This window comes from Clostridium brassicae, assembly GCF_026738875.1.
Classification (GTDB): Bacteria; Bacillota; Clostridia; order Clostridiales; family Clostridiaceae; genus Clostridium_H; species Clostridium_H brassicae.
Window position 1 is genome coordinate 1 of sequence record NZ_JAPQFJ010000009.1, and the last position, 57,671, is coordinate 57,671.

General features: G+C 28.3%; 43 protein-coding genes, 1 tRNA gene, 1 riboswitch and 4 other annotated features (1 of these 49 running past the window's edge). Of the genes, 28 read left to right on the forward strand and 16 right to left on the reverse strand.

What is annotated here, in order from left to right:
* Positions 1 to 380: 380 nt before the first annotated feature.
* Positions 381 to 2,273: a YcaO-like family protein gene (locus tag OW729_RS09835; protein WP_268061327.1), complete on the forward strand. Its 1,893-nt coding sequence runs from the start codon at positions 381 to 383 to the stop codon at positions 2,271 to 2,273.
* A 54-nt stretch (positions 2,274 to 2,327) separates the two neighbouring features.
* Here OW729_RS09835 and OW729_RS09840 read toward each other — a convergent pair whose 3' ends face one another.
* Entirely contained in the window at positions 2,328 to 2,837 is a 510-nt protein-coding gene (locus OW729_RS09840; RefSeq protein ID WP_268061328.1) for a hypothetical protein, read from the reverse strand.
* Between the two features lie 70 nt (positions 2,838 to 2,907).
* Complete coding sequence (locus OW729_RS09845) at positions 2,908 to 4,269, reverse strand: MATE family efflux transporter (RefSeq protein ID WP_268061329.1); 1,362 nt, start codon at positions 4,267 to 4,269, stop codon at positions 2,908 to 2,910.
* Positions 4,270 to 4,478: 209 nt separating this feature from the next.
* A riboswitch (Lysine riboswitch) is annotated at positions 4,479 to 4,651 on the forward strand.
* 183 nt (positions 4,652 to 4,834) lie between these two features.
* On the opposite strand from OW729_RS09845, the gene OW729_RS09850 reads away from it, so the two are divergent.
* The 3 genes from OW729_RS09850 (at position 4,835) to OW729_RS09860 (ending at position 16,145) form a co-directional block, all read left to right on the forward strand.
* The gene (locus tag OW729_RS09850) at positions 4,835 to 6,034 is read left to right on the forward strand and encodes an aspartate kinase (protein ID WP_268061330.1); all 1,200 of its coding nucleotides are present in this window, start codon (positions 4,835 to 4,837) and stop codon (positions 6,032 to 6,034) included.
* Positions 6,035 to 6,059: 25 nt separating this feature from the next.
* The gene (gene lysA, locus OW729_RS09855; RefSeq protein ID WP_268061331.1) at positions 6,060 to 7,361 is read left to right on the forward strand and encodes a diaminopimelate decarboxylase; all 1,302 of its coding nucleotides are present in this window, start codon (positions 6,060 to 6,062) and stop codon (positions 7,359 to 7,361) included.
* A gap of 174 nt (positions 7,362 to 7,535) precedes the next feature.
* Entirely contained in the window at positions 7,536 to 16,145 is an 8,610-nt protein-coding gene (locus OW729_RS09860; protein ID WP_268061332.1) for a GH36-type glycosyl hydrolase domain-containing protein, read from the forward strand.
* Between the two features lie 803 nt (positions 16,146 to 16,948).
* On the opposite strand, the gene trpS is transcribed toward OW729_RS09860, so the two are convergent.
* The gene (trpS, locus tag OW729_RS09865; protein ID WP_268061333.1) at positions 16,949 to 17,953 is read right to left on the reverse strand and encodes a tryptophan--tRNA ligase; all 1,005 of its coding nucleotides are present in this window, start codon (positions 17,951 to 17,953) and stop codon (positions 16,949 to 16,951) included.
* A 232-nt stretch (positions 17,954 to 18,185) separates the two neighbouring features.
* Positions 18,186 to 18,424: a binding site (T-box leader), on the reverse strand.
* A 231-nt stretch (positions 18,425 to 18,655) separates the two neighbouring features.
* Here trpS and OW729_RS09870 point away from each other — a divergent pair.
* Entirely contained in the window at positions 18,656 to 18,883 is a 228-nt protein-coding gene (locus OW729_RS09870; protein ID WP_268061334.1) for a hypothetical protein, read from the forward strand.
* A 35-nt stretch (positions 18,884 to 18,918) separates the two neighbouring features.
* Here OW729_RS09870 and OW729_RS09875 read toward each other — a convergent pair whose 3' ends face one another.
* Entirely contained in the window at positions 18,919 to 19,815 is an 897-nt protein-coding gene (locus OW729_RS09875) for a Cof-type HAD-IIB family hydrolase (protein ID WP_268061335.1), read from the reverse strand.
* A 65-nt stretch (positions 19,816 to 19,880) separates the two neighbouring features.
* Positions 19,881 to 20,732 (reverse strand): sugar-phosphatase, encoded by an 852-nt coding sequence (gene yidA, locus OW729_RS09880; protein ID WP_268061336.1) that lies wholly within the window; start codon positions 20,730 to 20,732, stop codon positions 19,881 to 19,883.
* 281 nt (positions 20,733 to 21,013) lie between these two features.
* On the opposite strand from yidA, the gene OW729_RS09885 reads away from it, so the two are divergent.
* Entirely contained in the window at positions 21,014 to 22,609 is a 1,596-nt protein-coding gene (locus OW729_RS09885; protein ID WP_268061337.1) for a peptide chain release factor 3, read from the forward strand.
* A 147-nt stretch (positions 22,610 to 22,756) separates the two neighbouring features.
* Here the strand turns inward: OW729_RS09885 and OW729_RS09890 are convergent, their stop codons facing one another.
* Positions 22,757 to 22,912 (reverse strand): DUF5670 family protein, encoded by a 156-nt coding sequence (locus OW729_RS09890; protein ID WP_268061338.1) that lies wholly within the window; start codon positions 22,910 to 22,912, stop codon positions 22,757 to 22,759.
* Positions 22,913 to 23,199: 287 nt separating this feature from the next.
* On the opposite strand from OW729_RS09890, the gene OW729_RS09895 reads away from it, so the two are divergent.
* From OW729_RS09895 to OW729_RS09930, 8 genes are all read left to right on the forward strand, one after another.
* The gene (locus tag OW729_RS09895; protein WP_268061339.1) at positions 23,200 to 23,775 is read left to right on the forward strand and encodes an ECF transporter S component; all 576 of its coding nucleotides are present in this window, start codon (positions 23,200 to 23,202) and stop codon (positions 23,773 to 23,775) included.
* Positions 23,776 to 24,210: 435 nt separating this feature from the next.
* Positions 24,211 to 25,308, forward strand: coding sequence for a sensor domain-containing diguanylate cyclase (locus tag OW729_RS09900; protein WP_268061340.1), 1,098 nt, complete (start codon positions 24,211 to 24,213; stop codon positions 25,306 to 25,308).
* A gap of 245 nt (positions 25,309 to 25,553) precedes the next feature.
* Complete coding sequence (locus OW729_RS09905) at positions 25,554 to 26,702, forward strand: AlbA family DNA-binding domain-containing protein (RefSeq protein WP_268061341.1); 1,149 nt, start codon at positions 25,554 to 25,556, stop codon at positions 26,700 to 26,702.
* Between the two features lie 97 nt (positions 26,703 to 26,799).
* On the forward strand, positions 26,800 to 27,210 hold the full coding sequence (locus OW729_RS09910; protein ID WP_268061342.1) for a hypothetical protein: 411 nt from the start codon (positions 26,800 to 26,802) through the stop codon (positions 27,208 to 27,210).
* A gap of 139 nt (positions 27,211 to 27,349) precedes the next feature.
* Positions 27,350 to 27,569, forward strand: a binding site (T-box leader).
* Positions 27,570 to 27,744: 175 nt separating this feature from the next.
* Entirely contained in the window at positions 27,745 to 28,965 is a 1,221-nt protein-coding gene (gene tyrS / locus OW729_RS09915) for a tyrosine--tRNA ligase (protein ID WP_268061343.1), read from the forward strand.
* Positions 28,966 to 29,265: 300 nt separating this feature from the next.
* Positions 29,266 to 30,933 carry a hypothetical protein gene (locus OW729_RS09920; protein ID WP_268061344.1) on the forward strand — a complete coding sequence of 556 codons (1,668 nt, stop codon included), beginning with the start codon at positions 29,266 to 29,268 and terminating at the stop codon, positions 30,931 to 30,933.
* 19 nt (positions 30,934 to 30,952) lie between these two features.
* Positions 30,953 to 31,231 (forward strand): EscU/YscU/HrcU family type III secretion system export apparatus switch protein, encoded by a 279-nt coding sequence (locus OW729_RS09925; protein ID WP_268061345.1) that lies wholly within the window; start codon positions 30,953 to 30,955, stop codon positions 31,229 to 31,231.
* Positions 31,232 to 31,236: 5 nt separating this feature from the next.
* Positions 31,237 to 31,923: a metallophosphoesterase gene (locus OW729_RS09930; protein ID WP_268061346.1), complete on the forward strand. Its 687-nt coding sequence runs from the start codon at positions 31,237 to 31,239 to the stop codon at positions 31,921 to 31,923.
* 37 nt (positions 31,924 to 31,960) lie between these two features.
* Here the strand turns inward: OW729_RS09930 and OW729_RS09935 are convergent, their stop codons facing one another.
* A complete protein-coding gene (locus tag OW729_RS09935; RefSeq protein ID WP_268061347.1) occupies positions 31,961 to 32,830 on the reverse strand; it encodes a DUF2225 domain-containing protein in 870 nt (289 codons plus the stop codon).
* A gap of 152 nt (positions 32,831 to 32,982) precedes the next feature.
* Between OW729_RS09935 and OW729_RS09940 the strand changes: the two genes are divergently transcribed.
* Positions 32,983 to 33,771 carry a GTP pyrophosphokinase gene (locus OW729_RS09940; protein ID WP_268061348.1) on the forward strand — a complete coding sequence of 263 codons (789 nt, stop codon included), beginning with the start codon at positions 32,983 to 32,985 and terminating at the stop codon, positions 33,769 to 33,771.
* 80 nt (positions 33,772 to 33,851) lie between these two features.
* Here the strand turns inward: OW729_RS09940 and leuS are convergent, their stop codons facing one another.
* Entirely contained in the window at positions 33,852 to 36,305 is a 2,454-nt protein-coding gene (leuS, locus tag OW729_RS09945) for a leucine--tRNA ligase (protein WP_268061349.1), read from the reverse strand.
* A 94-nt stretch (positions 36,306 to 36,399) separates the two neighbouring features.
* Positions 36,400 to 36,597: a binding site (T-box leader), on the reverse strand.
* A gap of 54 nt (positions 36,598 to 36,651) precedes the next feature.
* Positions 36,652 to 37,053, reverse strand: coding sequence for a rhodanese-like domain-containing protein (locus OW729_RS09950; protein WP_268061350.1), 402 nt, complete (start codon positions 37,051 to 37,053; stop codon positions 36,652 to 36,654).
* Positions 37,054 to 37,447: 394 nt separating this feature from the next.
* On the opposite strand from OW729_RS09950, the gene rpsA reads away from it, so the two are divergent.
* On the forward strand, positions 37,448 to 38,611 hold the full coding sequence (gene rpsA, locus OW729_RS09955; protein WP_268061351.1) for a 30S ribosomal protein S1: 1,164 nt from the start codon (positions 37,448 to 37,450) through the stop codon (positions 38,609 to 38,611).
* 298 nt (positions 38,612 to 38,909) lie between these two features.
* The gene (gene larA / locus OW729_RS09960; protein ID WP_268061352.1) at positions 38,910 to 40,187 is read left to right on the forward strand and encodes a nickel-dependent lactate racemase; all 1,278 of its coding nucleotides are present in this window, start codon (positions 38,910 to 38,912) and stop codon (positions 40,185 to 40,187) included.
* 77 nt (positions 40,188 to 40,264) lie between these two features.
* On the opposite strand, the gene OW729_RS09965 is transcribed toward larA, so the two are convergent.
* Together OW729_RS09965 and OW729_RS09970 are read right to left on the reverse strand one after the other, a co-directional pair.
* Positions 40,265 to 40,339, reverse strand: a tRNA-Gln gene (locus tag OW729_RS09965).
* A gap of 91 nt (positions 40,340 to 40,430) precedes the next feature.
* Positions 40,431 to 40,976, reverse strand: coding sequence for a class IV adenylate cyclase (locus OW729_RS09970; protein WP_268061353.1), 546 nt, complete (start codon positions 40,974 to 40,976; stop codon positions 40,431 to 40,433).
* 132 nt (positions 40,977 to 41,108) lie between these two features.
* Here OW729_RS09970 and OW729_RS09975 point away from each other — a divergent pair, with 132 nt between their 5' ends.
* Positions 41,109 to 42,143, forward strand: coding sequence for a nucleoid-associated protein (locus OW729_RS09975; protein WP_268061354.1), 1,035 nt, complete (start codon positions 41,109 to 41,111; stop codon positions 42,141 to 42,143).
* A gap of 137 nt (positions 42,144 to 42,280) precedes the next feature.
* On the opposite strand, the gene fba is transcribed toward OW729_RS09975, so the two are convergent.
* The 3 genes from fba to OW729_RS09990 form a co-directional block, all read right to left on the reverse strand.
* Positions 42,281 to 43,207: a class II fructose-1,6-bisphosphate aldolase gene (fba, locus tag OW729_RS09980; protein ID WP_268061355.1), complete on the reverse strand. Its 927-nt coding sequence runs from the start codon at positions 43,205 to 43,207 to the stop codon at positions 42,281 to 42,283.
* A 156-nt stretch (positions 43,208 to 43,363) separates the two neighbouring features.
* Entirely contained in the window at positions 43,364 to 43,744 is a 381-nt protein-coding gene (locus OW729_RS09985) for a DUF4363 family protein (RefSeq protein WP_268061356.1), read from the reverse strand.
* Between the two features lie 124 nt (positions 43,745 to 43,868).
* The gene (locus tag OW729_RS09990; RefSeq protein WP_268061357.1) at positions 43,869 to 44,540 is read right to left on the reverse strand and encodes a DUF421 domain-containing protein; all 672 of its coding nucleotides are present in this window, start codon (positions 44,538 to 44,540) and stop codon (positions 43,869 to 43,871) included.
* Between the two features lie 175 nt (positions 44,541 to 44,715).
* On the opposite strand from OW729_RS09990, the gene OW729_RS09995 reads away from it, so the two are divergent.
* The 3 genes from OW729_RS09995 (at position 44,716) to OW729_RS10005 (ending at position 48,318) form a co-directional block, all read left to right on the forward strand.
* Positions 44,716 to 46,374 (forward strand): nucleoside kinase, encoded by a 1,659-nt coding sequence (locus OW729_RS09995; RefSeq protein WP_268061358.1) that lies wholly within the window; start codon positions 44,716 to 44,718, stop codon positions 46,372 to 46,374.
* A 445-nt stretch (positions 46,375 to 46,819) separates the two neighbouring features.
* The gene (locus tag OW729_RS10000) at positions 46,820 to 47,770 is read left to right on the forward strand and encodes an ROK family protein (RefSeq protein ID WP_268061359.1); all 951 of its coding nucleotides are present in this window, start codon (positions 46,820 to 46,822) and stop codon (positions 47,768 to 47,770) included.
* Positions 47,771 to 47,988: 218 nt separating this feature from the next.
* Complete coding sequence (locus OW729_RS10005; RefSeq protein WP_268061360.1) at positions 47,989 to 48,318, forward strand: hypothetical protein; 330 nt, start codon at positions 47,989 to 47,991, stop codon at positions 48,316 to 48,318.
* Between the two features lie 32 nt (positions 48,319 to 48,350).
* On the opposite strand, the gene pssA is transcribed toward OW729_RS10005, so the two are convergent.
* On the reverse strand, positions 48,351 to 48,872 hold the full coding sequence (pssA, locus tag OW729_RS10010) for a CDP-diacylglycerol--serine O-phosphatidyltransferase (RefSeq protein ID WP_268061361.1): 522 nt from the start codon (positions 48,870 to 48,872) through the stop codon (positions 48,351 to 48,353).
* 212 nt (positions 48,873 to 49,084) lie between these two features.
* Here pssA and OW729_RS10015 point away from each other — a divergent pair, with 212 nt between their 5' ends.
* From OW729_RS10015 to OW729_RS10025, 3 genes are all read left to right on the forward strand, one after another.
* A complete protein-coding gene (locus OW729_RS10015; RefSeq protein WP_268061362.1) occupies positions 49,085 to 49,516 on the forward strand; it encodes a CBS domain-containing protein in 432 nt (143 codons plus the stop codon).
* Positions 49,517 to 49,770: 254 nt separating this feature from the next.
* Positions 49,771 to 50,655 (forward strand): YegS/Rv2252/BmrU family lipid kinase, encoded by an 885-nt coding sequence (locus tag OW729_RS10020; protein WP_268061364.1) that lies wholly within the window; start codon positions 49,771 to 49,773, stop codon positions 50,653 to 50,655.
* Positions 50,656 to 50,725: 70 nt separating this feature from the next.
* Positions 50,726 to 51,385 (forward strand): hypothetical protein, encoded by a 660-nt coding sequence (locus tag OW729_RS10025; protein ID WP_268061365.1) that lies wholly within the window; start codon positions 50,726 to 50,728, stop codon positions 51,383 to 51,385.
* A gap of 7 nt (positions 51,386 to 51,392) precedes the next feature.
* Here the strand turns inward: OW729_RS10025 and OW729_RS10030 are convergent, their stop codons facing one another.
* Positions 51,393 to 53,378: a YgiQ family radical SAM protein gene (locus OW729_RS10030; protein WP_268061366.1), complete on the reverse strand. Its 1,986-nt coding sequence runs from the start codon at positions 53,376 to 53,378 to the stop codon at positions 51,393 to 51,395.
* Positions 53,379 to 53,885: 507 nt separating this feature from the next.
* Between OW729_RS10030 and OW729_RS10035 the strand changes: the two genes are divergently transcribed.
* The 4 genes from OW729_RS10035 to OW729_RS10050 form a co-directional block, all read left to right on the forward strand.
* Positions 53,886 to 55,148 carry a magnesium transporter MgtE N-terminal domain-containing protein gene (locus OW729_RS10035; protein WP_268061367.1) on the forward strand — a complete coding sequence of 421 codons (1,263 nt, stop codon included), beginning with the start codon at positions 53,886 to 53,888 and terminating at the stop codon, positions 55,146 to 55,148.
* A gap of 130 nt (positions 55,149 to 55,278) precedes the next feature.
* Positions 55,279 to 55,989, forward strand: a complete 711-nt coding sequence (sleB, locus tag OW729_RS10040; RefSeq protein ID WP_268061368.1) for a spore cortex-lytic enzyme — start codon at positions 55,279 to 55,281, stop codon at positions 55,987 to 55,989.
* A 77-nt stretch (positions 55,990 to 56,066) separates the two neighbouring features.
* Positions 56,067 to 56,345, forward strand: a binding site (T-box leader).
* Between the two features lie 170 nt (positions 56,346 to 56,515).
* A complete protein-coding gene (gene epsC, locus OW729_RS10045) occupies positions 56,516 to 57,100 on the forward strand; it encodes a serine O-acetyltransferase EpsC (RefSeq protein WP_268061369.1) in 585 nt (194 codons plus the stop codon).
* A gap of 135 nt (positions 57,101 to 57,235) precedes the next feature.
* A protein-coding gene (locus OW729_RS10050; protein WP_268061370.1) for a lysophospholipid acyltransferase family protein crosses the window boundary here: on the forward strand, positions 57,236 to 57,671 show its 5' portion. 266 nt of this gene lie beyond the right edge of the window; only the first 436 of its 702 coding nucleotides appear in the window; it begins with the start codon at positions 57,236 to 57,238; the stop codon falls past the right edge of the window.

Consider the following 57,671-nt stretch of genomic DNA (forward strand, 5'->3'; position numbering starts at 1 on the left):
CATAACAAAACTGGCAAAACTAATTGCTAACGCACTCTATACCCCTAAATATATACAATTAAAACTTAACATATGAAGTTAAATACAATAAATTAATTAATGTAATATTATCCAAAACAGTAAATGGTATTTTACTTTTATTTAGTGTTGTCAAATTTAATTCTGTGGAATTATTCCAGTAGGCTCCGCCTAAAAATCTAGGCGACTATGGAATATATTGAATAATATTAACAGGTAATTATATGAAAATATAATTTTTATATTTGTACGAAATCTAGGTAATTAAAAATTTGAAATGCATAATAATGAAGTTGCTGTGTAGTTAATAGAATTTATAAAGTTAATATAAAATCTAGTCGAAATTAAAGAAGTTATATTTAATGAATGCAAAAAGTATACTTTATATGACAATAAATAATATGGAGATGGAAAATATTTATATGAATGATTCATTATGTGATAGGGAATATAAAGATGATCTACCATTAAACACAATAAATAGGATTAGAGATATACTAGGAAATTTAGATATTTTAACTACTGAAAGTGAATGGAAAAATTCCGCAAATGGATTTTATTCTGTAAGAGTATCGGTAGAAAATACTAATTTAGGAACTAATGGAAAAGGTGTTACTAAAGAATATGCATTAGCTAGTGCCTATGGAGAATTTATGGAAAGATTGCAAAATGGAACTTTTTTTAAACTATCTTTGGATATGAGCGAAGAAGCATTAAAGTATAAAGGATTCTATTATGCTCCTGATGAAAGATATTGTACTATTGAAGAATTATTAAATAGTAAAGATGAGTGGATTAGAATACAATTAAATAACTTAGATAATACAATAGATAAAAAGGAATTATTAGAGAAGTGGTTAGGAGTTTCATATGAAAAAGTATCTTCTGATTTTGCATGTTTGCCATATATAAATTTAGTAAGTGGTAAAATTTCTTATATACCTATAAAAATGATTTCAAAAATGTATATGTCTAATGGTATGTGTGCTGGAAATACTATCGAAGAGGCGCTCATTCAAGGGTTATCTGAAATTTTTGAAAGGGTTGTTAATAAAGCTATTATAAAAGAAAAGATAATACCACCAACTATTCCAGTGAGTTATCTAAAAAATTTTCCTAAAATTTTTTCTATGATTAAAGAAATAGAAAGTAGAGGAAATTTTAAAGTTATTATTAAGGATTGCTCTTTAGAAAAAGGATATCCTGTTGTAGGAATAATATTTATAAATAAAGATAGCCAAGACTATTTTATAAAGTTTGGTTCACATCCTATATTTGAAATTGCCGTAGAAAGAACTTTAACAGAACTTTTACAAGGACAAGATATACACAACATGATGGGACTAAAAAGTTTATCTTATAAAAGTGAGATTAAAGATGATGAGCAAAATTTAATAAATATACTTACTAATGGATCTGGAATATATCCTACAGAATTGTTTAGCAATGAGTTTACTTATGAATTTAAAAAGCTTCATGATATTAAAGTGGATAGTACCAACAAAGAATTATTAAGGTATATGATTAACCTATTAAAAAATAAAGGCTATGATATTTTGATTAGAGATGTGTCATATTTAGGTTTTCCTAGTTACCATATAATTATTCCAAGATTTAGTGAAATTGAAGTAATAGATGATTTGGATACAATACAACAATATTCTAAATACAATGAAATTAAATTGTATATTAGAAATTTAGATAAGATATCTGAAAAAGAGTTACAGGAACTAGTTAGTTACTTTAATGAAATACAGTATAGTAGATATGCTTCTATAACAGAACTATTGAGTATTCCTGTAAATAAATTATTTTCTTGGTACTATTCAAATATAGATTTATTTTTATGTGCTATATACTATAAAATGGGTAGGTTTTATGAGGCGTACAAACAACTTGATAAGTATTTAAGTTATGTTAAAACCGATTCTTATAATGATAATATACAAACGTATTATAAATGTGTTAGAGATTATATAGGAACACGTATAGATAATCTGAGTGAGAATAGTATACTCGATATATTATGTAAGTTTTATCCAGACATGATGGTTAAAGAGATTATGATGATTTTTAACAATGAAAAAAATATTTTTACGCAATATGGACAGATAAAATGTTGGAATTGTAAAGACTGTGATTTTAAAAATGTTTGTATGTATCCTTTAATAGAAAAGATTTATAAAAATTTGAAAGATAAATATTTAATGAATCAAATAAATCAGAGAAATATTATACAAGAATTAAATGTGTAAAAAATGTGAGCAAAGTAATTTGCTCGCATTTTTACATAACAATGAAATTAATATTTAATCATCATAATCATCATCATTCATATCCATATCGTATGATCCCATAGCATGCATACAGTGCATTGATTGCATAGCATGCATTGGTTGCGTTGGTTGCATAGGACACATAGAATGCATAGCATGCTGCATAGGTTGCGTTGGTTGCATAGGACACATAGACTGCATAGCATGCTGCATAGATTGCATTGGTTGCATAGGACACATAGACTGCATAGCATGCATAGATTGCATTGGTTGCATAGGACACATAGACTGCATAGCATGCATAGATTGCATTGGTTGCATAGGACACATAGACTGCATAGCATGCATAGACTGCATTGGTTGCATAGGACACATAGACTGCATATTATGCATAGATTGCATTGGTTGCATAGGGCACATTGATTGTATATCATGCATGGATTGAATTGGTTGCATAGCATGCATTGATGACATACCTTGCATAGAATCCTTTGCTTCTTTAGATTGATCTGAGTTCATACAATACATGGAGTATGTTTCCATAAATACACCTCATAAATGATTTTTGTACATTAGTATTATATGAGTTCTCCAAAATTTAGTTACTTTAAAATTACAATTCGTAATTATAATATACATTAAGCTTTTTTAGTTGTCTCTTTAATATAGGCAAAGTAATAATAACAGATAATATATCAGCTAAAGGAAAAGATAACCATACTCCAGTTATGTTGAGATTGTACATTTCGGGTAATATTAAGACTAGAGGAATAAATAATATTACTTGTCTCAATATAGAAAGAATAAATGAAGTAAGAGCTTCACCTAAAGCTTGTGAAAGGCCTAATCCTGTCATTTGTATGCCTAAGAGAGGTGTTGCCAATATAACTATTCGTAAGGCCTTAACACCATGAGAGAGTAGAGAAGGATCATTATTAAATAGTTTGATTATTCCACTAGGGAATAATTCTCCAAAAACAACACCTAAAGAGGTGATAATAGTTGTATAAATTATTACAAGTCTAATAGTTTTCTTTATTCTAGGTATATTATTACAGCCAAAATTATATCCAACTATAGGTTGCATACCTTGAATAATTCCATTAATGGGCATAAATAATAACAAAGTTACCTTGTATATTATTCCATAAACTGCAATAGCTAAATCGCCACCATATAATCCTAGAATATGGTTTAAAAAAATTGTAACAATGCTTCCAGATACTTGAACAGCAAACGCGGAAAATCCTATACCTATAATTTCCTTGATAATATTCTTTTGAGGTATAAGGTATTTAGGATGTATTTTTAAGCTGGTTTTATTACTTTTTAGATAAGATAGTATATAAATAAAAGAACCTAGTTTAGACAGAATAGTGGCTATAGCAGCTCCTTTGATTCCCATATATAATTTAAATATAAAGATATAGTCTAAAAATATGTTTAATAAGAATCCTATTATCATTGATATCATTGCATCTTTTGCATTTCCTTCAGATCTTATTATATTGTTGCATGAAACACAAAATGGAAAATATAAGCTTCCAATAAACATTATTTTTGCATAATCTTTTGCATAAGGAAATATATTATCTGTTGCTCCAAAGAAGGTTATTATTGGCGAAGTGAATGTATAACCTAAGATAGAAAAAATTATACCTAAAATACTTACGCAGAAAAAAGAATTACCTGCTATATAATTTATTTTTTCTAAGTCTTTTTTCCCAAGGTTTCTTGATATCATTGAAGAAGAACCTATTCCAATTAAAAGAGAAAAGGATAAAATAATTATTTGAATAGGAAGTTGTATAGCTATTCCAGCTATGCCAAGAGTACCTACTCCTCTGCCTATAAAAATAGTATCTACGATGTTATATAAAGCGTTTACAATCATAGCTATTGTAGCAGGCAAAGCTAATTTTAAAAGTGAATTATTGATATTTCCTTTTGATAGTAATTCTTCTCTTTTATTCATTTATATACTCCTATATAATTTATAGTAAATTTAGTACCTTTAAACAAATATAAGTAAATTGGAAATTTTCAAACCATAGTCTAATATTATTATACTTCATATGGTGCATATTCTTAACAGATTACTTTAATTTTAAAATTTAATATTTTAAAGTATTGCATAATTATAAAACCTATGTTAAACTAAGTACAATTTAATAAAGATTAGTTACCTAGGGTAGAGGTGCTGTAATTAATAGTATCTATTTGAAGTCGACAGATGATGATATTTAGAGAAAGGAATTACAGCCGAAGAAAGTAAATTGGTAAATTTACTTTCTGGGGTTGCACAAAATATGTGTAATGCTGTCATGCAATTAATTGTGTGGAGAGCTACAGGGTACACTGATTGCGGAGATTATATACATATTATTGTTAAATAATTGCAGCAAGAGTGTTCCTTGCTGCAATTATTTTTTTTTATTTTCAAAACTAATTTATATTACATTATATGCACGTAATAAATAATTATATTTGAAATGAATTAAGATGCCTAGGTACATCATATCACATGGGGGGCATAAAATATGGCTATGATTGTACAAAAATATGGAGGAAGTTCTGTTGCAACTACAGAAAAAATTAAAAATATTGCCAAAACATTAGTAAATAGAAAAAATAAAGGGGACGATTTAGTAGTTGTTGTTTCTGCTATGGGAGATACTACAGATGATTTGATATCTTTAGCTAAAAATATAGCTAATAATCCAGACAAAAGAGAATTAGATGTCTTGATGTCAACAGGAGAAATGATGAGTGCAGCTCTTTTATCTATGGCTATTAAAGACTTAGGATATGATTCTGTAAGCTATACAGCATATCAAATAGGTATAAAAACAAAGGGGCAGTATGGTAAATGTTTAATAGATGACATAGAGTCAAAAAAAATAATTAGTAGTATTAAAAAGGGTAAGATCATAATAGTAGCAGGTTTTCAGGGGATAAATGAATGGGGAGATATAACTACTTTAGGTAGAGGAGGTTCAGATACTACAGCTGTTGCTTTGGCAGTAAAGTTAAATGGTATTTGTGAAATTTATACTGATGTTGATGGAATATACAGTGTGGATCCAAGAAAATATAAAAATGCACAAAAGCTAGATTTTATAGATTATGAAGAGATGTTAGAATTATCAAGTCTAGGAGCGCAAGTTATGCATTCTCGTTCTATAGAATTAGCTCAAAAATATGATATTCCTGTATATGTTGGATTAAGCAATGGCAATATTAAGGGCACAATTATTAAAGGGGGAAATAAAATGAATTTAGAGAGTAAACCAGTTACAGGACTTGCTACAAGTGATGATGATATTGCAGTAACTTTAAAGGAGATAGATGCTAATATAAATATACTTTCTAGTTTATTTGAAACAGTTGCTAATAGAAAAATTAATATAGATATGATAAGTCAGACTTCTCCTGTAAATGGTAAAGTAAATGTATCTTTTACTATACCAAAAGATGAAGAAAAAGAATGCATGGATATAATTAAAAACTTTTCAGAAGAAAAAAATATTGCAATAGATAGTAATATAACTAAATTTTCTATTGTTGGTATAGGTATGAAAACAACTTCTGGGGTAGCATCAAGAATGTTTAAGTTGTTTAGTGAGAATAGCATAGAAGTCAAGATGATAACAACATCGGAAATTAGAATAACATGTACTATAAATCAAAATGATAAAAATAAGGCAATAAAAATTGTAGCTGAAGAGTTTAAATTATAAGTATTTTGAAATGGGGGCTAAAAATATGAGATTATTTGGAAGTATGAAGGTAATAAATGATGAATTATACATTGGAGAAATCAGTACAGTTAATTTATCAAAAGAATTTGGAACACCGCTATATGTTATGGATGAACAACTTATACGTGAAAATTGCAGACGATACTATAATAGTTTTAAAGCTGTAGATGGAGTTAACAGGGTAGCTTATGCAGGAAAAGCATTTTTAACAATGGCTATGTGTGAAATTATTGCTGAAGAAGGGCTTTGTCTTGATGTAGTATCAGGTGGGGAACTTTATACAGCTTATAAAAGCAAATTTCCTATGGAAAATATATATTTTCATGGTAACAATAAGACTATTGATGAGATTGAAATGGGGATTAAATTAGGTGTTGGAAGATTTGTTGTTGACAATTTTTATGAAATTGAAAAAATAAATGAAATAGCCAAAGAACTTAATAAAAAACAAAAAATACTTTTAAGGATTACACCAGGAATCGAAGCTCATACTCATGATTACATTAAAACAGGACAAATAGATTCTAAGTTTGGGTTTACTTTACTTCAAGATGAAACAATTAAGGCAGTGGAAAGAGCAAACTTACTTGAAAATATAGAGCTTATGGGATTTCATTGTCATATAGGTTCTCAAATTTTTGATATTCAGCCTTATCGTGATGAAGTTAATATAATGTTAGAATTAATTAAAGAAGTAAAAGAAAAATTAGGATATGAAATTAAGGAATTAGATTTAGGCGGAGGATTTGGAATATATTATCAAGATGGAGATGATCCGAGGGAACCAGAGCAATTTTGCAATGCTATATTAGAAGAAGCCTATAAGAAAGCAGAAGAACTTGATATGAAATTACCTATACTTACAATAGAGCCAGGTAGGTCTATTATTGGAAATGCGGGTACAACTTTGTATACTGTAGGTTCTATAAAGGATATACCTGAAGTAAGAAAGTACGTTTCGGTTGATGGAGGAATGACTGATAATATAAGACCAGCTTTATATAATGCAGGATATGAGTGCTTAGTAGCGAATAAAGTATCTTATTCAAATGAAGAGAAAGTAACTATTTCAGGTAAATGTTGTGAGTCTGGAGATATATTATTAAATGATGTGTATATACCGAAAACTGAAAGTGGAGATATATTAGCTGTTTTAACTACTGGAGCTTATGGATATTCTATGGCAAGCAATTATAATAAAATACCTAGGGCGGCTGTAGTTTTAATTAAGAATAATGATGCTAAAGTTATATGTAGACGTGAAACTTATGAAGATTTAATTTCAAATGAAGAAAGTATTTATTAACAAAGTCAGTCAAATTCAATAAAATATATTAAACAAATAAAGGATATATTCTGAGCTTTTTCAGAATATATCCTTTATTTAATTTTTTGTTTAATATTAGCTATTTCCGGGAACAATATCTTAGGCATTAATTTTTGAATTAAATATGATAAAGGTAACAAAGGAGTGACGGAAATGCAGTATATTTTACTAGTTATAGCTATAGTAATAATTGTATTACAGTATATTTTGTTTTATGAAAATAGCGAAAAAGATGAAAATATTTTATATGATTTTCCAGTAATAGATATAAATAAAGAAGAACTTGATAAACATGCGTTAGACATATCAAACAATTCTTCTAATGAAAAAAGAGCAAGTTCTAGAAGAAAACTTATTAAAAGTCTAGACAAAAGCTATGAAAATATTATAAAAGGATATGAATACATAGAGGATAATGCAAAATATAAAAAGGATGTACCACCTGCTGCTGAATGGCTTTTAGATAATTTGTACCTTATAGAAAAAGAATATAAACATATCAAGTATAATATGCCAAATAAGTATTATAAACATTTGCCTGTTATTAGTAAAGGAATGATGAAGGGGTATCCAAGGATATATCACATTGCTGTTGAGTTAGTATCTCATACAGATGGAAGAATAGATGAAGATACCGTTGAAAGATTTATAAAAGCGTACCAGAGCAATACTATTTTATCTAGCGGAGAATTATGGGCTTTACCGATAATGCTTAGAATAGCATTAATACAAAACATAGGAAATATAACACAAAATATTGTTTTTTCTCAAGAAGAAAAAAGAAGAGCAGATCATATTTCAAATAGATTAATAGATGCTTTAGGAGATAATAGAATTGAAGAAGAAATGGAGAATTTGGTTAAGGAAGATGTAAAATTCACAGTTCATTTTACTGAAAGATTATTGAAAATTTTAAGAGATAATGGTATTGATACTCAATCTGTATATGAGTGGATAGATGAGAAGCTAGAAATTGAAGAGACGAATACAGAAAAGGTGATAAATTTAGAACACCAAAAGCAAGCTAAATTTCAATTTTCTATAGGAAATTCTATCAATTCCATTAGAGAAATAGAGGCATTAAATTGGAGAGAAAGTTTTGAAAAACTTAGCGTTGTAGAGAATGTATTAAGAAAAGATCCTGCACAAATTTATCCTAAAATGGATTTTGAGTCTAGAGATTATTATAGACATATGATAGAAATATTATCTAAAAAAATAAAAAAACCAGAATCATTTATAGCAAAAAAAGCTATTGAATGTGCTGAAGAGGCAGAAGAAATAAAGGGAGAAGAGTATAGAAAACATGTAGGATACTATATTTTTGATGATGGGTTAGAATGTTTAAAGAAAAAATCAGAGTTCTATAAAAAGGGAATATGCACATTTAAAGAAAATATTAAAAAAAATGCTGTTTTATACTATATAGGTACGATAGTTTTTTTTACTATTCTTATAATGTCTATATTCATGTCTCTCAGTTATTTTAATGATTCCGAGAGACAACTTTGGAGATATATCATAGCGGCTATAGTTCTTTTAATACCATGTAGTGAGATTGTTATATCAATTCTAAATTGGAGTGTCAATCATTTAATTGATCCTGATTTTATTCCTAAATTAGAGTTGATAAATGGAATAGGAGAAGAAAATAGGACTATAGTTGTTATTCCTACAATAATAAATAATTCTAAAAAGGCTAAAGAGTTAGTAGAAAATATGGAGGTTTATTTTTTAGCTAATTCTGATGAAAATTTATATTTTGCTCTCTTAAGCGATTTTAAGGATGGTAAAAGCAAAGAAGAAGAAGGGGATAAAGAGGTAGTTGAAACTGCTTTAAAAGAAATAAGGAAATTAAATGAAAAATATGCCCAAAATAGAGATGATATATTTTATTTTTTTAGTAGATATAGACAATATAATGAGAAAGAAGAAATATGGCTTGGATGGGAGAGAAAACGTGGGAAACTTATGGAGTTTAATAAACTCATAAGAGGAGATGAAAATACAAGTTATGATGTAATTAGTGGTGATATAAAGGAATTAAAAAAATCAAAATACATTATTACGTTGGATTCTGATACTGTTCTTCCAAGAGATAGTGCAAGAAAATTAATAGGTGCAATGGCACATGTTTTAAATGTACCTCATATAGAAAAGAATAGAAAGCGTGTGTATAGAGGATATGGACTAATGCAGCCTAGAATAGGAGTAAGCACAATAAGTGCAAATAAAACGCTATTCTCAAAAATTTTTTCAGGCGAAACAGGTATAGATATATATACAACGGCAGTATCTGATGTATATCAAGATTTGTTTAAAGAAGGTATCTTTACTGGAAAAGGTATATACCACATAGATAATTTTAATTATATGATTGATGAAGAGATTCCGGAAAACTCTATATTAAGCCATGATTTAATAGAAGGTGAATATACTAGATGTGCTTTAGTTACAGATATTCAATTAATAGATGGTTATCCAGCTTATTATAATGCTAGTTCTAAAAGGCTTCATAGATGGGTTAGAGGAGATTGGCAATTAATTCCTTGGCTTAGAAATAAAGAGTCTCTTAAACCTCTGTCTAAGTTTAAAATGCTTGATAATTTAAGAAGAAGCTTAATTGCGCCAGCTATAATAATTCTAATTGCACTATCATTTAATATTTTACCTGATGGAACAGATAAATGGATAATTGCTGCTATATTGGCTTTAATAACACCATTACTTTTTGATGTTACTGAAACAGTAACATCTCCAGTAAGAGGTTTAAATTTGTCAGGTCAAATAAACAATCGTAAAATAGCGTTAGAACAAGTATTTTTAATATTTTGTTTTTTACCATATAGAGCATATTTGATGATTGATGCTATAGTTAGAACTTTATATAGATTGTATATAAGCAAGAAAAACCTTTTAGAGTGGCAAACTGCTGCTGATGCTGAGGCTAAATCTGGCAAAGAAATAAAGGATTATGTAATGGCTATGTGGCAAGGAAGCTTAATTTCTGTAGCTATACTTATTTTAGCTTTTTTAAAGTCGCTAAACTCAGGATTACTTATGATGCCTTCTTGTATTTTATGGTTTATAAGTCCATATATAGCTTATTATATAAGCAAGGAATTTAAAGTTAGAAGTGAGAACTTTACAGATGAAGAAGAAAAAATACTAAGAAGAATGTCAAGAAAGATATGGGCCTACTTTGAAGATTTTGTGAATGAAGAGGAAAACTGGCTAGCACCAGATAATTTTCAGGAAGATCCTTCAAATGGGATTGCATCAAGAACATCTCCTACGAACATAGCTATGGGACTTACATCAAATTTAGTAGCTTATGACTTGGGTTATATAGGTATAAAAGAGAATATTGAAAGACTAAAAAATATTTTAGATGGAATGGATAAGTTAAATAAATATGGAGGACATTTTTATAACTGGTATGATACTAGGACTTTAGAACCGCTTTATCCTAAGTATATTTCAACAGTAGATAGTGGTAATTTGGTAGGATATTTATGGCTTTTATCAGAAAATTTACATCAATATAAAAATATGTCTTTACTAAATATGAGCATGGTAGATGGTATAAAGGATACCATTTATTTAGCTAATGAAGAATTAGAGAAGGTTTCACAATTAAAAGATTTTTATAAAGAATATATAGAAGAAATTGAAACTAGCAAGTTTGATGTTATTTTTTGGAGAAATTTTCTTTTGAGGATTTTAGGCAAAATTAACCAATTAGAGAATTCAGATAAATGTAATGAGCTTTATTGGAATGGTAAGTTAAAACATTTTGTTAATATGGCTTTAGAAGAAATAAAAGAATTTTTACCATGGGTAGATTCTATAGATGACAAAAATGACGAAACAAAAGAATTATGTGAAAGTTTAAGTTATTTAGCATCAAAAACTAGATTAAATTACTTTCAGTGCGAAGTTGATAATATATTAAAGACTTATCGTAAATTAAAAAAAGAAACAGGGGCACTATTAAAAAGTAGTAAGGATAAAGTAGAAAAATTATTGTTAGATATTGATGGCGTTAGAAAAAGAGTTAATGCAATAATTAAGGACACAGATTTTAGGATGCTTTATGATAAAAAAAGGGGACTATTTTCTATAGGTTATGATATTGAGAAAGATAGTCTTGGAAAAAGTTATTATGATTTATTGGCTTCAGAAGCAAGGCAGGCTAGTTTTGTTGCTATAGCAAAGGGTGATGTTGATCAGAAACACTGGTTTAATCTAGGAAGAGCTATGGCTATAATGGGAAGAAATAAAGGTCTAGTTTCTTGGAGTGGAACTATGTTTGAATATTTAATGCCTTTACTTATTATGAAGTCCTATCCAGGTACATTGCTAGATGTAACATATAAGTCTGTAATAGAAGGTCAAAAAAAATATTGCAGAAGAAAGAATGTACCATGGGGAATATCGGAATCGGCTTTTAGAAGTTTTGATGTAAGTAAAAATTATCAGTACAAAGCTTTTGGAATACCTGGAATCGGTTTAAAAAGAGGCCTTAAGAATGAGCTTGTAATATCTCCTTATTCTACACTTATGGCTTTACAAGTAGATTTAAAATCATCATTAGAGAATATAAAAAGACTTATAGGTGAGGGGTTGGAAGGAAGATATGGATTATATGAAGCTATAGACTATACTAAAGAAAGAATTCCTAAAGATAACAAAAAACCAATAGTTAAATGTTTTATGGTTCATCATGAAGGAATGAGTTTAATGGCTTTAGATAATGTATTAAACAAGAATATTTTACAAGAACGGTTTCATAATATTTCTGAAGTAAAGGCTACTGAACTATTACTTCAAGAAAAAGTTCCAAATAGAATAATATATGAAAGAGAACATAAATTTGAAGCATCAGATAGAAATTATGATAAACAGAATATAATATCAAGAAAATATAATACAGCAAAGACTATTATTCCAGAAGTTCATTTATTGTCTAATGGAAGATATTCTTTAATGGTTTCAAATAGTGGAAGTGGATATGGCAAAAAAGATGATATGACAGTTTATAGGTGGAAAGAAGATGTAACTTTAGATAGTAGCGGTATGTTTTTTTATATAAAGGATGTTAAAAGAAATGAATATTTTAGCGCAGCTTATGAACCGTGTAAAACAGAAGGAGATAGGTATGAAGTTATTTTCTCATTAGATAAAGCAGAATTTAAAAGAGAAGATAAAGAATTTTCAACTTATATGGAAATTGCAGTATCTAATGAGGAAGATGCTGAATTGAGAAGAATTTCTATTACAAACCATGGAGGAGAGGATAAGATAATAGAAATAACTAGCTATTGTGAAATAACTTTAGCTCCATTAAATGCAGATATAGTTCATCCATCTTTTAGTAATCTTTTTATTAGAACAGAATTTGTTTCAAATCCTGAGTGTATAATTGGAAATAGAAGACCAAGAGCTAAAGGACAAAATAAACCTTTTGTAGTTCAAACTGTTATTGTAGAAGGAAATGAAATAGGAAATGTACAGTATGAAACTAGTAGAGTTAATTTTATAGGAAGGGGAAAAAGTCTATCATCCCCAACGTCTATGGAAGGAGATACTCCTTTGCAAAATACAACAGGAGCAGTACTTGATCCTATAATAAGTATAAGGAAGAGAATCAAAATAGAACCTGGTAAGACATGTGTAATTGCTTATACTACAGCAGTTACTGACTCTAGAGAAAATGCTATTGAAATCTCAAATAAGTATAGAGATATAAATAATGTTAATAGAGTATTTGAACTAGCTTTAACACAAAATACAGTAGATATGCAATATTTAGGCATAAAATCTCCACAAGCTAACCTTTACCAAGTAATGGCGTCTAGAATATTATTCTTAAGCCCATTATGCGAAAGGCGTGCTCAATATATAATGAATGTAAAAAGAGGGCAGCAAGATTTATGGAAGTATGGAATTTCAGGAGATTTACCTATTGTCCTCGTTGTTATAAAGGAAGAGAAACATAAAGAAGCAGTAAGACAAATGTTAAATGCTCATGAATTTTGGAGTATAAAAGGGTTAAAAGTTGATTTAGTAATATTAAATTTACAAGAAACAGCTTATACTCAACCTTTACAAGATTCTATAAGAGATATTATTGCAACAAGTCATGCTAGGGATAGACAAAATAAACCTGGTGGAATATTTTTATATAACAAAGCTACTATGGAAAAAGAAGATATTGAGTTATTGTTAGCTATTTCTAGATTAGTTATAGAAGGAGATAACGGACTTGTTGTAAGTCAGGTAAAATTAGATTGTAAAGAAAATATAGATATTGAAGAACTTCCTGTTTTAGAGAAAGAATATAAATATAAACCTTACAAATTCCCTATGAATAAGCTTGAGTATTTTAATGAATTTGGTGGATTTGACTTAGAAGAAGATAAGTATGTGATAAGTATAAAAGGAGAAAAGAATACTCCTGCCCCTTGGATAAATGTTATAGCTAATAAAAATTTTGGTTTTCACGTATCTGAGAATGGATCAGCTTATACGTGGTATAAAAACAGTAGAGAAAATAAAATCACAACTTGGTCAAACGATTGGATAAGCGATCCAGCTTCAGAAATAGCTTATCTAAGAGATGAAGAAACAGGAGATGTATGGACAATTACACCAAAACCTATAAGAGATGATGAGGAATATATAATTGAGCATGGATTTGGATATTCCAATTTTAAACATTATTATAATGGAATAATTGGAGAAATGGCTATGTTTGTTCCAAAAGAAGAGAATGTTAAATTATGCAAAGTTACTTTGAAAAATAATTCTGATGAAGATAGACATCTTTCGCTAACTTATTATGCACAAGTTGTATTAGGAGTTGTACCACAGCATACGTATACTCATATAGTAACTTCTATAAATAAAGATAAAAAATATATTTGGGCTCAAAATCCCTATAGCCAAAATTTTGGAGATTTATATGCCTATTTAAAAATTATAGGTGGCGAAGATGAGAACTTTACAGGTAATAGAAAGGAATTTATAGGAAGAGGCAATAGTATAGAAAATCCAGAAGCTTTAAAGAAAGTTTCGCTTTCTAATACTTCAGGTGGAGGTTACGATCCATGTCTTTGTGAAAATACAAAGTTTACAATAAAACAGGGAGAAGAAAAAACACTTTTAATTCTTTTAGGTGAAGATGATAGTTTAGATAAAGTAGAAGAAATAATTTTAAAATATGAAAATATAAGTAGTGCAGAAAATGAGCTTAAGAATGTTAAAGAATATTGGAGAAATTTACTTCATACTATTAAAGTTAAGACACCTAATAAACCAATGGATATATTGTTAAATGGATGGCTTTTATATCAGACTATAGTATGTAGAATTTGGGCAAGGAGTGCTTTTTATCAATCAGGTGGTGCATATGGATTTAGAGATCAGCTTCAAGATATGATGGCAGTAGCATATGTAGATCCATCAATGACTAGAGAGCATATAAAATATAGTGCTTCTAGGCAATTCTTAGAAGGAGATGTTCAGCATTGGTGGCATCCAGGAGTTGATAGTGGTATAAGAACTAGATTTTCTGATGATTTGTTGTGGCTTCCATATGTTACAGCAGATTATATAAATAGAACTGGAGATTATAGTATACTTGATGAAGAAGCTTATTATTTAGAAGATAGGCCTTTAGAGGAAGGTGAAGATGAAAGATATACTATATCAAAACGCTCAGATACAAAAGGATCTATTTATGAGCATTGCATAAAAGCAATAGAAAGAGGATTAAAATTTGGACCTCATAATATACCATTAATGGGATCAGGTGACTGGAATGATGGTATGAGTGAAGTAGGTAATAAAGGAAAAGGTGAAAGTGTATGGTTAGGATGGTTTTTATATAGTATATTAGATAATTTTGAAGGTATATGTAAATGGAAACAAGATTCTTCTAAAGCTGAAAGGTATACTGAAATGAAAGAGTTTATAAGAGAAAATCTTGAGGAGAATGCATGGGATGGAAGTTGGTATAGGAGAGCTTATTTTGATGATGGTACTCCATTAGGATCAATAGAAAATGATGAATGTCAAATAGATTCATTATCACAATCATGGGCTATTATATCAAAAGCAGGCAATGAAAATAGAGTTAAAGATGCTATGAATGCATTAGAAAAATATCTAATAAAAGAAGATATAGGTATGGTATTTTTACTTACGCCTCCTTTTGATAATGGTAGAGAAGAACCTGGATATATAAAGGGATATGTCCCAGGAGTACGTGAAAATGGAGGGCAATATACTCATGCATCAACTTGGGTAGTTTTAGCTATGACAGAATTAGGTTATGGAGATAAAGCATTAAAAGTATATAATATGTTAAATCCAATAAACCATACAAAATCCTACTATGAATGTGAAAGATATAAAGTAGAACCTTATGTAATGACAGCAGATGTATATGGGAGAGAACCTCATATTGGAAGGGGAGGTTGGAGTTGGTATACAGGTACTTCGGGATGGATGTATAGAGTTGGTATTGAAGGAATATTGGGATTAAAATTTAAAGGCGAAAAAGGCTTTACTGTAGAACCATGTATACCTAGTGACTGGAAAGAGTTCGAGATTGAGTACACTAAAGGAGAGTGTAAATATATTATAAAAGTTATAAAAGGTAATACTAATAAGGTTAAAATTGATGGAAAAGAGTTGTTAGACAAAATAATTCCATACTTTGAGTCTGGAACTTATGAGGTGGAAATTACAATATAATAATGTTGCGACGTAATATTAGAGTAGAGACTAGTGAACAGAGAATAAAGAATAGTAGAGGATGATTTTCCTCCTAAAGTTAGAAAATCTTACAACTAAGTAAAAAATAAGAGCATAATGAAAAATTAATTTTTCATTATGCTCTTTGTAGTTAGTCTAAATAAAGGAGCTAATAAGCTCTTAAAAGCGGTATCTGGTGGAAACATTACTAAATTTTAAATTAAGCATTTTTATTTATAGTATATTCTACATAATAAAATAAATGTTAAGCCGTAGGCTGTAATAAGCTTTAATATTAAAGTAATATTATTGATATTGAGAATATAGATAGATTTATGTACTTTAAAATACTATTTATATCAGTACAGTATTATATATTATAAACCTTTTAATTTTAAATACTGATAGTTTGTTTTAAAATACTTTCTATTTAGTTTTAAGATTTTCTGACATAAGGAAGAAAATCATCCTTTAGGCTTCCTATCTCTCCCCAATATACATTTTAAACTGTATTATTCATGAAAAATCAAGGCATAGGAATAAGGTTTTCTTATATATGTAGTTAGTCAATTAAACTTTGAAGTAGCAACTAGAAATACTTAAGGTGTAGGTTTCTAAAAATGCGTAATTGTCGGAACGGACTCCGACAGCCGAGCTGGGGAATGGACTCCCCATAGCGAGGGTAGCATTTTTAGAATAATACACCTTTAGTATTTCTTTGCCTTCTGAAGGTTTAATGGATAACTACATATATTTAGAAAAACCTATTTCTATGCCGTTACTCATTCCGTTGTAATATTATTCTAGCGCGGAATAAATCCTATTTTCTTTTGAACTTTTCTAAGAGTTTTATTAGCGATGTAATTTGCTTTTTCTGCTCCAGTCTTATATATATTTTCAAGGTAAGTTTTATCTGAAATTAAGTCATTAACTTTTTTTTGAATTGGCTCTAATTCAGAAACTATTGCTTCTGCAACATCATTTTTAAACTGAGCATATCCCTGACCTTCATAATCTTTTTCTATTTTTTCAAAAGATTTACCAGTAATTACATTTAGTATAGTCATTAAATTCTTTATTCCTGGTTGATCATCAGAGTATTTAACTATACCGATACTATCGGTAACAGTTCTGCTTATTTTTTTTCTAATAACTTCTGGTGGATCCATAATTAAAATATAAGAATTAGGATTATCAGAAGACTTAGACATTTTTTTACTAGGGTCCTGTAAGTCCATAATTTTTGCTCCTGCTTCAGGAATGTATGGATCAGGAATCTTGAAAGTAGGGCTATATGCATTGTTAAATCTTTCAGCTATATCACGAGTTATTTCTAGGTGTTGTTTTTGGTCTACACCTACAGGAACTAAATCAGCTTGATATAACAAAATGTCTGCAGCCATTAATACAGGGTAATTGAAAAGACCAGCACTTATATGGTTACCATATCTTTGTGATTTGTCTTTATATTGAGTCATTCTACCTAATTCACCCATATATGTATTACAGTTTAAAAGCCATCCAAGTTCGCTGTGAGCAGGTACATGAGATTGAATAAATAATGTGTTTCTATCAGGATCAATTCCTGCAGCTATATATATAGATAAAAGTTCTAGAGTCCTTCTTCTTAAATTTTTAGGTTCTTGTTTTACAGTTATAGCATGTAAATCAACTATACAAAAATAACAATCATATTCATCTTGAAGTTTTACCCAGTTTTTTAATGCTCCTAAGTAGTTTCCTAAAGTAAGATTTCCAGATGGTTGTATCCCACTAAAAATTACTTGTTTTGATTCTTGTTGTTCCATAAGAATACCTCCTATTTTATTTTCAAATTTTCCATATCTGTCTTATCTATGATATTTGATAATGGATTAATGAAACTCATATTCATATATTTAAATGAATAAGCGATTTACATAAAGTTAAAAAGTTGATTTGTTGTCTAAGCTTCAGATGGAGTAAAACCATTTGCGAAGCTTAGAATATTTTTATTAAAATTAATATTAAAAAATAAACACCCTATACAACATTATTGTTGCATAGGGCGTATTATATACGCGGTACCACCTAATTTTGAAAAACAAAGGTTTTTCCTCATTAAAGACACTAAATTCGTATCTTGCCTTTATAACATAAGGCTAACGTGTAAAGCTACTTAAAGTTCACTTTCAATCTCCAAGATCCATTCAGCTTAATCATAATTGTTGTATTTCCACCATCTACAACTCTCTGAAAATCTGTTTTAAAGCCTACTTACTTCTCTTCATTGATTAATCTTCTATTTTTACATCTAATATATGCTTATTATAAATTTTTGTCAAGATTAATTTTATAAGTAGTGCAAAATGAAACTTAAACATAGTTATGTAAGTTTGTAATTATATAATTTTATTAATTTATAAATTGTTGAAGAGATACCATTGAAAAAATCATTTAAAAATCTATAATTATTTTATTATTTAGTGGAATACTATGAAGGATTGATAATATAGGAGGTACTAATTATTATGAAAAAAAACAAACAAAGAAATTCTAATGAACTAAATCAAAATTCAAGTTTATATGGACCTAATGAAAGGGGGTATTTAGAAGAAAAACCTAAAATTATAAAAGCACATTCTCAGGTAGATTATACAGAACTTCCTGATCCTGTGAGAGATCCTATTGTTTCAAATGATATATCTAATGCAGAATTTGATTATACATACAATGGAGGAGATGATATTTTAGGATAATGTTGTATTTTACAACATTATCCTTATAATGAATCTTATTCTTGTAGTATAAACTTATTTATAACATGAGCGACTCCATCTTCTTCATTTGAAAGAGTTACATAATCAGCAATACTTTTTACTTCTGGAAATGCATTCCCCATGGCAACACCTAAACCGGCATATTGTAACATGTGAATGTCATTTCCTGAGTCTCCTATGCATATAATATCTTCTTTTTTTATACCGAGTTTTTCTGCAAGAGAAGCTACGCCTGTTCCTTTATTTACGTTTTTATTTAATATTTCTAATGTATTTGAAGTAGGTTTTAGTACAGTGAATTTTTTATACAATTCTTTAGGCAGGTTTTCTTTATTAGAAAACAGACTATCATTTTTATTGGATAAACTAATATTTTGTAAGTCATATTTAAGATCTACTTTTTTATATTTTAGTATATTTTTCAGCCTATTTATAAAGCTCTCAGTTTCATTAATGAAAGCAATTCTATTTATAGGGATACTCTCATCTAAATTTTCAAAATCAACTACTTTTACAGGCATATTTGTCATATAGGCTTCAACTTCAGTAGTGAAATTAAAGGATGGAGTTAGAAAATTGTTATGAGTTACGGCATTCAAATTTATATTTAATTCCTTTGAAAGGTTATATAGATAATTAACTTCATCAAAAGATAAGTTGTTTTCAGATATTATTTCTCCAGAAGCGCATTGAACTAATGCTCCACTGCAAGATACAATATAAGTGTTTTTATTGTTTAAGTCTAAAAAGTTTAGTGCTTCGCTAACACCTTGAACAGGCCTTCCTGTAGATAAAACAATCTTAACACCTTTTTCTTTAGCTTTTTGTATTGCTTCATAGGTTACATGAGATATACTTTTATCTTTTCGTAATAATGTACCGTCCATATCGATAGCTATCATTCTATACATTTTTTACCTCCCCACATAGAATATTCCCATTTTAATAGAGATACTATTTTATGTTTTGTTTGAAATTATATAGCTTGAGTGTTCTCAATTTCATCATCTATAAAAAAAGATAAATCATTTAATATAAATTTATCTATAACATGTGCAACGCCATTTTCTTCATTACTACAAGTGATATAGTTAGCAGATTTTTTTGTTTCAGGGAAAGCATTTCCCATAGCTACGCCTAAACCAGCATATTTAATCATATGAATATCGTTACCAGCATCCCCAATACATATAACTTCATTTTGGTTTATTCCTAAGCTTTCAGCAAGAATTTTTACTCCAGCACCTTTATTTACTTCTTTATCTAAGAATTCTAAAAAATAAGGAGCGCTTTTTACTATTGTATATTTTTCATATACTTCTTTAGGGAGATTATCAATAACTTTAGAAAGTTTATCTGGTTCATCTACAAACATTACCTTTACTATTTGTGCAGATGGATCTAAGTTATAGAAATCTATTTCTTCAAAGTCAATACCATTTATAGAAATTTCTACTTCTGTATATTTACTTAACTTAGGAGAAATACATGAATTATAAGTTAAAGCATGTATATTAACATCAAGTTTTTTGCTTAAATCATAAAGATAATGAATATCATTATGAGTTAGTATTTTGCTATAAAGTACTTTATCAGTGCCTGTATTTACAACTAAAGAACCATTATAAGTTACACAATAATCTTCATTTGAAAGCAAATCTAATTTTTTTAAATATTTTTCTATTCCTTTTTTAGGTCTTCCAGTAGATAATACTACTTTTACGCCTTTATCTTTAGCTTTTTTTATAGCATTTAAATTTTCTTCTGATATGGTTTTGTCATTTCTTAATAAAGTTCCATCCATATCTAGTGCAATTAATTTATACATATAAACCCTCCGATTTTGTTAATATATAATAATGAATATAAAATTTATTTTAAAATAGTAAGATCAAAAGATCTATTAAAAGATTACATTAATATATTACATCAAAATTATATTTTATCATAAATATAATTTTCATGTAATAAGTATATTGAAATTTAGTAGTTATAAATGAGGATTTATTTTATTGAAATAAATGATATATTTATGTTTGACAGTTAATTATAATAAAGTTAAAATCATAATGGAAAGTTTAAATTTATAACTGGAAAGAGGAGAAACTAGTGGCAGATTTTATTAATGAGATAAAAAGAAGGAGAACCTTTGCTATAATTTCTCACCCGGATGCAGGTAAGACTACACTTACAGAAAAACTCTTATTATATGGAGGAGCTATTAGAGAAGCTGGTTCTGTAAAGGCTAGAAGAGCATCAAAGCATGCTGTATCTGACTGGATGGAAATAGAAAAACAAAGAGGTATTTCTGTTACATCTTCTGTGCTTCAATTTAAATATGCAAATCACTGTATAAATATATTAGATACTCCTGGACATCAGGATTTCAGTGAGGATACTTATAGAACTTTAATGGCTGCTGATAGTGCAGTTATGGTTTTAGATGGAGCTAGGGGTGTAGAAAATCAGACAAGAAAATTGTTTCATGTATGTAGTTTAAGAGAAATTCCTATTTTTACTTTTGTAAATAAATTAGATAGGGAAACTAAAGATCCTTTTGAATTAATGGAAGAATTAGAAAGTGAGCTTGGAATAAAATCATATCCTATGAATTGGCCTATAGGTTGTGGAGCTCATTTTAAAGGAGTATATGATAGAGAGAAAAAACAAATATTATTTTTTGAAGGCGGAAATCACGGACAAAGTCAGGTAAATATTGTAGAGGTCTCTTTAGAAGATGAGAAAACTGAAGAATTATTAGGTGAAGATTTATATGAAAAATTGCTTATGGAAATAGAACTTTTAGATGAAGCTGGCGAAGAATTCGATATGGAAAAGATAAGTAATGGAGAATTAACACCAGTATTTTTTGGTAGTGCTTTAACTAATTTTGGGGTAGAACCATTTTTAGAAAAGTTTTTAAAGCTTACATCATCTCCACTTCCAAGAAACTCAGATAAAGGTAAAATTGATGTTTTCAATGAAGAATTTTCAGCTTTTGTTTTTAAAATTCAAGCGAATATGAATAAAGCACATAGAGATAGAGTTGCTTTTATGAGAATTTGTTCAGGTAAGTTTGAAAAAGGTATGGATGTATATCATGTACAACAAGGGAAGAAAATTAAGCTATCTCAACCACAACAATTCTTAGCAGAAGATAGAGAGATAGTTGAAGAAGCATATGCAGGTGATATTATTGGTGTATTTGATCCAGGTGTTTTTGGAATAGGAGATACTTTATGTCCTAATTCTAATAAGTTTAGATTTGAAGGTATACCAAGTTTTGCTCCAGAACATTTTGCAAGAGTAAGAACAGTAGATACTATGAAAAGAAAGCAATTTATAAAAGGTGTAACTCAAATTGCTCAAGAAGGAGCTATTCAGGTATTTAAGGAACTTCATATAGGAGTAGAGGAGATAGTTGTTGGTGTGGTTGGTGTACTTCAATTTGAAGTTTTAGAATACAGATTAAAAAATGAATATAATGTTGATATAAAAATAGAAAGATTACCTTTCAAAAATATTAGATGGATTGAAAAAACTGAAATAAAACCAGAAAAATTGAATTTAACAAGTGATACTAAAGCGGTAACTGATTTGAAGGATAATTCATTATTATTATTTACTAGTGACTGGGGCATTAATTGGGCTCTTGAACATAATAAAGGACTTGTTTTATCTGATATAGGTAAAAGCGAAGAATAGAACTATAAAAACCTGTGTAGAAATTACACAGGTTTTTATAGTTTTATCGGATGATAAGAGTGTACAATATAAAACTACATAAGTATATACAAATATAATTATTTACTGATTCGAGAAAATTACCAAGTAATTATTATAATCGATGGACTACATAGATTTTTTTTTAGTAAATAAGGCATCTAATATAAAGACTATGGCAGCGAAAACAAGCAAGAAGTTTATTAAAGCTCCTCCAATGCTGAATATTAAAGCAATTAACCAAAATAAAATTACAAATCCACCTAACCATCTAAGAAAATTCATATTAATACCTCCTGTTATACTTATACTAATTTAGTATTAACTAAAATTAATTTTATTATTTAAGAGTTGATTTGTATAATTTAAAATTTGTATCCATACATTTGCTCAAAATTTGTATTTAAATATAATTATATATAAGGATTATTTTTAAATAAATTTACCTATATAAAGTTTTAAGAAAATTAAAAACTTACTAATTTAAAACATATAATTAGATTAATAAGTAATAATTGTTACATGTTTAAAAACTGAAATTAATAATTGCTTAATTTAAGAGGAGGAGAGTTATGGAGGGACACAGCAAAAATGTAACGGTTGGTTTTAAGGGAACAAGAGGTGTTATACAAATAGGTATAATGGCTGCTATAACTTATGTTGCTACATTTATGTTTCATATTCCGTCTTTTATGGGAGTAGTACATTTAGGAGATTGCATGGTATTTTTAGGAGCTATAGTATTAGGAAAGAAAAAAGGAGCTATTTCCGCTGCTATAGGGATGTCTCTGTTTGATATTTTGACAGGATATACTCAGTGGGCACCTTTTACTTTCATCATAAAAGGATTAATGGCATATATTGCTGCAAGTATTGCTTATAGAAAAAGTTACAAAGGAGAAAATGTATGGAATAACTTGTTAGCTTTTTGTATAGCAGGAATATTTATGATAGTAGCATATTATATTAGTGGAGCAGTTATAGCTAGATTTCTTATGGTTAGTACAGCTACTTTACAACAAGCATTTATTATAGCTATAAAAGATATACCAGGAAATATCTCTCAAGCTACTGCAGGAATAGTAATAGGTTTACCTTTAAGTATAAGTGTAAAGAAAGCTTTAAAAAGAGCAAATTTAAACTTATAATTTAATTTTAATAAAAAGATATGTCTTAAGAAACTATTTGTATTTATTTTGTAATAATATAAAAAGAATTAATTTGTGTTAAGTAGAGTACTAATTGAGGTATAATTAGATTAATAAAGATACAGAATATGCGGTATGATATATAGCCTAATATTTTGTATCTTTATTTGTGTTATATGTGTTATATAAATAAATATTATTTAAATGTAAGGAGTTAATTAAAGTAACCTATTAAGAATTTATTAAGAATTAAATATAAATTATTCTATATAAATAATTGTGGAAATACATTATAATAATAATTGAGTGTAGATAAATCTACTGGAGGAAATTTATATTTTGGTGTAGAATGTTATATGTATTTTAATTTTCAAATTAAGCTTTTGTTAAAGCAGAACTATAGTTATAAATGAATCTAGAGGAAAGTGATAATGTATGGATGTGTATGATACTGTTTGTGACAATATAAGCTATAAGGAAAAGTATTTAAGATTGAGGAGTGAGTTCGAGACATATCAAAATTTTGCTGAAAGTACGATTCAAATTATGAGTGAGAAGAACTCAAATTTAGAAAAAAAGCTGGATTCAATGACAAATATAGTTGAGATTAGTAAGTATATAAATTCTTATTTAAGTGATAAAAACTTAATTCCAATGATAAATGATATGATATTAGGAATACTGGGAGCAACATACTCTTCAATATATATAATGGAAGACAGTAAATTATCAATAAAGGCAACTAATTATAAATATAAAAAAGCTAACTTGTGTACAGAAGAATGTTACAAGGAATTAGTAAATGGAAATCCATTTATTATAAATTCAAAAACTCCTTTATTTTCCCAAGGTTTAAAAACTAATGAAATACATTCTATGATAGGAGTACCTATAGATTTAAGAGAAAAATTCATAGGCTATATTATAGTTGAACATGAGTTGAACAATTTTTTTGGATATGATCATATAAAGTTTATATATACTATAGCTAATCAAATAGCTATAGCATTAGAAAATAATGCACTATATAATCAAATAAGGGAAAATTCAATAAGGGATCCATTGTTAGGAATATATAATAGAAAATATTTTTTTGATAATATAGAGGGTAAAATAAACAGAAATCAAAAAAGAAATTTTGCTATAGTTATGATGGACATAGACAATTTTAAGGATGCTAATGATTCATATGGACATCAATTTGGAGATATTGTATTAAAAGGAACGACACAAATTATACAAGATAACATAGATAAACATGATATTATTGCGAGATATGGTGGAGAAGAGATTGTAATATATATAAAGGATGCATTCGATTCTAAAGATGTGTATAGTAAAATTAATAATATAAGAAGTAAGATAAGTAACAATAAAATTAATTATGGAAAAGTAAGTGATAAAATTACTGCAAGTTTTGGAATAAGTTATTATCCTAAAGATGGCAATACACTGCAAGATGTTATAAGTGTAGCAGATGCTAGATTATATGTTGCTAAGAAAACAGGAAAAAATAAAGTTATAGATAAGTAAAGACGATGTTCATTTCATCGTCTTTTTGAATAGTATAGTATAAACAGGACTTTTGGTTTCAGGAGGAGTTTTTGTCTATATGAAAGTTATTAACAGAATTTTTAGGAGTTTTACTTATTAGAAGTTGTTATCTTTTATGAGAAATCGTTATCCAGGGTGGTGCCATTCTTTACTTCCACTTAAAAAATATCGTAGTAAAGAATGCTTAGATATCGGATAAAGAGGGGAGTGAGAAAAAAGTATTTATGAATAAGAAAAAATTTTTAAGTCTTCTTAAAAAAAATGAAGGTGTAAAGTTAGACTTTAAAAGGGAAATAGATCTAAGTATAGAAAGTGGTAGAAAAGAATTTGCAAAGGATGTTTGTGCAATAGCAAATTCTAGAGGGGGAAGAGGATACCTTATTATAGGAATTGAGGATAAAAGTAAAAAGGTTGTAGGAATTTCTGAACTATGTTTTACAGAAGAACAAATACAACAAATTATAAGTTCTCGATGTGAGCCACCTATTCCAATCTCTTTAGAATTTATAAACTATCAGAATAAGAGACTGGCAATAATAACTATTTATCAGAGTAATCAAAAGCCTTATCAGTTTAGGGAAAATGGTGCTTTTTATATTAGAAGAGGGTCTACTACAGATACAATGAGAAAGCAGGAATTAGTTACTTCTTTTCAAGAAAATATGAATTTAAATATAGAGCTTACACCTATGGTTAAAAGTAGAATAGAACATCTAGATTATGAGATTGTAGATAAATACTTTATGTCTCATGGAATAGAGGTAAGTGAAGAAAATAGAATTTCTTTTATGGAAAGTAGTAAGATAGTATATTTAGATGAGGAAGATAAGGAATATTATATTACTTTAGGTGGACTATTAGTGTTTTCAAGAATAAATTATTTATATTACCCTAATAATATGATTAGAATAGTAAATAAGATAAATAAATCGTTAGATGAGGTAAAGATAATACAAGGAGATTTATTATCTATGCTAGACAAGAGTGAAAAACATATTTTAGATATTTTACCATCTTATTATCCTTGTCAAGCAGTATATGAAGGTATAAAAAATGCTGTCTTATATAGAGATTACACTATTATAGATAAGGAGATAGAGGTAATTATAGATTTTAATAGTGTAAGAATTATAAGTCCTGGTATACTGATAAAAAACAGTAAAAATGAATTGGGTAATAATTATATAAAGAGAAATATGTGGATTTATGAAAAACTCATAACATTAGATGAAAATAAAAGATTTCTTCAATCGGGTAGAGGATTCTCAAGAATGAAAAAGTCTTTTAAAAATCATGGGAACGTTATATTTATAAATTCTTTAAGAGAGAATTATTTTAAAGTTATTTATCCAGGCATAACCAATTTTAAATGAATAATTTTACTATAATGTAAAAGTAATATTGAAAGAAAATTTAGAATATTATATAATTAAGTAAAGATTATTATAAAAATAAAAAGGAGTGGTTAACATGCTTCGTGTTTTTTGTGACAAGAAAGGTACAGGTAAAACTAAAGCATTGATCCAATCTGCAAATGAAAGTGTTAGAAAGGCTAAGGGTAATGTAGTTTTTATTGATGATGATGATAGACGTATGTTTCAGTTAGATAGAAAGATAAGGTTTATTTCTACAGATGATTATGAAATAAAAGATTATAGTAATTTTTATGGATTTTTGTGTGGTATTCTTTCAAAAGATTATGATATTAGCAGTGTGTATATTGACGGTCTGTTTAATATTGTAAGCTCAGATATTGAAGGTGCTGCACATTTATTTTATAATCTAGAAAAGTTATCTAGAAAACATGATATAGACTTCTATATAAATATAAATTATGAAAAGGATGCCATACCTGAATTTATCAAGAAATATGTTGCTTAGTTAACTAAAATTGAATAATAACTGCATACAAATTGTTTTAATATTTGTATGCAGTTTTTGATTTGTCAGATAAATAATATTGAATTTAGGTATTGCATTTATTAATTATTATTATATAATAGTATATAAAATGTATATGTTAAAGATAATGATGGAAAGAAGTACTTTTGTAAATCATAAAGAGAGCTAGTGGTTGCTGAAAACTAGTTGATGAGCATAAGGAAATACATTCCTGAATCGTATTCTGAAAAATTCTAGAATTTAGTAGGTTGTTACGTGTTTCTCTGCGTTATAGGGGAAGAGTGGAAATATATAATATTTCAATTTGGGTGGTACCACGGAAATTTTTCGTCCCATATATCCTTGTTTAGGATGTATGGGACTTTTATTTTATGCATTTTTTAAATTTGTAGTTTATATTTAATAATTAGGTTTTACTTTGAAAAATATTGATTTAAAGGTGTAATAAAGCAACAATTAATTAAAATATAGTTAATAGTCAATAATACATAATAATGGTTGGAGGTATGAATTATGACAAATGTATTTGATACTTTAATGGAACGTGGGTACATAAAACAAACAACTCATGAAGAAGAAATAAGAGAATTATTAGGTAAGGAAAAAGTAACATTTTATATAGGCTTTGATCCAACAGCAGATAGTCTTCATATAGGACATTTTATTGCAATGATGTTTATGTCCCATATGCAAAAGGCTGGACATAGACCGATAGCTTTAGTTGGTGGAGGAACAGTTAGAATTGGAGATCCAAGCGGTAAGACAGATATGAGAAAAATGCTTTCAAAAGAACAAATTGATCATAATGTAGCTTGCATAAAAGGACAGCTTTCAAAGTTTATAGATTTTAGTGATGAAAAAGCTATTTTGGTAGATAATGGAGATTGGCTTTTAAATCTTAACTATGTTGAATTTATAAGAGATATTGGAATACATTTTTCAGTAAACAGAATGCTTACAGCAGAATGTTTTAAGCAAAGATTAGAAAGAGGTTTATCATTTTTAGAATTTAACTATATGCTAATGCAAGGATATGATTTCTATGAATTAAATAAGAGATATGGTTGTGTAATGCAATTAGGTGGAGATGATCAGTGGTCTAACATGATTGCAGGTATGGAACTTATAAGAAGAAAAGAAAGAAAAAATGCTTATGCAATGACATGTACACTATTAACAAATAGTGAAGGACAAAAAATGGGTAAAACAGTTAATGGGGCTTTATGGTTAGATCCTGAAAAAACTTCACCGTATGAGTTTTATCAATACTGGAGAAATGTAGCCGATGCAGATGTGGAAAAATGTTTAGCATTACTTACTTTCTTACCAATGGATGAAGTTAAAAGGCTTGGTTCACTTAAGGATGCTGCAATAAATGAAGCTAAAAAAGTGTTAGCATATGAAGTTACTAAGTTAATTCATGGAGAAGAAGAAGCTAAAAAAGCTCAAGAAGCAGCAGAAGCATTATTTGGTGGTGGAGCAGATATGAGTAATGTTCCAGCTATTGAAATAACAGAAGATATGATTGGGGAAAAGCTTCTTGATATATTAGTAAATGGAAAGGTTGTTCCGTCAAAAAAAGAAGGAAGAAGATTGATAGAACAAGGTGGACTTTCTATTAATGATGAAAAAGTTGAAGATGTTAATGCTATCCTTTCACAGTCTGATTTTAAAGATGGAAATGTTCTTGTTAAAAAGGGAAAGAAGAAATATTACAAGGTAGTTATAAAATAGGTTAAAAGAAAATGCCTGTAATTAGGCATTTTCTTTTTTATCCATCAAGTAATTCTAAGTCATAGATGAAATTTGCTTAAAGATAATACTTTAATCTATATACGAGTCTTAGAATAAATTGCACAGGTGGCATAGCTATAAGAGAAAATATTTTGTATAATAAACAAGAAAAGCAAAAGGTTATTTAGATAAAGTAGTTTTTTACGATAAATAATATAATGTAAGTTTTTTATATTGATTGCGTAAATGAAGAAATTATAGACTTGATATAATATTGATGAGAATGAGAGGGGAGTAAATTTGGGTGGAATTTTAAATATAAATAGTGCTAATAATGTAGACTTAAAAAAGATGCACAAAAAATTGAGTTTTGAGATAGGAGAAAAGTTCTCTGCAAGAATTATTGATTTTGATGACCTTTCTAGTGAAATTATGTTGAAACTCTTAGATGGATGGCAATTCTCAGCACAAATAGATAAATCTTTTAAATTTACTCCAAATGCATTTTTAAGATTTCAAGTAGAGGGATATGAAGATGGTAAGTTAGTATTAAAGTTATTGGAAAATGATTCAAATGATGAGACGAAAAGTTTGTTTGAAGATATTCTAGAAAAACAAGGCATAAAAGTCAATAAAGAAGATTTTCCTCTTCTTGAAAAGATGCTTAAACATAAGATGCCTTTAACTAAAGAGAATATTTCTAATATAAAAACCCTAACTGATTTTCAAGATAAGATCATTAAAGATGCTTCTGAAGAGGATGCGTTTATTTTAAAATATCTTGATAATAAAGGTATTAACTTAAACAGTGATAGAGGACAAAATATAAAAAATATACTGAAGGGATTTTTTAGCCAATTTAAAAAATTAACATCAGAAGAATTATTTACGTTAATTGAAAATAATATTGATTTGACTGAGTCTAATATATCAAGTTTTAATAAAATAGTAAAAGAACCTATGGCTTTATATAAAGAAGTAATGGAACTTAAAGATGAAATTCCATCTAAAGAAGTTACTAAAATCAATAGTGATGGAGAAGTTTTAAATAATAAATCTTTAGATTTAGTAGATAAAGATACTAATATAGAAGACGTGAAGGTTAATCTTCGAGATAACGAGGCAAAAGTAAATAAGGAAAAAGTTAATATTGAGGACAAAAGAGGTTTATCTTCAAATGATGAGGCGGGAGCTTTAAAGGAAAACAATGAAAGCAGTAATTCTAAAAATACTAGCTCATATATTGAGAAGATTTATAATTCAGCTGAAGCAAAGGAAGCAGATGGAAAGGAAATATTAAACAAACTTTTAGGAATAGATTCAAGTGAAAAGGAAAACAATGAAAGTGTGAAGAGTTTACTTTTTAAAGATAAAGAAATAGAACATTTAAAATTACAGAATAAAAATGTTAATGATGATAGCAATAAAATCAAAGAGCAAATAAATGATAAATTAGATGAAATAAAAGATGTAATAAAACAAATTGTTAGAGAAGAACTTGATGGTAAATCGGAGGTTCTTAATAAATTAACCACTGCATTACAAAGCAAAATTAATAATTTTAAAATTTATAATTCTATTTCAAATCAATACTATTACTTAGATGTGCCAGTGAATTTAAATGAAAAAGAATACCCATGTAAACTGATTATTAAGGATGAGAGAAACAAAGGGAAAAAAATAGATTCTAGTAACGTAAAACTTGTAGCTTCAGTTAAAACAATTAATATGGGGGTTGTGGACGCTTATATAAAAGTATTTAATAAGAATTTAGATATTAAGATAAAGTGTGAGAAAGAATGGATGAAACTTATTGATACGAGTAAAAATGAAATAATTAATAAGTTAAACTCTATAGGATATATCTCTAATGTGAATGTAGAAAAGAATGTGGAGAAAGCAGATATAGTTAAATGTAGAAGTTTTTTTGAAGATGATGACTTTACAAGTATAGATACAATGGTTTAAAATAGCTGAGGTGTGAAATATGAATAAAAATGAGATGGGAAGAAAAAGAGCTGCCGCATTAAAATATGAAATGGGTTATGAGGCGCCTATAGTTACGGCTGCAGGAATGGGTTATATAGCGGACAAAATTATAGAAGAAGCTGAAAAAAGTGATATTCCAGTAGTTTATAATAAAGAACTAGCTAGTTTACTTACTAATGTAGATATTGGAAGCTGTATACCAGAAGAGTTGTATGAAGCAGTAGCAGAAATTATAGCTTATATAATGGATGTAGATAATAGGCTAGATAGGAAGTGATATGATTGGGACTTTTTGCAATATCAGATCTGCATTTATCATCTACAAATGATAAGCCAATGGATATCTTCGGAGAAAAATGGTGTAATCATGATGAAAAGATAAGACAAAATTGGATTAATAAAATACAAGAAGATGATATGGTTTTAATAGCTGGGGATATATCTTGGTCTATGAAAATGGAAGATGGGATTAAAGATCTTGAGTGGGTTCATAGTCTTCCGGGGAAAAAGATTATTTCTAAGGGGAACCATGATTATTGGTGGGGAAGTATAAAAAAGTTAAATGCCCTATATGATGATATTAATTTTGTTCAAAATAATTTTTTTGTATATGAAGATTATGCTATATGTGGAACAAGAGGATGGAATCCACCTAGCAGTGATAAATATTCTGAGCATGATAAAAAGATATATAGTAGAGAGCAAATTAGATTAAAACTTTCTTTGGAAAGTGCAGTAAAGGCTGGATATAAAAAAATTATTGTTATGATACATTTTCCACCTGTTAATGATAAGTTTGAGGAATCAGAGTTTACAAGAATTTTTAAAGAATATAATGTGGAGAAAGTTATATATGGACATTTACATGGATATTCTTTAAAAAGGGTTTATGAAGGTATTCATGAAAATGTAGAATATATAGTTACTTCTTGTGATTATATAGATTTTAATCCAATAAAAATCCTGTAAAATGAGTTAGATGATGTATAACTCATTTTACAGGATTTTATTTTCCTAATAAAGATGAAAAAAAACCTTTTTTCTTTTCAGAAGTATCTTCAGGATTAGTTAATTCTGGAGTGTTATTTTTTTGCGTTTCTTTAATTAAGTCTTTTTGATCTCTAGCAAGGTCTTTTAATCTTTTATGGATTCCAGGAGTAGTAACAACTTTACTAAACCAAATTAATGCATCATCAGTATTACCTATTCGTCTATTTAATTCTCCAATTAAATACATTGTAGCATATCTATCCATCCCATATAAGGGAAAATCTTCATTTAAATAGGCCTCGTCAAATCCTTTTACAGCTTGAGTTAGGTAATTTATTTCAGAAGTTGAATCTTCTTTTAATCTGCACATCCATGCTAACTTTAAACAATTCATAGCTTTTTTGCTGGGCTTAGATTCTATATAGTAGTAATTAAGTAGAGCGATTTTATATCGCTCTATGGCGGTATTAATGTCATAAGGAACCTTGTATTCTCTTCCTTTCCATTTATGAGATACATTTTTTTTTACTAAATCAATTTGGTAATTTCTAATTCTATTAAAATCTGACTTCATAGCAGCATAACCACAATTATTACATAACCATACATCATAAAAATAAGGATTTATTATGTTATATCTTATAAAAAAGTCTGTATCTTTAGATTTCATTCTGTAGGAAGAGGTTTTTATTGCTTTTGTTGTAAATTCAGTACCGCATACAGGACAAGTTAGTTTTTTATCATATAAACAATCTTTTTCATCAATTTCAGGTTTGTTTTTTAATGAAACATCATTTGTAGATTCATCATTTATCCTATAAAGGTCTATATCATTTATGTCATTAAATCCTAGTTTTTCTAGTCCTGAAAAAATATTTTTATTCATGCAATCACCTCTAGTAGAGTAATTATATATTAAATTATATCAAAGAAACAAACAAAAAACATTTATTTTGGTAAATAATGATTTATGTATAGTATAATTATATAGTATAATTACATATTATCAAATAGTATAGTTATGGGAGGGTGAATTGTATGGCGGTTATAGAATGGAAAAAGTTTCTCATACCATATGAGCAAGCTGTAGAAGAATTAAAAGTAAAATTTAAGAGTATAAGACGTGAATATAGAAGAAAAAATGAAAATTCACCTATTGAATTTGTAACCGGTAGAGTTAAAGAATTATCTAGCATATTAGAAAAAGCAAATAAATTTAGCATACCTCTAAATAGAATAGAATATGAGTTAGAGGATATAGCTGGTATAAGGGTAATGTGCCAATTTGTAGATGACATATATAAAGTGGTTAACCTTATCAGACAAAGAAAAGATATGCAGATATTATATGAAAAAGATTATATTACTGATGTTAAAGCCAGTGGATATAGAAGTTATCATATAATAATAAAATACCCTGTTAATATGGCAGATGGAGTTAAGGAGATATTGGCGGAATTCCAAATAAGAACATTAGCTATGAACTTTTGGGCTACTGTTGAACATTCTTTAAATTATAAGTATAAACATCAAATCCCTGATGAAATAAGGAGAAAATTAAAAAGTTCAGCTGATGCTGCATTTAAATTAGACCAAGATATGCTTGAAATAAAAGATGAGATTATGGATGCACAAAAATTATTTGAGGTAAAATCAAGTCTTGTATCAGATATAATGAATAATGTATTTACATTATTATCTGCTGGAAGAAACAAGGAAGCTGCTAATTATAGAAATCAATTAAATAAATTGATTTCTGAAGGAGAAACATATGAGCTTACTAAGCTTTTAGAAGCTACGGAAAAAAGCATTAATATGTATAAATAGAGTAAAAAAGAAGCATGAATAATATAATAAAAATATTATATTATTCATGCTTTTATTTATAAGTACTTATTAAAATGATATTATTTTGCAACAATGTTAACAAGTTTACCTTTAACAACTATTACTTTAATTATGTTCTTTCCTTCTAAGTGGTCTTTAATAGTTTTATCGTTAAGAGCTATTTCTTTTATTTCATCATCAGTAAGATTAGTAGGAATGTTTATTCTAGCTCTAATTTTTCCGCTTATTTGTATAGCTATTTCTACTTCATCCTTAATTAATGCTTTAGGATCTAATGTTGGCCATGACTCATTGAATACTGAGAAATTCTTTCCAAGGAGTTCCCATTGTTCTTCAGCAAAGTGAGGAGCAAATGGTGCTAAAAGTTTGATGTAGTCAATTAATGTTTCTTCTAAGAAAGATATATTTTTGTTGTTTTCATCATTTAGATATTTAGATAAAGAATTTGTAAACTCCATTATTCTTGCAATAGCAGTATTAAATTGTAATTTCTCAGTATCTTCTGTGACATGTTTAATAGCATAATGTCTAGCATAGTTTAATTCTTTCTCAGTTTTATCCATTGAAGTTTTAGTATTTTCTTTATTAGATATTTCTTCTCTACATTCTTGCAGAATTCTTTCAGAACGATCTACAAATCTAGCCATGGATTTTATTCCGTCATCACTCCAAGCACCGCCTTCAGTATAAGCAAATCCAAACATAAGGTACATTCTAAATACATCAGCACCAAATTCTTTAATATAATCGTCTGGAGCTATTGTATTTCCTTTTGATTTACTCATTTTTAATCCATCTGGTCCAAGTATTAATCCTTGATGAGTAAGAGAAGTAAATGGCTCATCAAATTTTAAATAACCCATATCACGAAGAGCTTTTGTTATAAATCTTGCATAAAGTAGGTGCATGCAAGCATGTTCAGGGCCTCCAACATATTTATCTACAGGAAGAAGAGAATTTACTTTATCTATATCAAAAGCTTTTTCAGTATTTTTGTTATCGACATATCTTAAATAGTACCAAGAGGAACAAACAAAAGTATCTAGTGTATCAGATTCTCTTACTGCATGACCTCCACATTTTGGACAAGTAGTATTTAAGAAATCTTCACTTTTAGATAATGGTGATTTACCATCTGGAGTAAATTCAATGTCATAAGGAAGCTCTACAGGAAGCTGACTTTCTGGTACAGGAACTATTCCACATTTATCACAATAAACAACAGGAATAGGAGCTCCCCAATATCTTTGTCTTGAAACAAGCCAATCACGAAGTCTAAAGTTAACTTTCCATCTTCCAAGACCTTTTTCTTCTAGACTTTTAACAATAGCTTCTTTAGCATCTTCAGTAGTAAGACCATCAAATTCTCCACTGTTAACTAAAACACCGTATTCTGTAAATGGAAGAGTGTCATCACTATTATTTTTACTTTTTATAACTCTTTCTATAGGTAAGTTAAATTTTGTAGCAAATTGGAAGTCACGTTCGTCATGAGCAGGAACAGCCATTACACATCCAGTCCCATAAGTTGCAAGGACATAGTCTCCAACCCAAACAGGAACTTTTTTACCATTTACAGGATTAATGGCATAAGATCCTGTAAATACACCTGTTTTTTCTCTTGTTGTTGATTGCCTTTCTATCTCCGATTGTTTTGCAGCTAGATCTTTATATTCTTCTACTTTAGCTTTATATTCGTTAGTTGTAAGATTATCAACATAAGGACTTTCAGGAGCTAAAACAACATAAGTAACTCCATTTAAAGTATCAACCCTTGTTGTAAATACATCAAAGCTTATATCAGAATTATCAATTTTAAAAGTAACTTCTGCACCTTTAGATCTTCCAATCCAGTGTTTTTGCATTGATTTAGTTTTTTCAGGCCAATCTAAAGTATCTATTTTGTCAAGTAATTCATCAGCATAATCAGTTATTTTAAAAAACCATTGAGTCAAGTCTTTTTTCTGAACTTCGGACTCACATCTTTCACAAAGTCCTTCTATAACTTGCTCATTAGCAAGAACTGTATTACAACTAGGACACCAATTAACAGGAGCTTTTTTTCTATATGCAAGGCCTTTTTCATATAATTTTAAAAATAGCCATTGAGTCCATTTATAGTAATCTGGAAAGCAAGTTACGACTTCATTTTCCCAGTTAAACATTGCTCCCATTGCTCTTAATTGTTCTTCCATATTTTTTATATTTTGCATTGTTGAATCATTGGGATGTATTCCGGTTTTTATCGCATAGTTCTCAGCTGGTAGTCCAAAAGCGTCAAATCCCATAGGTTGAAATACATTATATCCTTTCATTCTTTTAAATCTTGCCCAAGAGTCAGTAGGACCATAGTTAAACCAATGTCCTGCATGAAGTTTTGCACCTGATGGATAAGAGAACATTTCAAGTACATATAATTTTTCACCTTTAGCATTTTCATCAAATTTGTAAAGTTTAGAATCTTCCCATTTGTCTTGCCATTTTCTATCTATTGATGTTCCATAATTAGACATATGAGTTAACCTCCTTTTGTGTTTTTTATATTTTTGAGTAAGTTATATCTTAACATATGATTTTATTGAAAATAAAAAAAGCTTTCATCTCAAGATAAGAGACGAAAGCTATAATTCCGTGGTACCACTCTAATTAGGTATAGACCTCACTTTATAATATAACGGATTAACCGTATCTGTTTTTCACAGATAAGCTCAAAGGCAAGTTCATATTCTATCAATACTGTTTTCCACCTAACAACAGCTCTCTACAATTGAATCAAATATTACTACTCCTTATCAATGCAATACTAGATTTATTCTTTTGCGTCTAATTATAGATTAAATAAAGATGACTGTCAAGATATTATTTTACTAGGTCGTAAGGCCAGTTTCCTATTGAGCCAAGATTATATACGTTAGTATAACCTAAATCATCTAAGATTTTAGCAGCTCTTGAGGAACGATTACCCTTCTGACAATATACTACAATTTGTGTGGTCTTAGGTATACTTTTATCTTTAATTTGGCTTTCGAATATTTCTATAGGTATATTTATACTTGTAGGAATTTTTCCTGAATAATATTCTTGAGGACTTCTAACATCTACGATTATGACAGGAGAAGAAGTAGTAATTAAGTCTCGCACATCAGATGCAGATATGTTTTTATAAGCTTTTGCTGTATAAGGCATTATAAATCCTATAGTTAATATGAATACTACGAAAAAATTGAATGTTTTATTGGAAAAAGTCTTTTTTACATGCATGTTTTTACCTCCAAGCTAAAATTTAAGGCTTTCTTTAGTAGTCCAATGCTATGTTTTAAATTATTTTTTTAATTATACAAAATCAATAATTTACTAAAACATAGCCAAATTTAACTAAGTATAGTTTGCGTTTAAATGTGAAAGTATATACTTAAATATTAGGATATATTAATAAATTGTTGATAAGAAATCTAATAATATATTATACATACATTTTTAAGGTAATTGAGAAACTTGCATTACGTATTTGGATTTTTTAATTATGCAATTTTCTCAATTAAATATTTTAAGACCTTTATTGTAAGGTAAGGATGGAGGAATATATTGCTTTGTTATAATTTGTTATACTATAATAAGAATGATAATTAATATAACATATTAGGAGATGAGGGATATGACAAATAATAATTTAGAAGAAAAGTCTATGAGCGAAATCATGGATGAAATTGATAAATCTATGAAGCCTATCTACAGTGGAGATTTGATTGACGGAGAGGTTATATCTATAACAGATAGTGAAGTTTTAGTTAATATAGGATATATAACTGATGGAATAATAAAAAAAACTGATGTATGTGATGAAGAAGGTAATTTAAAAGAATTTTTTAAACCTGGAGATAAGATAAAGGTCTATGTGGTAAAACTAAATGATGGTGAAGGAAATGTAGTTTTATCAAAGAAAAAAGCAGATGAAATAATTGTTTGGAATGAATTAAAGAAACTATTTAATGAAGGGGCTACCTTCGAAGTTAAGGTTCATGAGATTGTTAAAGGTGGAGCAATTACTTATTTTAAAGGAGTTAGGGCCTTTATACCAGCATCTCATATGTCTAATTCCTTTGTAAAAAATTTAAATGATTATATTAATAAAATGCTAAAGGTAAAAATAATTGAGTTTGATAAAGAGAAAAATAAAATTGTTTTGTCAAGGAAAGAAGTTGAGAAGGGTGAAATAGAAATAAAAAAGAAGGATTTGTGGCAATCTCTAAAAAAAGGAGAAAAAAGAACAGGTATAGTAAGAAGACTTGTGAAATTTGGTGCTTTTGTTGATTTAGGAGGAATAGATGGTCTTATTCATAATTCAGATTTATCATGGAAAAGAGTTAATAATCCATCAGAAGTAGTATCTATAGGCGATAAAGTTGAAGTATATGTCTTAGATTTTAATAAGGAAAATGGAAAAATCTCTTTAGGATTAAAAGATGTAGAAGAAGATCCTTGGAATAGTTTAAAGTATAAGGTTCAGGATATAGTTGAAGGTAAAGTTGTAAGGTTACTAGATTTTGGTGCCGTTATAGAAATGGAAGATGGATTAGAAGGCTTGGCACATATTAGTGAGATTAGTGAAGAAAACATATCAAAACCTTCGCAAATATTAAATATAGGGGACAAGGTAAAAGTAAAAATATTAGATATAAAAGAAGATGATAGAAAAATGAGTTTAAGCATTAAAGATGCATCAAAGGGTAGTTTAGAAGACTATAGTAAATATAATGATAGTGATGAAGGAAACTTTATTTTTGCAGAGTTGCTAAAGAATTTTAAGGATAATAAATAGTAAAAACAAGTAAGTACAAGTATATTGTGCTTACTTGTTTTTGATTTTAAAAGAGATTTAGTCTCTAAAAAGAACTAATAAATATAAATAAAAATGTATAAATATTGAATTAAATGTAAAATTTATTTTGAGAAAAACATGAATAAATGTCCATACTATGTTAAAAAATAAACATTTTAAAATATTCATAATTTATTGCAAAATCATGAATAAAAATGGTATATTATATTTAAGTGGCGTTGTATTTTCTATGTGGTCATACCAATTTGAAAAAATTAACACACACAGGAGGGATTTTATGTTAAAATTCGATTTGCCTTATGGAAAAGGACAGATGAAAATAAATGTTCCTAATGATAGAGTAGCTGGAGTGTTAGTATCTAAAGCTCACCATTTTAAACCAGAAGGAACAGAAGAGGAAATTGTAAGAACAGCTTTAGAAAATCCTATTGAAAGTAAACCTTTAAGAGAATTAGTAAGAGGAAAAGAAAACGTTGTTATAATTTCTAGTGACCATACAAGACCAGTTCCAAGTCATGTAACTATGCCTATTTTATTGGAAGAGATAAGAAGGGGTAACCCTGATGCAAAAATATCTATTTTAGTTGCTACAGGTATGCATAGACCAACAACTAAAGAAGAACTTATAAATAAATATGGTGAAGAAATTGCAAATAATGAGAATATTATAATCCATGATAGCTGTGACGAGACTTCTTTAGTTAAAATAGGAATTCTTCCATCAGGCGGAGAACTTATAATAAATAAACATGCAGTAGAAGCAGATTTATTGATTTCAGAAGGATTTATTGAACCTCACTTCTTTGCAGGTTTTTCAGGAGGAAGAAAATCTGTATTACCAGGAATAGCTAGTAAAGCAACTATTCTTGCAAACCACTGTTCAGAATTTGTGGGAAGCAATAAGGCTAGAACAGGAAAATTAGAAGGAAATCCAATACACAAAGATATGTTGTATGCTGCAGAAAAAGCTAATTTAGCATTTATTTTAAATGTTGTAATAGATGCTGATAAGAAGGTTATAGCAGCTTTTTCAGGAAATCGTGAAAAAGCTCATTATACTGGATGTGAATTTGTTAAAGACCTTGCTGGAGTAGATGCTGTAAAAGCAGATATTGCAATTACTACTAATGGAGGATATCCATTAGATCAAAATATGTATCAAACTGTTAAAGGATTAACTGCGGCAGAAGCTACTTTAAAAGAAAAGGGTGTTATAATAATGGCATCAGAATGTAGTGATGGTCATGGTGGACAAGAATTCTATGAAACATTTAAAAATGCACTATCTGTTAAAGATGTAATGAATGAAATTACAAGTCGAGGCAGAAAAGAAACAATATCTGACCAATGGGAATCACAAGTTTTATCCAGAGTATTACTTAAATATAAAGTAATACTAGTAACAAGTGCACCAAAACAAATGATAGAAGATATGCATATGACAGTAGCTCCAAGTGTAGAATCCGCTATTGAAATGGCAGATGAGTATTTAGGAAGTAAAGATGGTAAGATCACAGTTATACCGGACGGAGTTTCAGTAGTAGTTAGAGGTTAGTTAGTTGAAAATATTATGTGCTTTAAAAATATATATAATAAAAAATCCAAAACCTTAAAAGGTTTTGGATTTTTTATTGGCTGCCCAAGCAGGATTCGAACCTGCGAATGCCTGAGTCAGAGTCAGGTGCCTTGCCGCTTGGCTATTGGGCAATAAGGCTAACAATAAAATTATAGCACTTTTCAAGTAGTTGTCAATATGTCAATGATTTATTTTGATATATTATAGATTTTTTACTAATAATTACATAGTAGCATTATTGTATTCTTTAATAATATCATAAATGGTTTTAGATGTAGTGTCTTTTAAAGAGTATCCAAGTAATTCAACAACTTCTTTTAATTCATCTTCTCTTGAAGTCTCAATTTCTATATAAGGAAATGGACAAAAATTTTTTTCATTTATATCAATTTCAATTAAGGTATTTTTATATTTGTAACTTTCCCTATATTTTTTTATGGATTCTATAAGCTCTAGTCCTAAAGATTTAAATATATTTTCTCCTTCAATATAATCGCTTATCTCTATTTCATTTTCTTCCATAACTTTATACTTTTCTTGACTAAGCATTTTTTTAGTTGTCATGTAAATACGTGTCACCTTGAGAAGTTCATCATCAACTATCCTAATTCTAGCATAGCCCTTATCATTTAATAATTTCTTATCTGGAAAGTCATATATGTTATTAATTTGATTTTCTTGTTTTACTTTCAATGCTTTTATGTTTTTTAGTTTTCTACGGATATCATTAATGTCTATATCTATTATTCTGGTTTCAATCTCATTCATTATTATCACTCCTAATTAGTTTATCAATAAGATTATAACACAATAGAAAAATGTTGAGATGCAACATTTTTCTATTGTGTTATAATAAGTTTTAAAGTTTATTTTTATATGATATTAAGAGGTGGTTAGAAAATGGAATATATAAATGACATTACAGTGAATGAAGCTATCATTCATATTTTAGATAATAATTCCGATGAAGCTATTTTAAATGAATACACGTTGGATTTAAATGAAGAAATATACGCTTTTTTAAATAAACATGTGCAAAAGTGTCTCAATGATGAAGAACTTAAATATGCTATTTTTAATGAAGAAAGAAATATAGTGAAGGACCTATCTAAGGAATTTTTATATGGAGAGTGTGATTTTTTAGAGGTTTCTAAAGAACTTGCAAGGCAACTTTTTTTATTAATGAGGTCAAAAGGAAATATCCCTTCTTGTGATCTTATAATTTTATCAATATCTACAGAATATGGACCCCTTCTTGGAATTTTGAAGATGGATTATATAAAAAATTATGTTCACGCTGTTGATTTTATAGATAATAAAATAGGTATAAATATAATACCTCAATATACGGGGTTACCAGGAAGTGGTCAGAGACTTCAAAAATGTACTTTCATAAAGCCAATTAGCGATGAAGCTAAATTTGATCTTATGGTTATAGATAAACAAAATAAAAAGGATAAAGAAGAATATGGATCGAATTATTTTATAAATAATTATCTTGGATGTAAGGTAATTGATAATGAAAGAGATATGACAAAAAGTTTTGTTCAGGCAGCAGAAAAATGGACTAGAACTAATCTTAAAGAGAATGCAGAAGCTCAAGAAGTAGTAAGAAGCACTATTAAGAAGAAATTAAGAGAAGAGGAAAAAATAGATGTAAAGTCTGTTGCTGATGAAATTTTTGATGAGCAACCAGAAACTAAACAAAGCTTTGTTGAATTTGTTAAAGAGCAAGGTGGAGTTGAGAATATTGAAGTTGATAAACAGTGGGTTGAAAAAAAATTGAAGAGAATAAGATTAAAGATAGATAAAGATATTGATCTATATATAAATGAGGAAGCTTATAGTGATAATAGTAGATTTGAGATTATTAGAAATGGTGATGGTACAATAAATATGACAATAAAACATGTTTCTAATTATGTAGAAAAGTAACTCATAAATTTTAGAATATTATTTAAGATTGAATTAAGAGGTATATTGAAGTGGGCAATATACCTCTTAATTATAAGAATATGTTTTAAATTATATGAAATAAACAATTTATTAAAACATAATTAAGTACAAATTAATTAAAGAGTATTGGCAGAACCTAAGATATTTTCAATTTTATCTTCTACAAGTTTTTGAATAAGGTCTCTTCCAGCTCCGCAGTATTTTCTTGGATCAAATTCTGATGGTTTTTCACCAAATACTTTTCTTACACCTGCAGTCATTGCAAGTCTTAAATCAGTATCCATATTTATTTTACATACAGCCATTGAAGATGCTTTTCTTAACATATCAGCAGGTACGCCTTTTGCTTTTGAAGGAATTTCTCCACCATATTTATTGCAAGTTTGAACTAATGAAGAATCAACAGCAGAAGCACCATGAAGGACTATTGGGAATCCAGGTAATTTTTGTTGGATCTCTTCTAAAATATCAAATCTTAACTTAGCTTCTCCTTCAAATTTGAAAGCACCATGACTTGTTCCTATAGCTATAGCTAAAGAATCAACACCTGTTCTATTAACAAAATCAACTGCTTGATCTGGATCAGTATAAATGTGTACATCACTTTTAACATCATCTTCTATACCAGCTAAAACACCAAGTTCAGCTTCTACAACTACGCCATGTGCATGAGCATAATCAACAATTTCTTTAGTTTTAGCTACGTTTTCTTCATATTCGAAATGAGAACCATCAAACATAACTGAAGTAAAACCGCTTTCCACACATAATTTTACAGTTTCAAAATCTGGGCCATGATCTAAATGTAAAGCTACATCTATTCCAGTATCAGCTACTGCAGCATCTACCATAGCTTTTAAATACTTAGGGCCAGCATAATTCAATGCTCCCTTTGAAACTTGAAGAATAACAGGAGACTGTTTTACTTTAGCTCCATTAACAACACCTTGAAGAATTTCCATATTGTTAATGTTAAAAGCTCCTATTGAATATTTTCCTTCGTAAGCTTTTTTAAACATTTCTTTAGTAGTTATTAATGCCATACAAATTCCACCTTCCAAATAAAATATTAACGGGATTTTTTTTGTCCATGTGGGACAAAAACGCTCACGTTTATTATAACCTAAGATCTTTAATTTTACCATACCAACCTACAATATAATTATATATTAGATAACAAAAAAATTGAAACAAAAATGTTAAAATATATTTTGTATTGTTAATTTTTCAAAATTTACTATATCATCCATTAAAAATTTCAAAGTATGTACTGAAGCTAAAGAATTACTTTTGTCTTTACATTTTGTATATTGAGTTAATTTTAAAGCTTCTGTATAAACTGTATCTATATGATTATGATCTACGAAAATTGCAATGATTTTAGAATCTTTTTTCCAGTTATCTAAAAAAGTATTAGATAATTCATAAGCATTTTCCCAATCATTATTTATGAGTACATTTTCTAGATTAGATGCTTCAATTTTATAAAAATTACATGTTTTCTCAACATAATTTATGGAAAATACTATACTAAATATTAAAAATATAAAAATAGTAAAAGAAGCTATCACGTTTTTCATTTATTTAAACTCCTTTTCATTAAAAGTATTCATCAAATTTAAAACTTATGGTCCAAGAAAATATTAGCGATTACCATAATATGTTTAGGAAATATATTTTAAATCATGAAATTATAGAAAAATTCTAATCTTTTAATTGAAAATAAAATTTGCTTTTAGAATCTAAAATACCTATGAAAACCTTATTTGCATTTTCAATCTTATTACGTTTAAGTTGACTTTCTAACCAAGATATATCTTTATCTATTACTTTTAAATTTTCTTTGCATATTTGTCCGTCTAAGATTAAAGTTACAGGAAGTTTTTCTTGCTGAGATTGTATATTTAAATCTTTTTTTGTAGCTGGGATAGTGTCTGTTCTTGGTAATACTGATAATTCTCCACTGGTTTCTAAAACTGCGTATTCTACATCTTGTAGATTATAAAAGCCTTTTAGACGAAGTTCTTCCATTAAGTCATTAAAGCTTAGTCTTTGATGTCTTAATTCATTTACATCAATTTTACCCTTATTTATTAATACACTAGGTTTACCACATATTATTCTTCTAAATAAATCACTTTTTAATTCGAGAATTGTTATTATAGTTTGAAGAATTAATAAAGTTATGATGGGTATTATTCCATGGATAAGTGGAATACCTAAGTCTTGCATAGGTAAAGATGCTAATTCTGAAACCATGATAGCTATGGCGAGTTCAAAAGGTTCTAGTTCGCCTATTTGTCTTTTGCCCATCAAACGCATTGTTAGAAGTACTAATGAATATAATATGGCAGTTCTTATCATTACGGTAAACATTTAATCACCTCTTAAATAAACTTCTTCAATTATTTATTTTTTTCAAAAAATCTTTAAATATGAGTGGTAATAACACACTTTTTTGTATATATAAAGTATAATAACAATATGATTAAATTTTTATTATAAAATCTATAATAAGTACTAGGAAACAATATGCAGTAGGAGGAACAATATGGAGAAAATAGAGTTGGTTTTAAAAAAAGAAAAGAAAATTGAAGTAGAACAAGGAACGACTTTTCACAAAGTAATACAAGATAATAACTTAAATGAGAAAAATACCTGCATACTTGGAAGTATCAATGGTAAGTTAAAGGAACTTGGTGAAATTATAGAAGAAAATGGTGAATTTAAGTGTGTGGACATAAGTAATGGAATTGCTAGATTAGCTTATTTAAGAACTGCTCAATTTGTATTAATTAAAGCTGTACATGAATTATATCCAGAAGCTTCTATAACTATTGAACACTCAATAAGTAAGGGGATTTTTGGAGAAGTCCATAAAGAAACTCCTCTTACAATAAATGAGGTAGAAAGTATAAAGAATAGAATGTGTGATATTATAGATAAAAACATACAAATAAAAAAAGTGTCTGTTTCAAAAGAAAAAGCTATAGAAATTTTCCAAAATTATAAAATGGATGATAAAATAAGGTTATTAAAGCATATTAAAGCTGATGATGTTAAGCTTTATGAATTAGATGGAAGATATGACTACTTTTATGGGCCAATGGCTTATTCTACTGCAGCAATTAAAATTTTTGATTTAATGTACTATGAGCCCGGCTTTATATTAAGAATCCCAGCTTCTGACAATCCGGATAAACTCCCTAGTTTTATAGATCATCCTAAATTATCTAAAATATTTTATGAAACAGAACAGTGGGGAAAGATACTAGGTATTGCTGATGTTGGAGCATTAAACAATATGGTTGTTAATGGAGAAATAGGAACTATGATAAGGGTAGCAGAAGCTCTTCATGAAAAAAAAATAGCTTATATAGCGGATATGATTGCTAGAAGACAAGAAATTAAAATAGTATTGATAGCAGGACCATCTTCTTCTGGAAAAACTACTTTTACTAAAAGATTAGGGGTACAATTAAGAGTTAATGGACTAATACCTATAGAAATTTCTTTAGACGATTATTTTGTTGATAGAGAGCATACTCCAAGAGATAAAAATGGAGAGTATAATTTTGAGTCTATTTATGCTTTGGATTTAGAGCTTTTTAATAAAAATCTATGTCAACTTATGTCAGGAGAAGAAGTAGTTATACCTACTTATGATTTTTTAACAGGTAAGAGAAAGTGGGATAAGAAATCTTTTAAACTTCCCGATAATGGTATTTTGTTAATAGAAGGAATTCATGGACTAAATGAAATGCTTACAGCATCAATTAATAAAGATAATAAATTTAAGATATATATAAGCGCATTAACCCAATTGAATGTGGATAATCACAATAGAATTTCTACTACTGATGTTAGAATAATAAGAAGAATAGTTCGAGATTATCTTTCTAGAGGTTATCTAGGAGAAGATACTTTAAAAATGTGGCCTTCAATAAGACGGGGAGAGGAAAATAATATATTTATATTTCAAGAAGAAGCGGATGTTATGTTTAATTCTAATTTAGTATATGAACTTTGTATTCTAAAAAAATATGCTGAAAAGGAGCTTGCTAAAGTTAAGGAAGACAGCCCCGTATATTACGAAGCCATGAGATTAAAAAGTTTTCTAAATTTCTTTAAGGATGTAGATAAAGACTTAGTTCCAGAAAATTCTATATTAAGAGAATTTATAGGAGGAAGTTGTTTTTATAAGTATTAATAGAATAATATTATGACGTAATGAATAATGGCATAGAAATAGGTTTTCTAAATATATTCAGTTATCTATTAAACATTTAGCATGCAAATAAGTATTAAAGGCACATTCTTCTAAAAATGCTACCCTCACTATGAGGTGTCAATATTTCAGTTCAGTTGCCGGAGTTCATTCTGGCAATTATGCACTTTTAGAATCTTACCCCTTAAGTACTTTTAGGTGCTACTTCAAAATTTACTTAGATAACTGCATACATAAGAAAACCTTATTCCTATGCTCTAGTTTTTTTATAAGTAAACTGATTATTACATCTACATACTGAAAAAACATGATTTGTGGACAAGATATGTACTATTTAGTGAAAATAGTAAGTTTATAATGTTATAATATTTATATGAAAAATAAATTTTGTATAGCAATATATTAGATATATAAAGGAGGAATATATGTGTACATAGGAGTTGATTTAGGAGGAACTAATATAGCGGTTGGAATAGTAGACGAAGAGGGTAATTTAAAACATAAAGACAGTACTCCAACTAAAAGAGAAAGGCAGCCTAATGAAATAATAGGAGATATAAAGAGATTAATTCTTAAGGTTATAGAGGAGTATGGTATATCTAAAGATGATATAAATGCAATAGGAATAGGAATTCCTGGACTTGCAGATAAAAAGACAGGAGAGGTTATATATTGTGTAAATCTTAATTGGACTAATATACCTTTAAAGCAGCCTTTAGAAGAAGAGTTGGAAATACCTGTTTATATAGATAATGATGCAACACTGGCTGGATTAGCAGAATATGAGGCTGGAGTCATGAGAGGTGCCGAAAGTGGAATTTTTATAACTTTAGGAACTGGTGTAGGTGGTGGAATAGTTATAAATGGCCGTATAAATTCAGGTTTTAATGGGGTTGGATCAGAAATAGGGCACATGGTTGTAGGAGAAAATTACTATGATTGTAGTTGTGGTAAAAATGGATGTTTGGAAACGTTTTGCTCAGCTACTGCTTTAATTAATTATACAAAAAAACTTATAACTGAAGAAAATTGTAAAACAATAATAATGGAAAAAATAAACGGAAATCTAGATAATTTAGAAGGAAAAATAATATTTGAAGCTGCATTCGAAGAAGATGAGCTTGCAAATAAAGCAGTTAATAGACTTATTAAATATTTAGCAATTGGTATAGTTAATTTAATATGTATAATAGATCCTGAGATTTTTGTTATAGGTGGAGGAATTTCAAAAGCTGGAAACTTCCTTTTAGAAAAACTAAGGGAAGAGGTTTCAAAAAATAAATTTTATAAGTCCCTTCCAATAGGAAAAATAGTTTTAGCTACATTAGGAAATGAGGCCGGCATTATTGGTGCAGCTATGCTTCCTAAACAATATTAAGATTAGATATGTATTACAAAACTATTAATTAGGAATAAGTTAAGAATAAAATTTTTAATGGAGTATAAATGCATATAATGATATATATTAATTTAGTCTATTATTAGGGTAGAAACTTATAACAAGTTATATAGTTTTCAAATTATACAATTTCCCTAGGTATGAAAATATAGTATTATTAATATATTTATTATGATAACAATTGCTAGGGTGATTAATTGGGACATAGAAAAGTAATTGAAAGTTATTACAGTGATGTTAATAATCTCGCTGATTTATTAGGAAAATTAGTTAATTCATATAGATTACTTGTAGGTGGTGCAGATGAACTAAACAAGATTGCTTTATCTAAAAAAGGTGATGTTAAAGATGCACTTAAAAGAGCTGATAAATTAGGAGATATTATAGATAAGGTAATAAAAGATTTAGATGAGGCTTCTTTTTATTATGGTGAATACTGCAATATTAAATCTAGCATAATTAAAGAGAAAATACATGTAGATAGTATTTTAAAAGAAATAAATGAGGAATTAAGATTTAAAGAATAATGTGTATAAAAATAAAAAAGTGTGAATTAGAATCACACTTTTTTTATTCTGAGTTTACTAACCATTAAGTAAGATAATACAATCATAAGAATAGCAGTTCTAATAATATAAGATGTATAGTTGATAGTAAAGAAACAATATATTGCTAACAACATACCTGCTAAAGTTATAGGTATTCCCATAAATTCTCCGTCAAAGGCTGTGCAATTATATCTAGCCAATCTGTATGCACCACATAGTGGAAATATTAAAACAAGAAGATAGCCATTTAGTCCTAAAGATATAAAATCATATAAATTAAAAGCTAAAAGTGCAGGTGCAACACCAAAGGAAACTAAATCTGCTAAAGAATCCAATTCTTTTCCAAGATCACTAGATACGTCTAAATATCGAGCAATTCGACCATCGTATCGGTCCATGACACTTGCTAATAAAATAAAGATACAAGATAATCTATAATCCCCATTAAATGTCATTATTAATGATATAAGTCCGCAACAAAGATTACCTAAAGTAAAAGCATTGGGTAGTGCTTTTTTTGTTATTCTTGCCATTGCTGTATCACTCCTAAAAATACTTTAAAATTTTATGAAAAAAATTAGTATATTTGTATAGGTAAAAGATAAAACTATACATTTATATAATTATATATTATATATTATTTTACATAAATAATTAAGTATAAAAATTAAAATTTAAAAAAAAATTAATATTTATAATAGAAAACATTCTAACTGGTTAGAATAAATTTAGGAGGTGTATTGGGATGAAAATTAAAGATATAATGACTAAGACAGTAGCAAGTGTAAATCCTGATGATTCTGTAGAACGTGCAGCTAAGGTTATGAGAGAATATAACATAGGTGCTATTCCAGTATGTAATGGAGAAGAAGTTGTTGGAATATTGACAGATAGAGATATCGTTCTTCGTTCTTCTGCTGATGGACAAAATACAAACAATCAAAAAATTAGAGGTATTATGAGTTCAAATCCAGTTTTAGGTACACCAGACATGGAGGTTAAAGACGCTGCTAGGATAATGAGTGAAAGACAAATTAGAAGATTACCTATAATTGAAAATAAAAATTTAGTTGGTATGGTATCCTTAGGAGATATAGCAGTGCAACCACATGCAGATAGTGAAGCGGGTAAGGCTTTAACTAATATATCAGAGCCATGTAGCCCAGAATTATCATAATTTAAAAGTTATGCTTCATTTCATTAGATTATTAATAAAGAGTCAATTCTAAAATACTAAATATAGTTTAATAATAAAGGACAGTAATATATTTTAGAGTATTACTGTTCTTTTAAGTTATTTATAGTATATTTGGTTTGAATTTTATTCTATTGTAAAGTATATTTATTTATGGGGATAATATGTTAAATAAATAATATATAATTAAACCTAAATAATAAATTTAAAAAAAGTAGAGTAAATAGGAGGCAAATATGGATAAAGTTAAATTTATATACAATCCTTATTCTGGAGAAAATACGATTTTAGACAATATTGACACAGTAATTAGGGTACATCAAAAATATGGTTATTGGGTTGTGCCTTTCAGGATAAGTAAGGATTTTGAACTCATAGATGCCTTTAAGGATATAGATGATAGTTATAAATATGTATTAATAGCAGGGGGAGATGGAACGGTAGATAATGTAGTAAATGTAATGAAAAAAATAGGGATAAATATCCCTATTGCAATACTCCCAGTAGGAACTGCTAATGATTTTGCAAAATTTATTGGTATGCCGTCTAATATAGAAAAGGCTTGTGAGCAAATATTAGAAAGTGAGCCTTGTGAGTTAGATTTAGGAAAGGTAAATGATAAATATTTTATAAATGTAGCCAGTACAGGATTATTTACTGATGTATCTCAAAAGACAGATGAAAATCTTAAAAATACTATAGGGAAACTTGCTTATTATGTAAAAGGAATTGAACAGATACCTAATTTTAGGAAATTGAATGTAAAGGTAACCTCAGAAAATATGGTTTTTGAGGGAGATATGTATTTGATTTTAGTATTTAATGGGCAGACAGCAGGAAATTTTAAATTGGCATATAAAGCTGATGCATCGGATGGGTTGTTAGATGTTATAATTATAAAAGCTGGTATGATAAAAGATATAATAACTTTATTTATAAAAATGTTAAGAAGTGAACACCTTGAAGATTTTAAAGGATTAATTTATTTCAAAACGGATAAACTTCAAATAGAGTGCTATGAAGATATACTAACAGATATAGATGGGGAAAGAGGACCTGATTTCCCTCTTACAATAGAATGTATAAAGGGTGGATTAAAAGTTTTAGGAATAATAAATTGAAAAATGTGAATAAATAAGTCTTCTACAAAATAATTATTAATAACATCAATTTTTGTGGAGAAGATAAATTTTGAAAATTTATATTTATTTCTGTTTATTAGTTATTGTTACTGTTTTAATATTTAGAAATTTAAGAATCAATAAGATATACTCACCTTTTAAAATAAAAGTTTTGTGTGGTTGTGTTTTAGTGGCAATGTTATTAAGGTATGTATCCTTATTTTTAATGCTTATAGTACAAAATATAAAGTATTTATATTTATTAAAATCAGTTTATTTTTTAAATTTTATGACTATACCTATAGCAGCTTTGATTATACTGTATATAGTTATTAGAAGAGATAAAATCAATTTTTCTTATGCTTTTTTTATTAGTGCAATAATATGTGTATTATATATTTTATTGATTTATATATTTTCTGTTGATATAAATGCAGATTTTATTTGTGGATACTATATGAATTTTATAAATATAGAATATGTATATGTTTTTTATATGGTAATTTTTGTGTTGGGAATAATAGTAGCTTTAAATTTTTATAACAAGACCATTTATAAAATAGGAATAATATTGTTTATCATTTCTTCTAGTGTTTTATTGATAGAGTGTCTATTTGTTTTAATAGGTAGAGGTATTTTTGTAACGCCTATAATAAGTGATTTTTTATGGATGGTATCTTTAAATTATGTATTACAGAAATTAAATAAAGTGAATAATAAAACCAGGTAGAGTTTAACTACCTGGTTTTATTCATTTTATTTGTCCTACGTGATTTTGAATGGAAACTACTTTTATTATCAGGTTTAGGTGTACTTTTTTTCTTTATTTTGGATTTGGTTTCAATATGAGATTCAGAATTATTTTTTTTATTAATTTTGGTGTTAATGTTGTTAGCATATAGTTTACCTTTTTTATTTTTAGGGGGGTAAGGAGGTATTAAACAAGTACTACCAAAACCTATTAAGTCCTCTCTGTGAGCTTTTATTAAAGCTTTTTTTACTAAATTATAATTTTCAGGAATACTAAATTGTAAAAGAGCTCTTTGCATAGATTTTTCTTCAAAGGTTTTAGGTATATACACATTTTCACCAGTGAGTGGGTTAATACCAGTGTAATACATTGCAGTTGAAAGACTTCCTGGGGTTGGATAAAAGTCTTGAACTTGTTCAGGAGTATGTCCCATATTTTTTATATATATAGCTAGCTCGATAGCAATACTTAAATCGCTTCCAGGATGACTGGATATTAAGTAAGGCACTAAAAATTGTTTTTTATCTAGTTTTTTATTTATTTCAAAATACGTTTTTTCAAATTTTTCATATACATTATTTTTAGGCTTTCCCATTAATTTAAGAACTTTATCATTTATATGTTCTGGAGCAACTTTTAATTGACCACTAATATGGTGTTCACATAATTCGCGGAAAAAAGTATTATTTTTATCTGCCACTAAATAATCGAATCGTATACCTGAACGTATAAAAACTTTTTTTACGTTAGGAAGCTTTCTTACTTTTCGTAATAAATCTAAGTATTCTTTGTGATTAACTTTTAAGTTTTTACATGGAGTAGGAAAAAGGCACTGTCTATTTTTACATACCCCTTTTTCTTTTTGTTTTTCACAAGCTGTATGTCTAAAATTTGCAGTAGGACCTCCAACATCGTGTATATATCCCTTAAAATCTTTTAGTGTAGTTAAAAGTTTTGCTTCTTCAATTATAGAATTTTGACTTCTATGTTGAATAGTTCTTCCTTGGTGGAAGTTTAATGCGCAAAAGGAGCAACCACCAAAACATCCTCTATGGCTAGTTATAGAAAATTTAACTTCACGAATGGCAGGTATTCCTCCTTTTGATTCATATATAGGATGATATGTTCTAGTATAGGGAAAATTATAAACAACGTCCATTTCTTCTTCAGTTAATGGAACTTGAGGTTTATTTTGAATAATATATCTATTACCATGTTTTTGTGCAATGTTTTTTCCATTAATGCTATCTTGTTCGAGGTATTCTAATTTAAAACTTTCAGCAAAAGCTTTCTTACTTTCTATACATTTTTCAAAAGAAGGAACTTCTATATAATCATTTGTATTTTCTAATGAGTTTGTTGCATAAACTGTTCCACGTACATTAGTTATATTTTTAATATTCATTCCGTATTTTAGTAGGTTGGCTATTTGAGAAATGGTTTTTTCACCCATACCATAAATTAATAAATCGGCTTTAGAATCTATTAAAATACTGCGTCTAAGTTTATTATCCCAATAATCATAATGTACAAAACGACGAAGACTGGCTTCAATACCACCTATAATTATAGGAACGCCTTTATATGCCTGACGAGCTTTACTACAATAAGATATTACTGCTCTATCTGGCCTATGACCAATTTCTCCACCAGGTGAAAATAAATCTGTATTTCTTTTTTTCTTAGCAGCGGTATAATGATTAACCATTGAATCCATATTGCCTGAATTTATTAGAAATGCATATTTTGGTTTTCCAAGGACTCTAAAAGATTCAACATCATTCCAATTAGGTTGTGATATAACTCCTACTGTAAAACCCTCATATTCAAGAGTACGACCAATGATAGCAGTTCCAAAAGAAGGATGATCAACATATGCATCTCCTGTTATTATAATAAAGTCCAATTGTTCTATATTTCTTTCTTTTAAATCTTGCTTACTTATGGATAAAAATTTGTTGTTTAATTTCATAAAAAGTATACCTCCAAATCTAGTAATAATATTAACATAAGGAAGGAATTTTATAAACAAAAGAAAATATTGCAATGTAAATTTATTTTGTTGCATTTTCAACAAAGTATAATATAATTTATAGTAGGAGACGAAATATTGAGCAGTCTTTTAGAAAAACTAAAGAAGCTAAAACAAGTATAGTTTTAGCTAAAAATCTAAAAGGCTTTTTTGTCTTGAAAAGAGGTGGAATTAATGGAAGGTGATCCCCTTAGTCGGAGGTCAAACAAAAATCTAAAATTGAATATGGTGTATAGAGGAAGGTTTCTAGCAAAGTTCAGAGTTTACAGTTTAGAGTTTACAGATTTAACTAAATTAAATTTATATAGTTTATTCTGAGTAAATGAAGTACATTTGAAATGAAGTTCAAAACTGTAATTATTTAATTTATGATTTAGAATGTAAATTGTAAACTGTAAATTATGAATTTTACATGGGATTCCTCTATATACAAAAGGAGGAATGTCCATGAAGAAACTTAATAGTTTTTATTTAAGTGAAATACTACACAAGAGCGTTTACGACGAGTACAATGACTGTATAGGTAAGTTGAGTGACATTTATGTAACTACAGGAGATGTATATCCTAAAGCTATAGGATATAAGATAAAAAAGGGTAGTGAAGTTTCTCATTATGAATTTAGAAATATAGAATTTTATGATGATGATGGCAGGATATACATTAAGGTGAGAATGGTTAAGGACATAATACCAAGGGCATACTCATATTTATTATCTAAAAATCTTCTTGATAAACAGATTGTAGATGTTAATGGAAAAAAGGTAGTAAGAGTTAATGACTTGAGGATAGCTGATATATGTGGAGAAATAAGAGTTATAGCTGTTGAAACAGGCATTTTAGCTTTAAGCAGACGTTATAATATGGATAAAATTGTTAAATTTATCTTTAAATTACTACACAAGGCACCACATGATAAGGTAATTATGTGGGATGATGTTGAGTCCTTAGAGATGGTAGATGACGGTTTGAAAATTTCCGTTCCTTATAGAAAAATATCAGAACTTCATCCGGCAGATATTGCAGATATTTTAGAGGAAGTAGATTTAAAGTATAGAAATAAGATATTCGAAAGTTTAGACGAGCATTTAGCAGCAGATACGTTAGAAGAAATAGATCCTGAAATTCAGGCAGATATTTTAGAAACTCTTAGTCAATCTAAGGTTGTGGATATTTTAAACAACATGTCTAATGATGAAATTGCAGATGTTTTGGAAGAGTTAGATGAGGAAACAGCAGAAAAATTTCTTATTAATTTGGAAAGTGAAGATGAAGAAAAAGTAAGAGATCTTATGAAATATGAAGATGAAGCTGTGGGAAGTATAATGAGTACAGAATATTTATCTTTTAATTTGAATATTACTGCAGGCGAAACGCTAGAACTTTTAAAGGAAATAAAACCGGAAGATAGAATAGCTCATTATATATATATAGTTGATCAAAATGAGAGATTGGAAGGAGTTATATCATTTAATGAGATTGTTTTTTCAGATTGTAATGTAAAGTTAAGAGATATAATGAAAAGAGAAGTAATTAAATTAAATGATGATGAAAATTTAGAAAGTGCTATAACAAAGTTTATTAAATATGATTTTATTAATATACCTGTTGTTGATGAAGAAGACAAATTTCAAGGTATTGTAATCATTAATGATATTATTGAAGAATTATTTTCAGAAAAATTTAAGAAAAAATTTAAAAGAGCTGTTTAGTAAAGTGTTTAAAGTGGAGAATTAATAAGGCTTAATTTTCCACTGATTTTTTTTGTGTATTTTTATCAAAGCTGCACAAAATAACTGTAAGTATATTACTTAACTTATTTTTAGGAGGTGTAGCTATATTATGACGGAAAATCTAAAATTTAAAAGGATAGGCGTTTTAATAATGTCAGTGATGGTTACATATATTGTTTTGACAGAATGCGTTTATCCGTATTTTAATTCTATAAATACAGTTAGTTATCAGTATGGATCTAAAGGAGAAGTAGTAAAAGAAATTCAGAGAAGATTAAAGAATTGGGGCTATTACTTTAATGGTGTAGATGGTATTTATGGATATAATACTTTTTTAGCTGTAAAGGGATTTCAAAGAAAGAATGGGCTTTCAGTTGATGGAATAGCAGGAGATAGAACTTTAGCGGCATTAGGAATAAATCCTAATAGTGTATCGCCAACATCAAAACCCTCTAGTTCTGCAAGTAATAGTCAAGATGTACTTCTTCTTGCAAGGCTTATTAATGGTGAGGCAAGGGGAGAGCCTTATGAGGGACAGGTTGCTGTAGGGGCTGTAGTATTAAATAGAGTAAGAAATTCTAAATTTCCATCTAGTGTTGCTGGAGTAATTTATCAACCGGGGGCTTTTACTGCAATAGTAGATGGTCAAATACATGCTAATTTAGAGGAAAATTCAATTAGAGCGGCCAAAGATGCATTAAATGGATGGGATCCATCAGGTGGAGCTATATACTATTTCAATCCTGCAACAGCCACTAGCTCATGGATTTGGTCAAGGCCACTTATTAAAATTATAGGAAAGCACAGATTTTGCAGATAAATTATATAAAAACATGTTGACAATTAATTAGGATATTCATATAATATAAATATGAAATAATTCTTAGTGAAATAGTCAGAAATACTGTGAAAAAGGAAAGTAATATAAATTAGATATTCAGAGAGGAAATCATAGGCTGTGAGATTTCTATATTAGGTTTATATGAAGTGCCCTTTGGAGTTTTGCACCGAATAATAGTAGGCTGCAGCGGGTTCACCCGTTATAGTGATAGAGTATAAGTCTAAGTACATTTTAAGATTAACTAACTTATTATGTAATAGAAAGTGCTTGAAGGGCGAGTGGGATTTTTATATCCAATTAGAGTGGAACCGCAGAGTTATAGCTTTGCCTCTATATTAAATAGAGGCAGGGCTTTTTTTATTGCTTATACGAAAAAATAATAATTACCATGATTTAAGATAAAAATTCTCTAGAGATTTGTATTAAATAATATGTAAATTTAGTTTTATTTTAATTAAAGGATATTCTGTTCTTTAGTGAAAGTTTCAAGATGGAGGGATAAACAATGATAAAATTTTTTAAAACAATAAAATATGATATTGATAATATAGTTAAAAATGATCCGGCAGCAAGAAATGGGCTTGAAGTACTATTTTTATATCCTGTAGTTCATGCAATGATATTTTATAGGATAACGCATGCTTTATACAAAAAGAATTTATTTTTCTTAGCTAGACTTCTCTCGCAATTTGCTAGATTCCTTACTGGAATAGAAATACATCCTGGTGCACAAATTGGCAAAGGTTTTTTTATAGATCATGGAATGGGTGTTGTTATAGGTGAAACAGCAGAGGTTGGTGACAATGTTACTTTGTATCATGGAGTAACTTTAGGTGGCACTGGTAAAGATACAGGCAAGAGACATCCAACTGTAGGAAACAATGTAATAATAGGTTCAGGTGCTAAAATATTAGGACCTATTCTAATAGGAGATAATTCAAAAGTAGGTGCTAATTCTGTAGTTCTTAAAGATGTTCCAGAAAACTCAACAGTAGTAGGTATACCAGGGAAGGTAGTTAAAAAAAAATCTAATTTAGTAAATATGGAGAAATATGAAAAAACATTAAACTACAACAGTGTAAGCAGTTAAGTTTAGATATGATAAAATTTTATTATTTTAGAAATTAGTTCCACTTACTAAAAATAATACAATAATTCACTTTTTCAAAATTATAAGTTGTGATATAGTATACTAAGGAGAATTATGTGAAAGGTGGAATTAAGTATGATATCACCCTTTGTTACTAAAATTATAGGGCTTTTACCAAAAAAATTTGTTAAGTCTATATCTTATAAAGTCATTAATGGATATGTTGATAAGTATGCTAAAATAAATGTTAAAAATAAAGAAAATTTAAAAGATATTAAGAAACCAGTGTTATATGTGTGTAATCATTTAAGTAACTCAGATGCACTTATACTTAAGAGAGTAATTGAAGATGATGATGTAACTTTTGTTGCTGGTATAAAATTAAATAGTAACTCTCTTACTAGTATGGGAATAAGCATTGTGAAAACAACTCCTATTCATCCAAATACCGCAGATAAAGAAGGTATAAAGAAAATTATATCTATAATAAAAAATGGTGGAAGTGTAGTTGTTTTCCCAGAAGGAACTAGAAGTAGAACTGGTAAATTAATTGAAGCCAAAAGGGGCATAA

Coding starts and splice junctions, on each gene's coding strand:
- OW729_RS09835 (WP_268061327.1), top strand. CDS start 381: ATGAATGCAAAAAGTATACTTTATATGACAATAAATAATATGGAGATG.
- OW729_RS09840 (WP_268061328.1), bottom strand. CDS start 2,837: ATGGAAACATACTCCATGTATTGTATGAACTCAGATCAATCTAAAGAA.
- OW729_RS09845 (WP_268061329.1), bottom strand. CDS start 4,269: ATGAATAAAAGAGAAGAATTACTATCAAAAGGAAATATCAATAATTCA.
- OW729_RS09850 (WP_268061330.1), top strand. CDS start 4,835: ATGGCTATGATTGTACAAAAATATGGAGGAAGTTCTGTTGCAACTACA.
- lysA (WP_268061331.1), top strand. CDS start 6,060: ATGAGATTATTTGGAAGTATGAAGGTAATAAATGATGAATTATACATT.
- OW729_RS09860 (WP_268061332.1), top strand. CDS start 7,536: ATGCAGTATATTTTACTAGTTATAGCTATAGTAATAATTGTATTACAG.
- trpS (WP_268061333.1), bottom strand. CDS start 17,953: ATGGAACAACAAGAATCAAAACAAGTAATTTTTAGTGGGATACAACCA.
- OW729_RS09870 (WP_268061334.1), top strand. CDS start 18,656: ATGAAAAAAAACAAACAAAGAAATTCTAATGAACTAAATCAAAATTCA.
- OW729_RS09875 (WP_268061335.1), bottom strand. CDS start 19,815: ATGTATAGAATGATAGCTATCGATATGGACGGTACATTATTACGAAAA.
- yidA (WP_268061336.1), bottom strand. CDS start 20,732: ATGTATAAATTAATTGCACTAGATATGGATGGAACTTTATTAAGAAAT.
- OW729_RS09890 (WP_268061338.1), bottom strand. CDS start 22,912: ATGAATTTTCTTAGATGGTTAGGTGGATTTGTAATTTTATTTTGGTTA.
- OW729_RS09895 (WP_268061339.1), top strand. CDS start 23,200: ATGGAGGGACACAGCAAAAATGTAACGGTTGGTTTTAAGGGAACAAGA.
- OW729_RS09900 (WP_268061340.1), top strand. CDS start 24,211: ATGGATGTGTATGATACTGTTTGTGACAATATAAGCTATAAGGAAAAG.
- OW729_RS09905 (WP_268061341.1), top strand. CDS start 25,554: ATGAATAAGAAAAAATTTTTAAGTCTTCTTAAAAAAAATGAAGGTGTA.
- OW729_RS09910 (WP_268061342.1), top strand. CDS start 26,800: ATGCTTCGTGTTTTTTGTGACAAGAAAGGTACAGGTAAAACTAAAGCA.
- tyrS (WP_268061343.1), top strand. CDS start 27,745: ATGACAAATGTATTTGATACTTTAATGGAACGTGGGTACATAAAACAA.
- OW729_RS09925 (WP_268061345.1), top strand. CDS start 30,953: ATGAATAAAAATGAGATGGGAAGAAAAAGAGCTGCCGCATTAAAATAT.
- OW729_RS09935 (WP_268061347.1), bottom strand. CDS start 32,830: ATGAATAAAAATATTTTTTCAGGACTAGAAAAACTAGGATTTAATGAC.
- OW729_RS09940 (WP_268061348.1), top strand. CDS start 32,983: ATGGCGGTTATAGAATGGAAAAAGTTTCTCATACCATATGAGCAAGCT.
- leuS (WP_268061349.1), bottom strand. CDS start 36,305: ATGTCTAATTATGGAACATCAATAGATAGAAAATGGCAAGACAAATGG.
- OW729_RS09950 (WP_268061350.1), bottom strand. CDS start 37,053: ATGCATGTAAAAAAGACTTTTTCCAATAAAACATTCAATTTTTTCGTA.
- rpsA (WP_268061351.1), top strand. CDS start 37,448: ATGACAAATAATAATTTAGAAGAAAAGTCTATGAGCGAAATCATGGAT.
- larA (WP_268061352.1), top strand. CDS start 38,910: ATGTTAAAATTCGATTTGCCTTATGGAAAAGGACAGATGAAAATAAAT.
- OW729_RS09970 (WP_268061353.1), bottom strand. CDS start 40,976: ATGAATGAGATTGAAACCAGAATAATAGATATAGACATTAATGATATC.
- OW729_RS09975 (WP_268061354.1), top strand. CDS start 41,109: ATGGAATATATAAATGACATTACAGTGAATGAAGCTATCATTCATATT.
- fba (WP_268061355.1), bottom strand. CDS start 43,207: ATGGCATTAATAACTACTAAAGAAATGTTTAAAAAAGCTTACGAAGGA.
- OW729_RS09985 (WP_268061356.1), bottom strand. CDS start 43,744: ATGAAAAACGTGATAGCTTCTTTTACTATTTTTATATTTTTAATATTT.
- OW729_RS09990 (WP_268061357.1), bottom strand. CDS start 44,540: ATGTTTACCGTAATGATAAGAACTGCCATATTATATTCATTAGTACTT.
- OW729_RS09995 (WP_268061358.1), top strand. CDS start 44,716: ATGGAGAAAATAGAGTTGGTTTTAAAAAAAGAAAAGAAAATTGAAGTA.
- pssA (WP_268061361.1), bottom strand. CDS start 48,872: ATGGCAAGAATAACAAAAAAAGCACTACCCAATGCTTTTACTTTAGGT.
- OW729_RS10015 (WP_268061362.1), top strand. CDS start 49,085: ATGAAAATTAAAGATATAATGACTAAGACAGTAGCAAGTGTAAATCCT.
- OW729_RS10020 (WP_268061364.1), top strand. CDS start 49,771: ATGGATAAAGTTAAATTTATATACAATCCTTATTCTGGAGAAAATACG.
- OW729_RS10030 (WP_268061366.1), bottom strand. CDS start 53,378: ATGAAATTAAACAACAAATTTTTATCCATAAGTAAGCAAGATTTAAAA.
- OW729_RS10035 (WP_268061367.1), top strand. CDS start 53,886: ATGAAGAAACTTAATAGTTTTTATTTAAGTGAAATACTACACAAGAGC.
- sleB (WP_268061368.1), top strand. CDS start 55,279: ATGACGGAAAATCTAAAATTTAAAAGGATAGGCGTTTTAATAATGTCA.
- epsC (WP_268061369.1), top strand. CDS start 56,516: ATGATAAAATTTTTTAAAACAATAAAATATGATATTGATAATATAGTT.